We start from the raw sequence: 57671 nt of genomic DNA, 5'->3' as shown, positions 1-57671 counted from the left end.
CGTGGGGTCGGCCGCGCCGGGGGCGTCGGGGACGGGGGCGGGTGCCGGGTCCGGCATCAGCAGGGCGCCCACGCCCTCCGCGGCGGCGATCTGCGCCGGGGTGGAGTGCACGCCGATGCCCTCGGCGACCGTACGCAGGCCGCGGGCGAGGTTCTCCGCACTGGGGCGGCCGTCGGGGTTCTTGTCCAGGCAGCGCTCGATGACCGTCCACAGCGGGTCGGGCACGGTGGAGGGGCGGCGCGGCTCGGCGCTGAGGTGCTGGTGCAGGACTTCGAGCGCCGAGTCGCCGCTGAACGGCGGGCGGCCCGTGACCAGCTCGTACAGCAGGATGCCCGCGCCGTAGACGTCGACGGCGCTGGTCTGCGGGCGGCCCTCGGCGGACTCGGGAGCCACGTACGCGGGCGTGCCGACGAACTCGTGGGTCCGGGTCAGCCCCGGAGAGTCCGCGAGGCGCGCGATGCCGAAGTCCGTGAGCATCGGGTGCATGCCCTCGCCGTCCTGCTTGAGCAGGACGTTGGCGGGCTTCAGGTCCCGGTGCACGACGCCGTCGGCGTGGCTGGCGGCGAGCGCGTCGGCGATCTGGGCGGTCAGGAGGGCCGCGGCGACGGGCGTGAACGGTCCGTTGTCCCGCAGGTAGCGGTGCAGGTCCGGGCCCTCGACGAGGTCCATGACCAGGGCGAGGAGGTCTCCCTCGACGACCAGGTCACGCGTCCTGACGATGTTCTGGTGCGTGAGCCTGAGCAGGACGGAGCGCTCCCGCAGAAAGCGCATCACGACGTCCGCGTCGTTGGCGAGCTCTTCCTTGAGGACCTTGATCGCGACGGTCTCGCCGGGCTGGCCGGGAACGGCCGCCTCGGCACCCGCCGTCTCCCGCTGGCGGGCTCGCCAGACGGTGCCCGTGGCGCCGCGCCCGAGCGGCTCCTCGAGCAGGTACTTGCTGCCTACCGGCCGCACGTCATGCGCTCCCTGCTGGTCTGGCTGGTCCCGTCCGGGCGGGGGTGCCGCCCGGGGGTCTGTCCGAAGGTGTTCCGACCCACTGTAGTGCCGTCGAACAGGGCACCGGCCGGTCGGATTCCGCCCGGCCTCTTCTTTCCCCGGCGTTCCGGATCGTCGTCCGGTGGATAGACGCCCGCCCGTGGCCATTGGTTGCCGAGTGGTCCCGGATCGGCCCGCATCCGAGAACGACCGGAGATAACCGCAACGGTCCAAGCAGGCACTTTTCCGAGCAGAGCCGACCATTCAAGATCACAAACGTGTGGCCGCCGGGCGTGTTGTCAGTGGCAGGTGACAGGATGCCTCCAGTACTGGCCGACGTGCCCGTGTGCGGTGGGGGGAATCACAGCGCAAGTCCCCGTGCCGGGCGCCCAGCGCAGAAGGGACCGCTGACGGCGATGCAGATCCGGCTGACCGTCCTCGGGCCGCGCAGCGGCCGGACCGAGCAGCAAGGCCGCCCCACGGCGGCGACCGGGGCGCAGGGCGCCTGTGACGTCCTGGTCACCGCGCCCGCGGGGACCGCGCTCGCCGCGGTGGCCTCGGGCCTCGCCACGGCCGTCGCGGGCGCCGAGAGCCCCCTCGTGCTGTACGCGGGCCCGGAGCGCCTCGACGCCCAGCGGTGCACGCTCGGCGAGCCTCCCCTGATCGACGGCGCGGTGCTCTCCCTGGGCGCCCCCGGCGAGCCCGGCCCCGAGCTGGCCGAGGCCGCGGCCCAGCTGCACGTGGTGGCGGGCCCCGACGCCGGCGGTGTCCATCTGCTGCACGGCGGCCAGATCCGCGTCGGCCGGTCCGCGGAGGCGGACGTCCCGCTGGACGACCCCGACGTCTCCCGGCTGCACTGCGCGGTCACCCTCACCGCGGACGGCCGTGTCACCGTCGCGGACCTCGGCTCGACGAACGGCACATCGGTGGACGGCAGGGAGGTCACCGACCGCCCCGTGCCGGTCTCCCCCGGCTCCCTGCTCCGGATCGGCGAGTCGGCGCTGCGCCTCACGGACGGCGCCCTCGGCCCGGCCGCCGGGACGGGCGGGGCCCCGACGACGGCCCCCGACGGCGAGGGGCACGTGCGCGTGCGGCCGCCCGAGCAGCCGCAGCCCGCCTTCCGTGCGCCGTCCCGGACCCCGGAGGGCGCCAGCCACCACGCTTACGGCTCGGCGAGCTGGGGGGCGGCCGGTGACGGCGGCGCGGCCATGGGGGCGCACGACAGACCGGGGCAGCCCGGCACCCACGAGGCATATGGCCCCCCGGAGCCGTACGGAAGCGGTGCGTTCGGCCCGGCGGGACAGGACCCGGCCGCCGTGCCCGCGCAGGGCGGCCTGCCCGGCACCGACCGGTCCCGCACGGGGACGCCCCCGCGCGGCACGACGGTGCCGCGCTCCCTGCGCAGGCGCGGCGGCCTCTCCGCCTGGGCCCGGCGCCTGACCGGGGCCAGGGACGGCGAGCAGGACCGGACCGACGCCGCGACCCCCGGCAGGTACGAGGACGAGGGCTACGACGGCTTCGCCGACGAGGAGTACGCCGCCGTTCCCGAGCCCACCCCGGAGGAGCTGGCGGTGGCCGCCGCCGCCAGGACCCCGGAGTCCTGGCCCGACCCCGCGGCCCTGCTGCTCACGGCGCTCGGCCCGGGCCCCCGCCTCTGGGAGCGCGGCCCCGGCCACCCGGAGGCCCTGGCGGTGCGGCTCGGCACGGTCGACCGGATCGGCCCCGGCGACCGGGGGCCGCTGCCCGCCGTGCCCGTCACGGTCAGCCTGCGGGAGGCGGGCGCGCTCGGCCTCGCCGGGCCCCGTGAGCGGCTGAGCGGCCTGGCCAGAGCCGTCGTCGCACAGCTCGGCGCACTGCACTCCCCCGACACGCTGGAGATCGTGCTGATCAGCACGGACCGGGGCCGCCCCACCGCGCGGCGCACCGCCGAGTGGGCCTGGCTCGGCTGGCTCCCCCATCTGCGGCCCACGCACGGCCAGGACTGCCGGCTCCTCCTCGCCTACGACCGCGAGCAGGCCGGGGCCCGCACGGACGAGCTCCTGCGCCGCCTGGACGACCGCCTCGCCGACGAGGCCGGGGCCGGGGTGGCGGACGCGGCCGGTGCGGGGGCCGGGGCGCCCGAATCGCTCACGGTCGTCATCGTCGACGGCGACCCGGGAGCCGCCGGGCTGCGGGAGGCCACCACCCGCCTCGCCGGGGAGGGCGCCCGCGCCGGGATACACGTGGTCTGCCTCGCCGAGACCGAGGCCGCCTCGCCCGCGTCACCGGTCCTGGAGACGTACGAGGCGGCCTGCGCGGTCTCACCGGCCTTTCGCGCGTGCGGAGCCGTGGCGCTCCTCAGCGGGGACGTGGCGACCGCGCTGCGGCTGATGCGGACGGCGGGCGGCAGCCCCGCGGGGCACGGCACCGTCGCCGCGGTGGACGCCGTGTCGGCCGCCTGGGCCGAGCGGTTCGCGCGGGCCCTGGCGCCGCTGCGCTCGGACGGCGCACCCGGCGAGGGGCACACGCGCGTGTCCGCGCCCCTGCCCCAGGCCGCGCGGCTCCTCGACGAGCTGGGGCTCGCGCGGGCCACACCCGCCTCGCTGATGGCGCGCTGGGCGGCGGCGGCCGACGACCCCGAGGCGCTCGGCGGCCGTGCCCTCGCGGTGCTCGGGGCGGGACCGCGCGGCCCCGTCGTCGCGGACCTCGCCGCCGACGGGCCGCATCTGCTCGCCGAGGGCCCGCCGGGCAGCGGGCGTACCGAGCTGCTGCGCTCCCTGGCCGCGTCCCTCGCCGCCGCCGAGCGGCCCGACCGGCTCGGCATCGTCCTCGTCGACGGACGGGACAGCGGCGGCTCGGGCGGGACCGCAGGACGGCAGGGCGCGGGCCTCGGGGTCTGCACCGACCTGCCGCACGTCACGACGCATGTGGTGGCCAACGACCCCGTACGCATGCGGGAGTTCGCCCAGTCCCTCGCCGCCGAGCTGAAGCGGCGCTCGGAGCTCCTCGGCAGGCTCGGCTTCGCCGAGTGGCACACGCAGCGGGAGGTGTCGGGGCGGATGGTGGCCCAGCGGTCGCAGTCGTCCTCCGGCACCGGAGCCTTCAGGACGTCCGCGGCCAGGGCGTCCGGTGCGGCGGGCGGCTCGGGGACCGCCGGAGCCGCCGGGTCCGCCGGAGCCGCCAGGGCGCCGGGCGCGTACGACGCCTCCGGCGCGGCGGGCCTCGCCGGGGCTTCCGCGGCGCCCGGTGCCGGGGCTCCCGGAGCGCCCGCCGACGCCTCGCCCGGCACGGCCGACGCCCCCGCCACCCCCTCCGTACCGCCCCAGACGGCCGGCGGTGACATAGACGCGCCGCCCAGTGCCACGATGCGGCTGCGGCCCGCCGCCGCGCACCGGCGTGTGGAGCCGGGGCCGCCGCTGCCCCGGCTCGTCGTGCTCGTCGACGACTTCGACGCGCTGCTCTCGCCCGCCCTGGGTTCACCCGGGCGGCCCGCGGCCGGGTCCGTCGTCCGCGCGCTGGAGGCCGTGGCGCGCGACGGGGAGCGGCTCGGGGTGCATCTCGTGGCGTCCACCGGCCGCAGCGAGCGGATGCCGGAGACCGAGCTCGGGCAGCGGGCCTCGTTGCGCGTGGCCCTCGACGCGGTGACCGCTGGTCCCGAGGAACCGGCCCCCGGGCGGGGCGAGCTGCGCTCACCGGACGGCCGGGCCACGCCCTTCCAGGCGGGGCGGGTCACGGGACGCATTCCCCGTACGGCGACGCTGCGGCCCACGGTCGTGCCGCTGGAGTGGGAGCGGATGGGCGATCCGCCGGCCAGGCGGCCCGTGCGCGAGCTGGGCAACGGCCCGACGGACCTCGCCCTGCTCGCGAGCGCCCTGGAGCGCGCCGCGCGTTCCGTGTCGGCGGAGCAGGTGCCGTCTTTACTCTGAGCGGGACCGCCGCCGGCCGCTCCCGGCGGCTCCACGCCCGCTCGGCGCCGTCGGCGGCACCCTCGCGCCCCGTGGTGACTATCCGCACCCGTAGTGCGAAAAGACCGCTTCTCCAGGCATGACGGCACGTCACAACGCCATTACGATCAGCGAGTTGACAGCGCAGGCCATCTTGCCGCCCCTCCCCGCGCGGGCGTAGACCAGACCGCGACGGGACTCGCCAGGGAAGAGAACGGGGCAGTGATGCGCAGCACTCTTCGTACACGCAGGGCTTCGCAACATCGGCGTACCACCGCCAGGATCGCCGCGGCCGTCGTCGCGGGCGCCCTCGCGCTGACCGTCACCGCGTGCGGTGGCGACGACAAGGGCGACGACGACGGGGACAAGAGCGGGGGCAAGGACACCGGGACGGCGCTGAAACTGCCGAAGCTGGACGGGGAGAACGTCTCCGTGGCAGCCGTGTGGGGCGGCACGGAACGCAAGGTCTTCCTCAAGGTCCTCGACGAGTTCGAGAAGAGGACGGGTGCCAACGTCTCCTTCGTGCCCGCGCAGGACCCCATCATCAGCTTCCTGGAGTCGAAGGTGGCGGGCGGGCAGCCGCCGGACGTCGCGATGCTGCCGCAGGTCGGCGCGATCGAGCAGGCCGTGGCGAACAAGTGGGCCAAGCCGGTCGGTCCTGAGGCGCGGAAGCAGTTGGAGAAGAACTACGCGAAGGGCTGGCAGGACCTCGGCGCGGTCGACGGCAAGCAGTACGGCGTGTACTTCAAGGCCGCCAACAAGTCGCTGGTCTGGTACAACACGAAGGTCTTCGAGAACGCGGGCGTCAGCGTGCCCAAGACCTGGGACGACTTCATGAAGACGGCCCAGATGATCTACGACTCGGGTGTGCCGCCGGTATCGGTGGCGGGCGCCGACGCGTGGACCCTCACCGACTGGTTCGAGAACATCTACCTCTCGCAGGCGGGCCCCGAGAAGTACGACCAGCTCGCCCAGCACAAGATCAAGTGGACGGACCCGTCCGTCAAGGACGCGCTGACCACGCTGGGTGAGCTGGTCGGCAAGAAGGGCTTCGTCGCGGGCGGCGCGACCGGTGCGCTCCAGACCGAGTTCCCGGCGTCCGTGAAGCAGACCTTCAAGAGCGGCGACCAGCCCGACGCGGGCATGGTCTTCGAGGGCGACATGGTCTCGCTGGCGATCTCGGAGACCAAGGCGAAGGTGGGGACGGACGCCAAGGTGTTCCCCTTCCCCGCGGTCGGTGACGAGTCGCCCGCCGTGGTCGCCGGTGACGCGGCCGTGGCGCTGAAGGACAGCAAGGGCGCGCAGGCGCTGCTCACGTTCCTGGCCTCGCCCGAGTCGGCGAAGATCTGGGCCGAGGCGGGCGGTTTCCTCTCGCCGAACAAGAACCTGGACACGGCGGCGTACCCGAACGACGTGCAGCGCAACATCGCCAAGAACCTGATCGCGGCCGGTGACGACATCCGCTTCGACATGTCCGACCAGACCCCGCAGGCCTTCGGCGGCACGCCGGGCAAGGGCGAGTGGAAGGCGCTCCAGGACTTCCTGAAGAACCCGAAGGACGTGGCGGGCACCCAGAAGGTGCTGGAGACCGCCGCCGCCAAGGCCTACAAGGACTGACGCGGTGACGACCGCGAAGGCCGGTGGCAGCCCCGAGGTGGCGCCACCGGCCCCGACCCCGCGCAAGAGCGTGACCGGCACCCGCAAGTCGATGGCACTTCTGTTCCTGCTGCCGGCCCTGGTGCTGCTCGGCGCGCTCGTCCTCTACCCCATCGGGTACTCGCTGTTCCGCAGCTTCTTCGACGACTCGGGCGACTTCACGGCGTTCGGCAACTACAAGACGCTGTTCACGGACGACAGCATCCGGACCGCCATCAAGAACAACGCGATCTGGGTGGTCGTGGCGCCCACCGTCGCGACCGCGCTCGGCCTGATCTTCGCCGTGCTCACCGAACGGGTGCGCTGGGGCACGGCGTTCAAGCTCGTCATCTTCATGCCGATGGCGATCTCCATGCTCGCGGCGGGCATCATCTTCCGGCTCGTGTACGAGTCGGACCCCGACCGGGGCGTCGCCAACGCGGTGGCGGTGAGCGTGCACGACACGTTCGCCGAGTCCTCCGCGTTCCCCCAGGCGCACCCCAGCATGAAGTCGCCCATGAAGAACGCCGGCGGCGGTGCCTTCATCACCCGTGAGCCGGTACGGGCGGGCACCCCGGTGGTGCTTCCGCTGGTCGGCGTGGCGCCGGGGACCATGCCGGACGGCGCGAAGCCGGCGAAGCCCGCGCAGGCCGACCCCGACCAGGTCACCGGGACGGCCTGGCAGGACTTCACGCGCGGCAAGGGCCGGGGGGAGATCAACGCCCCCGACACCGCCGAACTCGGCTACGACGGCATCAGGATCGAGGCGGTCAGGAACGGCGAGGTCGTCGCCTCCACGGAGGCGAACGCCGACGGCACGTTCGCCCTGCCGAAGGCTGCGGACGGGGCGCAACTGCGCTACCCGGCATCGAACTTCCGCGAGCCGTACAACGGCATCGAGTGGCTCGGCCCGACGCTGATCACGCCCTCGATCATCGGCTCCTACCTGTGGATGTGGGCGGGCTTCGCGATGGTCCTGATCGCGGCGGGCCTGGCGAGCGTGCCGCGTGAACTCCTGGAGGCGGCACGCGTGGACGGCGCCAACGAGTGGCAGGTGTTCCGCCGGGTGACGGTGCCGCTGCTCGCCCCGGTCCTCGCCGTGGTGCTGGTCACGCTCATGATCAACGTACTGAAGATCTTCGACCTGGTCTTCGTGATCCCGCCGGGCTCCTCGAAGGACGAGGCGAACGTGCTGGCGGTCCAGCTCTACAACTCGGCGTTCCTCGACAAGGACTCGGGGGTGGCGAGCGCCATCGCGATGCTGCTGTTCCTCCTGGTCATCCCGGTGATGCTGTTCAACATCCGGCGCATGCGGCGGGAGGCCAGGCGATGACCGCCCAGACCGAGACAGTCAAGGCCAAGCAGTCCCTGGGCGGGCGCGTGGCGTCCGTGCTGGGCAGCACGGCGCTGCGGGTGTTCCTGGTGCTCGTGGGCCTCTTCTGGCTGGTGCCGACGATCGGCCTGCTGATCGGCTCGTTCCGCACGCCGTCGGACATGAGCGAGAGCGGCTGGTGGAAGGTGTTCTCCGCGCCTTCGAAGATGACGCTGGAGAACTACAGCAACCTCCTCAAGGACGAGACGATCACCGACTCGATCCTGTCCAGCGTCATGATCACCGTCCCGGCGACGCTGCTCGTGGTGATCATCGGCTCGCTCGCCGGCTACGCCTTCGCGTGGATGGAGTTCCCGGGCCGTGACTGGTGGTTCCTCGGGGTCGTCAGTCTTCTCGTGGTGCCCGTGCAGGTGGCGCTGGTGCCGATCGCCGACCTCTTCGGCAAGGTCGGCATCTTCGAGACGACGATCGGCGTCATCACCTTCCATGTGGCGTTCGGCCTGCCGTTCGCGATCTTCCTCCTGCGGAACTTCTTCGCGGAGATCCCGCGTGAGCTCCTGGAGGCGGCGCGTCTGGACGGCGCGGGGGAACTGCGGCTGTTCTTCCGGGTCGTGATGCCGCTGGGGGCGCCGGCGATCGCCTCGCTCGGCATCTTCCAGTTCCTCTGGGTCTGGAACGACATGCTGATCGCGCTGATCTTCGCCGACTCCAAGAACCCGCCGATCACGGTCGCGCTCCAGCAGCAGGTGCGGTTCTTCGGCGACAACGTGCAGGTCCTGGCGCCCGGCGCGTTCATCTCGATGGTGATCCCGCTGGCCGTGTTCTTCGCCTTCCAGCGGCAGTTCGTGTCCGGTGTGATGGCGGGCGCCGTGAAGTAGTCACCGCGGCGGGACATTCGTCCGAACGGAGCCTTGCTGTTCCTCTTTTCCGACAACACGCCCGGTGAGCGAGGGGGCGACCGGCAGGCGCGGGGCAAAGTGGGCAAATGCACCGCATTGGGTTCACCCCGCGCCGGCTGCGCGCCGCCACGCGAAGCACGCGGTTCCGCATCGAGCGGGCCGCCGCCGGGCGGACGCGCGGCCGGACCTCGCGGCCCGAGCCGCTCCTCGCGCCCGTGCACCTCTCGCTGCGGGACAGCAGGACGCTCAACGTCGCCCTCGACGCCTCGGCCGCCGACGCCACGGACCGCGCCCGGCTGCTCATCACCCGCGGCCCGCGCAGGCTCGCCGTCCCCCTCGCCCACGAACCGGACACCGCGGGCACGCCGCTGCTCACCGCCACGGTCACCCTGCGGGACATGCGGGACGGGGTGTGGCGGCTCGCCGTCGAGACGCGGGGCGCCGACGGCCGCGTACGGCGCCGGGGTCTCACGCCCGCCGGTGACGCCGCCCCGCTCGCCACGCCGACCCTGCCGCACGCCCCCGACCCGCTGACCGGCACCCTCGTGCGGATCGTCAGGTGCCGCGGCGGGCGGGCCGCGCTCCAGGCCACGCGGTCGCTGCCGCGCGCGGAACTGGTGCGGTTCGAGCCGCGCGGGGACGGGATCACCGTGCGCGGACGGCTGGTGGGCGCTGCGCCCGGGGAGCGGTACGGGGAGGCCGTGCGGCGCAGGGACAAGGTGACCGTCCCCGTCGACGTGGAGTGGTCGGGCGCGGAGTTCACGCTGCGGGTGCCGCTCGCCGCGATGACCGGGGCCGGGGCGGGCCAGTGGGTGTGGGACCTCAGGGTGAGCGGTCTGCCGCTCGGGCGGTGGCTGTCCGACGTGCGGGACCCCTCCGCGGCCTGCCCCACGCCCTTCCGCGTCTTCGCGCTGCCGGACGGGGCGCTGGTGCGGGCGCACGCCCACTTCACCGGGACCGGCGCCTTCGCGGTGACGTGCTGGGACATCACCGGCCTCACCCGGGAGCACCCGGAACGCCCCCGCACGCCGCGGACCACCACCCGGGAGCGCACCAAGGAGACCTCATGAAGATCACGTACCTGCTCGGCTGGGGCGACGAGATGGGCGGCACCGAGCTGGCCACGTACACCCAGGCCAAGCACCTCGCCGAGCGCCCGGACGTCGAGGTCGAGGTCATCTCGGTCTTCCGCACCCGCGACGAGCCGTTCTTCGCCGAGGCGCGCGCCCTGCCCGTCCGCTACCTGGTGGACCGCACGCTCACCCCCGAGCGCCCGGTGCGCGCATCGGAGCTCGACGACGGAGCGTGCCGCACGCTGGCCGCGCTCCCCAGCGAGCTGATCAGGCCCGCCTGGGAGGACGCCTTCGACCGGCTCTCGGACATCGAGATGGCCGACGCCTTCGCGGGCCTGGACACCGACGTCCTGGTCACCACCACGCCCGCGCTGCTCGCCGCCGCCGTGACGCTCGTCCCCGCCCGGGTCGTCACCGTCCACCAGGAGCACCGCCCCACCCAGCGGCGCGGCACCTCCGGCGAGCCGCTGCTCCTGCACGCGCCGCGCCTGGACGCCCTCGTCACGCTGACCGGCCGCACCCGGGACTGGATCGCGGAGTCCCTCGGGCCCACCGCGCCCGAGCTCACCGTCATCCCCAACGCCGTGCCGGACGGCTTCAGGCCGCGCGCCGACGGCGAGGGCAAGGTCATCGTGATGGCGGCGCGGCTGACCGGCGAGAAGCGCGTCGACCACGCCGTGCGGGCCTTCGCCGAGGTCGCCGACGCGCACCCGGAGTGGACCCTGCGGATCTTCGGCGGCGGCCACCGCGAGCAGCATCTGCGGCGCCTGGTCGACGGCTTCGGCCTGCACGACCGCGTCGAACTGCTCGGCCCCTGCCAGGACATGGCCGCCGAGTGGGCGAAGGCCGGGCTCAGCCTGATGACCGCGGGGCACAACGAGGCGTTCCCGCTGGTCCTCCTCGAAGCGCTGGCCGCCGGGGTGCCGGTGGTCGCGTACGACGTGCTGACGGGGCCCGCGGAGATCGTGCGGCACCGCGTCGACGGGCTCCTGGTGCCGCCGGGGCAGATCACCGAGCTGGCCGTGGCCATGGACGAGCTGATGGGGGACGCGGCGAAGCGGCGCGGCTACGCCCGTGCCGCGCGCGAGGGCGTCTACGCGCGCTTCTCCTCGGCCGCGGTCACCGCCCGCTGGGAGGAGCTGTACCGGCGGCTCGTGGCGGGGCGCGGCCGTCCCGGGCGGCTGCGGGAGCGCGCCGACCGCGTGGCGCTCGGCGTCGCGTCCGGCGGCTGCGGGTTCCGGCCCACCGCCCCGCACACCTTCGACGCCGCGGCGGCGGCCGGCGAGCACTCCCGCGAGGACGAGATCATCGCCGCGGACACCACGGGCCGCGTCATCCGCTCGGTGGGCCGCCTCGCCGAACGCCGCGACGACGTCCTCGCCCCCCGCATGGCGGACTGGAACCTCGAACTGACCGCGGACGCCCTCGCGTCGCACGACGTCCCCTACATCAAGGTCCGCACCGTCGACGGCACGGCCCACACCCTCGCCGTGGCCGCCGAACACCGGGACCAGGCGCTCAAGGCCCTCGCCGGGGCGCTCGCCGGGCAGCCTGTCTACGCCGAGCTGGTCAACCCGCGCGACGCGGCGCCGGGCGCGGTCCTCGCCGAACGCCTCGACGCCATCGGCGAGGTGGCGGGCGTCAGGGTCTTCAAGCCGGTGACGACGACCACGCTGTCACTGCGGCACGGCACGGGCCAGGCCTGCACGGTGGCGTTCTGGCCGCGGACCGAGGGCGGCCCGCTGGGCACGGAGGGCTTCCGGGCGCCGTTCGGCGCGACGCTGGCCGGGGCGGAGCTGCCCTCGCTCACGCCGACGGCGACCCTGCGCGTGGCGGAGCGGGACCATCCCACCGTGGGCGTGTTCACCGAACTCCTCGTCAAGGACATCGACTTCCCCATCGACGCCGTCTACACCTGGGTCGACGACTCCGACCCCGAGTGGCGGGCCCTGCGCGACGCGGCGCGGGGCGGGGCGAGGGAGACCGCGGACGACGGCGCGGTGCGCTTCCGCAACCGCGACGAGCTGCGGTACTCGCTGCGCTCCCTCGCGATGTACGCGCCGTGGATCCGCCACGTCCACCTCGTCACGGCGGGCCAGCGCCCCGACTGGCTCGACGAGGACCATCCGGGCCTGACGGTCGTGGACCACCGCGACCTCTTCGCCGACCCGGGGGCGTGCCTGCCGACCTTCAACTCGCACTCCATCGAGTCCCAGCTCCACCGCATCGAGGGCCTGTCGGAGCACTTCCTCTACTTCAACGACGACATGTTCCTCGGCCGCCCCACCAACCCCGACACGTTCTTCCACAGCAACGGCATCGCCCGCTTCTTCTGGTCGTCGGCGTCCGTGCCCGACCTGCCGGTCTCCCCGGACGACGAGGGCTACCTGGGGGCCGCGAAGAACAACCGGGAACTGCTGCGCCGCGAGTTCGGCAGGACGACGACGCACAGCTTCTTCCACGTGCCGTACGCGCTGCGCCGCAGCATCCTCGCGGAGATCGCCGAACGGTTCCCCGAGGAGTGGCGGGCCACGTCCCGCAGCCGCTTCCGCTCGACCGCCGACCTCGCCGTCGTCTCGTCCCTGCACCACCACTACGCGTACCTCACCGGACGGGCCGTGCCCAGCGGCATCTCGTACGACTTCGTGGACATCGGGGACCGCAAGGACCACGCCCGGCTCGGGCGGCTGCTCCAGAACCGGGACCGGACGGCGTTCTGCATCGGCGAGTCGCACGACAGCGGCATGGCCGACGAGGAGATGGCGCTCGCCGTCCGGTCCTTCCTGACGGCGTACTTCCCGGTGCGCTCGCCCTACGAACGGCCGGGAGCCGTCACGGACGCGCCGTGAGGAACAGTTCGCGGACCACCCGCTCGGCGGCTCCCCCGTCGTCGTACGGGCAGAAACGGGCCCGGAAGGCGGAGCGCAGCGCCGCCGCCTCCGGGGAGTCCCAGCTCCCGTCCCTGAAGAGGTCCACCAGGGCGTCCTCGGTGGTGGCCGTCGCGCCGGGGGTCTCGCCGGGGCGCCCGGAGAGCACGTCGAAGTAGGTGCCGCGGGCCAGCCGGTAGGCCTGCCAGTCCGGGGCGTACGTCACGATCGGGCGGTCCAGGCAGGCGTAGTCGAACATCAGCGAGGAGTAGTCCGTGACGAGGGCGTCGGCGGCCAGGCAGAGGTCCTCCACGCGCGCGTGGCCCGTGACGTCGACGAGCTGCGGATGCCGGTCGAGCCCGGCGGCGGCGCCGTAGAAGTAGTGGGCGCGCACGAGCACGACGTACGAGGGTCCCAGCCGCTCGGCGAAGCGCGCGAGGTCCAGACGGGGCTGGAAGCCCTTCTGGTAGTCGCGGTGGGTGGGCGCGTAGAGCAGCACGGTCCGCCCGTCGCCGACGCCGAGCCCGGCGCGGATACGGGCGATCTCCTCGTCGCCCGTCGTGAAGTACACGTCGTTGCGGGGGTAGCCCGCTTCGAGCGGCCGGTAGGCGGCGGAGGGGTAGACCCGCTCCCAGACCTCCGTGGAGTGCGGGTTGGCGGAGAGGCTGAGGTCCCACTGGTCGGTGTGGTCGAGGACCTTCTGGAAGCTGATGCCGTGCGTGCCCGCGGGGTAGCGCCGCTGGTCCAGGCCCATCGTCTTCAGCGGCGTGCCGTGGTGGGTCTGGAGGTAGACCTGTCCGGGGCGCTTGGTGAAGCCGCCGGGGAAGCTGGAGTTGTTGACGAGGTACGTCGCTCTCGCCATCGCCTCCCAGTAGCCGCGGGAGCCCTCGATGACGTACTCCACGCCCGCGGGCACCTTGTGCTTGTTGCGGCTGGAGACCACCCACACGCCCCTGATGTGCGGGGCGAGTTCACGGGCCTTGGCGTGGATGGCGGCCGGGTTGCAGGAGACCCCGCGGTTCCAGTAGGCCCCGTAGACCGCGAGGTGGGGGTCGAGGGAGCGGTGCAGGTCGGCGCGGTAGACGGCGCGCATGGCGAGGGCGCGCAGCTTCTTCTTGCGCCGCTTGAGCTCCCTGGTGAGGCGCAGCCGCCGGGTGCCGGCCTCGCGGAGGCCCGCGTACGCGGCGTAGGAGGCGGCGGCGAGCGCCTTCTCCTCGGGGCCCCGGGGATGGCTTCGGGGCTCCCCGGGCTCCTCGGGCCCTTCGGCCGCGTACGTCCGGTACACCCGCGCCGCCTCGCGGAAGAAGTCGCGCCGGTCGGCCGCGCGGACGCGCCCCGGGTCGTCGAGGACGGCGATGAGGTGCGCGGCGGCGTGCGGCAGGAGCCGGGCGCGGTCGGCGGGTTCCGCGGCGTCGAGCAGCTCCTCGTACCGCTCGACGACGGCGAAGTGCTGCCCGCCCGGCGTCTTGGAGAAGCTGCCGCCGCGCCGCTCGCGCCAGCGCACGCACGGCCGGTCGAGGACGGCGACGCGGTCCCCGGCCCGCAGGGTCGCGGTGTGGACGGGCACCACGTCCTCGTAGGGCCCTTCGGAGAACGCGAGTTTCCGCTCGTGCCAGAAGGCGCGCCGGAAGAGGCGGTTCCAGGCGGCCGGGGTGTGGGCGAGCGGGTCGCCGGTGAGGCGGTCGCCGCCTGGCCGCACGTGTTCCCACCAGTCGACGCGGTCGTGCGCGAAGAGCAGGACGTCCGGCTCGCCGTGCTCGGCGGCGGCGGCGTCCAGGGCGTCGAGTGCGCCCGGCAGGAGCAGGTCGTCGCCATCGAGGAAGAGCAGGTGTTCGCCGGTGGCGCGGTCGGCGCCGGTGTTGCGGGCGGCGCCCGTCCCCGACCGCTCGGGCAGCCGTACGAGTTGCACGCGCGGGTCGCGCTCCGCATACTCCCCGGCGATCGCCGCACAGGCGTCCGGCGAGGCGTCGTCGACGACGATCAGCTCGACGTCGGCGAAGGACTGTCCGAGCACGGAGTCGAGGCATCCCCGCAGGTAGCCCTGGACGCGGTGGGCGGGGACGACGACCGAGAAGCGCGACATGACAACTGACCGTAGCCAGCCGGACACCGCCTGTCGAAGACCTGGCGTCACTCATCCGGGTGGAAGGCGGCGAAGTGGCTGACCAGCGCGAGCGAGCAGCGGGCAAAGGGGATAAATATGCCCGTACTCTCACGAAAGGCCGGTCGCCGTGCAGCCCCGTCTCAGCGTCGTCGTGCCCATCTACAACGTCGAGGAGTTCCTTCAGGAGTGCCTTGAGTCGATCGCCCGGCAGACCATCGGCGGCCATGGCCGGCCGGGCGGACCCGAGGGCTCGGGTGGCCTCGACGGCTCGGGGGGCCTCGAATGCATCCTCGTCGACGACGGCTCGACGGACGGCAGCCCGCGCATCGCCCGCGAGTTCGCCGCGAAGGACCCGCGTTTCGTCTACGTCCGCCGGCGCAACGCCGGGCTGAGCGCCGCCCGCAACACCGGCGTGCGCGAGGCGTCCCCCACCGCGGAGTTCCTCACGTTCGTCGACAGCGACGACGTCGTGCCGCACGACGCGTACGAGCGGATGATCGCGAGCCTCGACGCCACGGGGTCCGACTTCGCCAGCGGCAACGTCTGGCGGCTGACCGAGCGCGGCCGCTCCCAGGCCTGGCAGTACAAGTGGCTGACCGAGCCCCGCACCCGTACGCACATCACGCGCGACCTGGACCTCCTCGCCGACCGCGTGGCCTGGAACAAGGTCTTCCGGCGCTCCTTCTGGGACCGCCACCGCTTCGCCTTCCCCGAGGGCAAGCTCTACGAGGACACCCCCGTGATGATCCCGGCGCACTTCCTCGCCGGGTCCGTGGACGTGCTCAGCGACCACGTCTACTACTGGCGGGTGCGCGAGGGCTCCATCACCCGGCGGCGCACCGACGTCAAGGGCGTGCGCGACCGCATCGCCGCGTGCGCCCACGTCAGCGGCTTCCTCGCCACCCACGCGCCCCGGCTGAAGAAGACGTACGACGCGTCCTGCCTGCGCGACGACTTCGTGTACTTCCTGGAGGGGCTGCCGATGGGCGGCCCCGAGTACCGCGCCGCCTTCATGACGGACACCGCCGCCTTCCTGCGCCGCGCCGATCCGTCCGTCATCGCGGGGCTCCCCGTCGACCTGCGGGTCAAGTGGCACCTCGTACGGGAGACGCGCACCGCAGAACTCATCGACCTGCTCGCCTTCGAGCGGGCCAACGGCACCGCCTTCCACGTGCGTGGCACGGTGCGGCGCCGCGCCGTCCTCCCTGGCGTCGGCCCCATCCCGGAGAAGCTGGCGCGGCTCGGCAAGCACGAGCTGCCGGTGGTGGCCCGCGTCGGCGAGACCCGGTGGGGCGACGACGGCAAGCTGCGGATCAGCGGCTACGCCTACGTGCGCAACCTGGAGGCCACGCGGCCCGGCCACTCCATCAAGACCGGCCTGCTCAGATCGACGGCCGGCAGGCGGCAGCTCCGCCGGGTGCCGACCCGGACCGTCACCGCGCCGCAGGCCACCGAGCAGTCACGGCAGCAACTGCACTGCTACGACCTCTCCGGCTTCGAGATGACCGTCGACCCCGAGCAGCTCAAGACCGGCGGACGCTGGCGGCCCGGCAACTGGCTGCTCGGCGTGGTCGTCGCGGGCCACGGCTCGGTGCGCCGCGCGGCCGTCCGCGCCGCCGACGGGCCCGCCGCGCAGACCCTGGTGCGCGAGCTCGGCGACGGGCTGCGCCTGGCCGTCGGCTACAGCAAGGGGCGGCTCGTGCTGCGCGTCCAGGAGTACGCGGCGCGCGTGGACGCCCACCGGCTCGACGGGTGCGACGTCGTCCTGAGCGGCAGCCTGCCCGGCGGTCTGCGCCCCGAGTCGCTGCGCCTCACCCACAAGCACTCCGGGGCCCACTTCGACTACCCGCTGCACCTCACGGGGAGCCGCTTCGAGGTCCGCGTGCGCCTCGCGGACCTGACGGGGGTGGCGCCCGTGCCGCACCTCGCGCCCAAGGAGGTCGAACCGCCGCACGGCGACCGCTGGCAGGCCAACCTGGTGCTGCCCGACGGCACCCTGAAGTCCCTCGCCGCCACGCTCGGCCTGGCGCCGGGACGCTACCCCGCGGGCCCCGGCCGGGACCTGTGCGCCACCGCCAACGACCAGGGCGCCCTGGTCGTCGAGCTGACCCGGCAGCCGGTCGCCGACCGCGTCGAGTGGGGCGCGGACGGCACGCTGACCGTCGAGGGCGTGGCCACGGCCGCCTGCTGGCCCGAGGCCGAACTCGTCCTGCGGCACAGCGGCCGCGACGAGGAACTGACGGTCCCCGCCGAACGCACCGGCGACCGCTTCCGCGCGGTGCTCACGCCGGGCGGCGGGGCGCTGCGGGAGGGGCGGTGGTACGCGTTCCTGCGGGAGACGGGCTCTCCCGGCCCCGGGGCGGCGGCTCACGTCCGCGACGGCATGCCCGTGCGGCTGCTCGCCTCCGTCTCCGCGGGGATGCCCCTGCGTCAGGCCGTCCAGGGGCGGGACTTCGCCGCCGACCGGCGGTTCGGTGACCGGCTGCTCGTCGAGGCGGGGCCCGTGCTCGCACGCTCCGAACGCGGCGCGTACCGGCAGCACAGGCTGCGCACCGCCCACTACCCGAGCTGCCGCGAACGGCCGCTGACCGACGCCGTCCTGTACTTCGACGGGGACTCCCCGCGCGCCGTCCACGAGGAGCTGGTGCGGCGCGGCGCCGACGTCACGCACCTCTGGGTCACGCACGACCAGCAGACCCGCGTTCCCGCCGGCGCCGAGGGCGTGGAGGAGCACAGCGCCGCCTGGTACGAGGCGCTGGCGCGCTGCCGCCGCATCGTCACCTCGGGACATCTGCCGGACTTCTTCGAGCGCCGCGAGGGCCAGACCGTCGTACAGACCTGGAACGGCGCCCCGCTCAAGCGCATCGGCACCGACCTCACCGACACGCTCTACGCCGACCACGGCCACCTCGACGCCCTGCCGAGGCTGTCCCGCCAGTGGGACGTCCTCGTCTCGCCCAACCGCTTCTCCACCCCGCATCTGGGCCGCGCCCTCGCCTACGACGGTGAGGTGCTCGAAGCGGGCTCGCCCCGCAACGACGTGCTGTTCGGCGACGACCGCGGCAAGGTCGCCGACCGGGTTCGCCGCGAACTCGGCATCCTGCCGGACAAGCGGGTCGTGCTCTACGCGCCGACGTACCGGGACCACCTCGCGTACCGCCCCGGCCGGTTCCGCTACGAGCCCGCACTCGACTTCGGCGCCGCCGAGTCCGCGCTCGGCGACGACCACGTCCTGCTCGTCCGCAAGCACCCGCTGACGGCGGGCCGGCTGCCGGGCGCCCGGCCGCCCTTCGTGCACGACGTGTCGGCGCACCCGAGGGCCGCGGAACTCCTGCTGATCGCGGACGTCCTGGTCACGGACTACTCCTCCCTGATGTTCGACTTCGCGCACACCGGGCGCCCGATGCTCTTCCACGCGTACGACCTGGAGCACTACCGCGACACCGTGCGCGGCTTCTACCTCGACTTCGAGACCAGCGCGCCGGGGCCGCTGCTCACCTCCACCGGCGAGGTCGTCGAAGCCCTGTGCGACCTGGACGCGATCGCGGCCCGGCACGCGGAGGCGTACGCGGCGTTCCGCGAGGCCTACTGCGACCTCGACGACGGCGGTGCGGCGGCCCGCGTGGCGGAGAGGCTCATGCGGTGACCGGCACGCTCGTCACCCGCAGGACCCCCAACGGCGCCACGGCGCTGTACGGCGGCGGCCGGTGGCGCCCCTCCCCGTACGCCGTCTTCGGCGGCCTCTTCTGGCTGGTGATGTCGCTGGCCTTCTGGCGGGTCCCGATGTGCTGCGACTTCGGGCAGCACGCGGCGGTGGTCGAGCGCCTCAAGGACGACCTCCTGCACCCCGCCCACCCCATGGCGGACCTGCCGGGCGAGGGCAGCCCGTACTACTCCCCGTACGCGGTGGCCCAGGGCCTGTTCGCCGAGCTGACGGGAACGGCGGGCCGCCAGGTCGTGAAGCTGACCGGCCCGGTCAACCTGCTCGTCCTCCTGACCGGCATCGGCCGCTTCGTGCGCGTCCTCACCCCCCGCCCCTGGGCGCCGGTCCTCGCGCTGGCCGCGATGGTGCTGCTCTGGGGCACGCGGATGGCGTGGTGGAGCGGCTACCTGGGCCTGATGTCGATGACGGGCAATCTCGGCTACCCGTCGACGTTCGCGATCGGCCTCGCCTTCTGGGCCTGGGCGTGGGCGGGCACGCTGGCCCGCGAACCACGCCGCGGCCTCTGGCCGTACGTGGGGCTCGGCGCCCTGTGCGGCCTGATCCTGCTCATCCATCCGATCTCCTCGGTGGCGGCGGTGATCGGCGTGGCCGCGTTCGCGGCCCCAGCGGTGAGTGTCGGCCGGGCGGTGAGTTCCCGCTGGGCGGTGAGTCTCCGCTGGGCGGTGAGTCTCCGCTGGGCGGTGACCGCGCTGACGGCGGTGGTGGTCGCCTCGGTGTGGCCGTACTACAGCGTGTTCTCCCTGGTCGGTGACGAGTCCGTCGACTGGATCCACCGCCAGCTCTACACCGATATGCCGCAGCGCTTCTGGCTCGCGCTGCTCGGCCTGCCCGCCCTGTGGCTGCGCTTCCGCAGGGACCGGCGTGATCCGCTGGTACTGATGTTCGCCCTGGAGTGCCTGGTCGTCGCGTACGGCTGGTTCAGCGGCCACTACACCTACGGGCGCATCCTCGGCCTCACGCTGGTGCCGCTTCAGTTCGCCCTCGCCATCGAGCTGGCGGCGCCGCGCACCTGGGGGTGGCGGCGCGGGGCGCTCGCCGGAGCGGTGGCGCTCGGGGCGGGCGTCGGGTTCTTCCAGATCCAGGCCGGTGCGGTCGTGCCGCGCGCGCTCGACCCCATCGGCTTCGACCAGCCGCCGCGCTGGCCTGACTACGGCTGGGCGGTCGGCCACATGCGCCACGGCGACATCGTCCTGACCAACGGCTACCGGCCCACGCGGTCCGTCCCCGGCTACGGGGCCAACCTCGTCGCGCCCGCCTGGCCGGACGCCTCACTCGACGAACGGGTGCGCAACCGCCGCCTCGACGCCGTGCGCGCCTACCTCGCTCCCGGCTCCACCCGCGCGGAACGGGCGGCGATCGTACGCAGGTACGACGTGCGGTGGCTGCTCCTGACGCGGGACCAGAAGATGCCGCCGGAGGCGGTGGTCGTGGACTGGAGCAGGGGAACGGGGGAGGTGCTGGCGCGGGTCGGGGGACGGGGGTAGTGGGACGGGGGGGAGTGGGACTGGGAGGCCGGGGGTGGGGGGATTCGTCACGCCCGTATCGGGTACGCGGAAGCCACGAATGCTCACCTAATCGGATAATTACCAATAACCACTAAAATCCCCACCGTGGACCGCACCCTGTCTCAGCCACCTGCCCAGAACCGCCCGTCCCACAACCCCCACGCCCCCCACGCCCCCCACGCGCAGGTCTCCGTCGTCGTGATCGGCTACAACGACGCGGCGCACATCACCCACGCGGTGCGTTCCGCGCTGGCCCAGGGCCCGGTGGTCGGCGAGGTGATCGCCGTCGACGACTGTTCGACGGACGGCAGCGGTGAGCTCCTGGCCGCCCTCGCCGAGCGCGAGGGCCGCGTACGGGTGATCCGCCGCCCCACCAACAGCGGCGGCTGCGGCACCCCCCGCAACGACGGGATCGACGCCGCGGCCTCCCCGTACGTGATGTTCCTCGACAGCGACGACGTGCTGCCGCCCGGCGCGGCCGGCGCCCTGCACGCCGCGGCCTCCGCGCAGGACGCCGAGGTCAGCGCCGGACTGTGCGTGCGCCGCGAGCTGCCATCGGGGCGCGAGGTGCCCTGGCAGCCCGAGCTCTACGCCAAGGCACGGCTCGTCCCCCGCCCCGAGCTGCGCACCCGCCTGGTCCACGACACGCTCTGCGTCGACAAGCTGTACCGCACGGACTTCCTCCGCGAACACGGCGTCCGCTTCCCCGAAGGCCGCTTCATCTACGAGGACTTCGTCTTCGCCGCGCGCGTGCTCGCCGCGGCCCCGCGCATCGCGCTGATCCCCGACACGGTGTACGTGTGGCACGTGCGCCGCGCCGCCACCAAGCTGTCCATCTCCCTCGACCGGTCCGGGGTCGCCAACTGGCAGGCCCGCATGGAGGCCCACCGGCGGTCCGTGGAGATCCTGCGGGACGCGCCGGGCGCCGGCGGCAAGCGGCTCGCGCGGGCGGCCCGCGCCAAGTTCATCGACCACGAGCTGCGGATGTACGTCCGCGAGCTGACCGCGCGGGGCAGCGAGTACCGGCGCGAGTGGTGGTCCCTCACGCGCGCGTACCTGGCGGCGTTCGACGCCGCCGACCTCGACGCGGCGCCCGCCCCCGGCCGCGTCATCGCGCGCGTCATCCTCGCCTCGGAGCGGCCGCGCGACCTGACGCGCCTGAAGGAGGTGGCGGCGCGCCCTGCCCGGCTCTCGCCGCCGTACCCGAGGGCGGCCGACGCCACGCCCATCTGGGCGGACGACCTCCCCCAGGTCACCCTGGAGCACCTGCTCGCACGTCCGGTGCGCCTGCTGCCCCTGGCCGTGGACGGCGAGCTGCGCCCCTGCGCGGGCAGCACCCGGCTGACGCTGCGGCTGCGCGAACTGTACGGACGGGTGGCGGACGCGGGCCCCGCCACGGTCGACGTCGATCTGATCGACCGGGAGAGCGGTCTCCCCGGGCAGCGCCGCACGGCCGCGTTCGGCGCGGCCCGCCCCGACGGCACCTGGACCGCCACCGTCCTGCTGGACCTCGGGGCGCTGGAGGGCGGCGTCTGGGATGTCCGGCTGCGGCTGCACTTCGCGGACGGAACGGCGCGCGAGGCGACCGCGCGCGCCGTCGCGGGCCCGGGTCTGCTGCGCCGCACGGTGGTGCCGGCCGGACGGCGCGGAATCCTCCTCGTCCAGCCCTACGCAACCCAGGCGGGCAACCTCTCACTCCGGCTCGCCTCTGGCGTACGGGGCGTCGCGGAGGTCGCGAAGCGGCGCCTGACACGCCTGACACGGACGGCCACGGACCCGACGGACCGCTGACGCACGCCGTACAGGACCTCTGGAACACTGCACCTCCAACGGAATCAAGCTGACGGCTGACGGCTAATGGCCGACAGTTGACGACTGATGACTGCGACGACGAGAAGGGGACAAGACACGCCCATGACCTGGCTGATCACCGGCGGTGCCGGATACATCGGAGCGCATGTGGTCCGTGCCATGACGGAGGCGGGCGAGCGGGCCGTGGTCTACGACGACCTGTCCACGGGCATCGCGGGCCGTGTCCCCGACGGAGTACCGCTGGTGGTCGGCTCGGTCCTCGACGCCGACCTGCTGCGGCGCACGTTCGCGGAGCACGCGGTGACAGGCGTCGTCCACTTGGCGGGAAAGAAGCAGGTCGCGGAGTCGGTGGAGCGGCCGCTGCACTACTACCACGAGAACGTGGAGGGCTTGCGGACCCTGCTCGAAGCCGTGCGCTCGCCGTCGTCGGGCGTGCGCCACTTCGTCTTCTCCTCCTCCGCCTCGGTGTACGGCATGCCCGACGTCGACCTGGTGACCGAGGAGACGCCGTGCCTGCCGATGAGCCCGTACGGCGAGACGAAGCTGGCCGGCGAGTGGCTGGTGCGCGCCACGGGCCGGGCGCACGGCCTGGCGACGGCGTCCCTGCGGTACTTCAACGTGGCGGGGGCGGCGTCGCCGGAGCTGGCGGACACCGGCGTCTTCAACCTCGTCCCGATGGTCTTCGAGAAGCTGGCGGACGGCGAGGCGCCCCGCATCTTCGGCGCGGACTACGCCACGCCCGACGGAACCTGCGTACGGGACTACATCCACGTAGCGGATGTCGCCGAAGCCCACGTGGCGACGGCCCGCGCCCTCGCCTCCTCGGCACCCGGCACCGACCTGACGCTCAACGTCGGCCGGGGTGAGGGCGTGTCCGTCCGCGAGATGACGGACCTGATCAATGAGGTGACGGCCCACGACACCCCACCGACCGTCACGTCCCGCCGCCCCGGCGACCCCGCGAGGGTGGTGGCCTCGGCGAAGCGCATCGAAACAGAACTGGGCTGGGCGGCGAAGCGGGACGTAAGGGAGATGGTGACGTCGGCATGGGAGGGCTGGCAGCGAAGGCCCTCGGGGGCGGGGCGGGAGTAGGGCGGGGCCAGTGGCGTTGCTTGCTTACCGGGGCCGCCCGGTTCTCCGGAAGTGTGGCGGTTCCGCCCCACCAGTAAAGGGCGCTCCCTACGGTCGCGTCGGCTCCGCCGATTCCGCTCCGCTCCACCCTTGACTGCCGCGCCTCCACCGCAGAGGGATTGCTGACCGGGCGGCCACGAGGTGGGGCGACGGGAACGGTTGGGTGGGCGGCGAGGTGTGAGTGCCGGGTGCGGACTGGTTCGTCGCAGCCTCGCCGAGGCCGAGAATGCTCGGCCGGGCGGGGCGGTTCCGGTCCGGTGGGGGTGTCGGGCACCGCTGCCGGGTGCGGACCGGCCCATACGGGGCGCGGGCGACACGAGGCGGGCTCGGCTTGTTCTTCTGCCGCCAGCACGGAGCGGCGAGGGCAGCGGCCAGGGCCGGCCGCAGCTGAGTTCGGCTTTCCGACTCGGGCCCACCGTCGCAGATACGCAGTACGTGGCACGCGGGGGCGCAGGCGGTATGCCGTTCGGGGCGTGCTGGCCAGGTGGTGCAGGAAAGTCCCGCTGCCGGGCCTGGCCGCCTGCCTCTGACTTGCTGCTTCTCTGGCGCGGATGGGGACTTTTCTGCAATCCCTGCGTGTCACATCCGGGGCGGCCCGGGATGCCCTCGTGGAGCCGCAGGGGCAGGGGCGATGGGCGGGGAGTTGGGGGCGTTACACCCTCCGGCCGCACGGGCCGCACGGGCCGCACAGGCGTCGGGCTGTCGGGCTGGCGGGCCGCACAGGCTGGCGGGCCGGCGGGCCGGCGGGCCGGCGGGCCGGCGGGCTGGCGGGCTGGCGGGCTGGCGGGGACCAACTTTGCGGACAGCGCACTCGCCGCCGCGTGCGCCCCCTGATGGTCGAAACGCAACTTACGCAAAGTAGGTGCCCGTCCCCCACCCAGAGGGGGCGACCGCCACGCTCGCCAGCGCACATTCCCTGACCCGCCCCGCCCCCAGCCGTCACAGCTGACCCACCCACCCGGTCGAGCGCTGCCCCGCGCCCCGTATGGGCCGGTCCGCGCCCGGCCGCGATGCCCGACACCCCCACCGGACCGGAACCGACCCGCCCGACCGAGCATCCCCGGCCTCGGCGAGGCTGCGACGAACCAGTCCGCACCCGGCGGTGAGACTGGATGGCCCGACCCGAGGCGCCGACCCACTGCGGGCCAACCCTGCCCCTAGGCGCCCGCACCAGAAGAACCAGTCCGCACCCGGCAGTGAAACCCGATGACCCGACCGGAGAAGCCGGTGGCCCCGGCCGGCTCTGCCCCTTGGCGCCGGCGACAGAAGGACTAGTCCGCAGCCGGCAGGCAACCCGCACCGCCCACCAACCGTCCCCGTCGCCCCACCCCGTGGCCGCCCGGCCAGCAAAACCCCTGCGGTGCAGGCCCGGCAGTCAAGGGTGGAGCGGAGCGGAATCGGCGGAGCCGACGCGACCGTAGGGAGCGCCCTTTACTGGCGGGGCGGAACCGCCACACTCCCGGAGAACCGGGCGGCCCCGGCAAGCAAGCAACGCCCCCGGCCCAGACCCGGACCCACCCCCGGAACCCCGAGCTCAACCCACAGCACCTTCCCTCCCCTGCCGAACAGGTCATCCCCCAGCGGAAACCCACCCCACGCGTCCGCCCACTCCCACACCATGCGCAGACCCCGCCCTCCCTCGCCCTCCACCGGCACGGGCCGCAGCGGTGCGTGCCGTGCCGGTGGCTTGTCGAAGGGCGGGGGGATGTGCGGGTCGGTGTCCCATACGCCGACCCGTACGCCACGCCCACCGTCCAGGCCACGCAGCCGCAACGCCGCGGGGCCCTTCGTATGGCTGTACGCGTTGGTGACCATCTCCGACGCCAACAGCTCTGCCGAGTCCGCCAGTTCCGCCATGCCGTGCCCGGTGAGCACGGCCCGCACGGTCTTGCGGGCGACCCGGGGCGCGCGGGGGTCGTGGGGCAGGTGAAGCGCGTACGACCAGACCCCGGGCGGGGCTACGGTGACCATGATGCCTCCTTGGCACAAAGGGGTTCATCCGCTCGACAGTCGTTCTTCAGCGGTGGCTGTGCCGTGCCTTCCCCAGGCGCCGGTGCGCTTCCGCGTTGCGGGAACGGCCAGTTGGGCGGATTCCTCACACCGTAGGCTGCGGAACCTGAAGGTTTTGCACGATGCGGCAAAACCTTCAGTGATTGCCCTCGTGTGGGTGATGATCCCGCCAGGTGTACGGAACGGAGAGGCCATGGCACCCAGGAGCGCGCCCCGAAGCGCACCGACAGCGCGCCGCCTTCGCATCGGCATCGAGCTGCGACGGCTGCGCGAGCGCGCGGGCATGACCGCCGCCGAGGCGGCACGGGCGCTGGGCACCACTCAGGCCCAGATGAGCAACATCGAGGCCAATCGCTTCGGGATCAGCGCCGAGCGCGTGCAGACGCTGGCCCACATCTATTGCTGCACCGACCAGCCACTGGTCGACGCCCTCGCCGCCATGGCGGCCGACCGCACCCGCGGATGGTGGGAGGAGTACCGCGAAACGATGCCCTCACCCCTGCTGGACCTGGCCGAGATGGAGCACCACGCGACAGCGCTCCGCGTGGCGCAGGTCATCAACATCCCCGGACTGCTCCAGACCCCGGAGCACGCACGCGCGCTCTTCCGCGAAGCCGTGACCGCGCTGCGCCCCCACGAGATCGAACACCGCGTATCCCACCGCGTGAAACGCCAGGCGGCCATCTTCCGCGACCGCCCCGTGCCCTACACGGCGATCATCCATGAGGCCGCGCTACGCATGCAGTTCGGTGGCCGCGAGGTGGCCAGGGCTCAGCTCACGCATCTGGCCGAGGTCAGCCACGCACGGCACATCACGCTGCGCGTCATCCCGTTCGACGGCACGTCGTTCCCGACGGCGGGCCAGGGGTTGGACTACGCGTACGGGCCGGTGACGCCCCTCGACACCGCTCAGCTGGACACCACGCACGGCAGCGAATTCATCGATGCGGCCGGGCAGTTGGAGACGTACCGGCTCGTGCTCGACCGCATGGAGCACGTCGCCCTCGCGCCCGCCGCGTCCCGCGACCTCATTCACAGCATCGCCAAGAGCACCTGACGACGCCGACAAGGAGTGATCCGTGACAGAACTCGACTGGCAGAAGTCCACCTACAGCGAGGTGGCCTCCTCCTGCATCTACATAGCCACCGACACCGCCCCCCAAGCCCACGCCCAACCCCCCATCCACCTCCGCGAGAGCGACACCCCCCAAACCATCCTCACCACCACCCCCGCCCCCCTCGCCGCCCTGATCTCCGCCCTCAAAGGAGCCGCCTCGTGAGCAGCGCCGCCAGCGCCGCAGCGTTGTGGGAGCCCTCGGCGGTCGGTGTTCTCCGGCTGCCCTCCGGGCGGCTTCTGCGGGGGCGGGGGCTTCGGCGGCCCCTTCCCGAGGGGCCCGCGCCGCGCTTCGGCGTTTACCTTCTCGGCAAGGAGCCCGAACCGCTCCCCTGGGAGCACGTCTGGCTGCGTTGGCCGGACTTCCGGCTGCCCAGTGATCATGCGCGGGCCAGGGACGTGTTGCGCGACGCCTGGTCACGGGCGGAGGACGAGCGCGTCGAGATCGCCTGCGGCGGCGGACGCGGGCGGACCGGGACCGCCCTCGCCTGCATCGCCGTACTGGACGGCGTACCGGCGGCCGAAGCCGTGGCCTACGTACGAGCGAAGTACGACCGGCGCGCGGTGGAGACACCCTGGCAGCGGCGGTACGTGGCACGGTTCGCGGGCCGGGGCTGACAGCCACGGCCAACTGCTCAGCCCGCGGCCGAGCCCATGCCGCGGGCCGAGCCCGCCCGCGTGATCACCGACGTCAGCCGATGCACGTCCCGCGCCGTGCCCGTCACGCCCGACAGGAACCCCTGCGCCCGGGGCGAAGCCGTCTCCGTGAGCCAGGACGGGTCGATGTCGCAGACCGCCACCTTGACCTCCGTGCCCGCGAGGGCGAGCGGCAGGGTGTGGACCACCGTCGAGGGGAAGCTGAGGACCGTGCGGCCGATGGGGCCGCGGCGGGCGATGAGTTCCAGGGGGAGGTCGGGGCGTACGACCTGGAGGCCCGTCTCGACCGCCAGGCGGTGGAGCTTTTCGGAGCTCTCGCGGCGGTGGGCGAAGTAGCGGGTCGCGCCATGGGTGCGGGAGAGTGCCTGGACCGCTTCCACGTAGCGGTCTGGGTCGACCACGCCCGTCTCGACGAGGGACGTGCCGACCAGGTCGGCGCCGCGCGTGATGCGGGGCGGCCCGAAGCGTTCGCGGGTCCAGGAGAAGGCGTTGACGGAGATCGTCACGCCGTCCGGTGCCGAGTCGATCGGCATGGAGGAGAAGACCTCCACCCGCCGCGCGCCGCCCGGCGTGAGGCGGCGTCTCGCCGCGGCCGAGACCGGGGCGAACAGGAGGTCCCGGGGGCCGGGGCGGCCGCCCTTGCGGTGCCAGCGCACCAGGCGCTCGCCGCGGGCCAGCTGGGAGATGAACTCCATGGTGGCCGTGCCGTCGTCTACCACGACCAGGGAGCGGGCCCTGGTGATGGTGAGGAGCAGCTGTACGTAGCGGGAGAACGGGTCGCCGATCACGATCCGATCGGCCCTGCGCAGCGCGCCCGCGAGGCCGCCGATGGTGTGGAAGGGAGCAGTCGCGCCGCCGCGCGCCTCCTCCCAGCGGACCTCGACGCCCTCGTCGCGGGCGAGCTGTGACATGCGGCGCAACTGGCCGCGGGTCATGGGGTCGTTGGGCGAGAGGACGACGACGGTGAGGCCCCCGGCCGGTCCGGTCGCGGCCGCGGCGTGCGCCCACTCCAGGACGTTGAGCAGCTGGACGGGGCTCTCCACGAAGGCGAGTGTGGTGAGCGGGGGTGCTGCTGCCGCGGTGTCCGGGGAGTTCGCGGTGCGGCCGGCTCGGGGGCTCATCGTCGTATGTCCGTTTCCCGGTAAGGCGGGCCGGGTGCTCAGACCGCGACCGGCTCGGCGGCGGACGAGGACTCCGACTCGGCCACGACGCCCGCGACGCGGCGCAGCTTCTTCATCGGGCCGAGCTCCGACTCGTAGACCTTCTTGACGCCGTCACCGAGGGAGGCCTCGATGGTGCGGATGTCGCGGACGAGGCGCGTGAGGCCCTGGGGCTCCACCGACGCCGCCTGGTCCGAGCCCCACATGGCGCGGTCAAGGGTGATGTGGCGCTCGACGAACGTGGCGCCGAGGGCGACCGCGGCCAGCGTGGTCTGGAGGCCCGTCTCGTGGCCGGAGTAGCCGATCGGGACGTTGGGGTACTCGGCCTGGAGGGTGTTGATGACGCGGAGGTTGAGCTCCTCGGCCTGCGCCGGGTACGTCGACGTGGCGTGGCACATCAGGATGTTGTCGCTGCCGAGGACCTCGACCGCGTGGCGGATCTGCTTCGGGGTCGACATGCCGGTGGAGAGGATGACCGTGCGGCCCGTGGCGCGCAGGGCGCGGAGCAGCTCGTCGTCCGTGAGGGACGCGGAGGCGACCTTGTGGGCGGGCAGGTCGAACTTCTCCAGGAAGGCGACGGCCTCGGTGTCCCACGGGGAGGCGAACCAGTCGATGCCGCGCTTGGCGCAGTGCTCGCTGATGGCCTGGTACTCGGACTCGCCGAACTCCACGCGGTGGCGGTAGTCGATGTACGTCATGCGGCCCCAGGGGGTGTCGCGCTCGATGTCCCACTGGTCGCGCGGGGTGCAGATCTCCGGCGTGCGCTTCTGGAACTTCACCGCGTCGCAGCCGGCGTCGGCGGCCACGTCGATCAGCGCGAACGCGTTCTCCAGGTCACCGTTGTGGTTGATGCCGATCTCGCCGGTGATGTACACGGGCTGGCCGGGACCGGCCGTCTTCGAACCGAACTGGCGCAGACGGGAGTTGGCGCCGATGGGGGTGATGTTGCTCATGGCAGGAACAGTCCTTAACTGTGGAGGGAATCGAGAGAGGGGCCGAGGATCCAGGTGGCGATCTCTCGGATCGCGCCTTCACCGCCGGGGGTGGTGGTGACCGCGCGGGCTGCGCCGCGTACGACGTCGTGGGCGCTGGCGACCGCCACCGGCCAGCCGACGAGGGCCAGGCAGGGGAGGTCGTTGACGTCGTTGCCGACGTAGAGCACGCGCTCGGGCGCGATGCCCTTTTCCTCGCACCACTGCTTCAGTGCGAGGTCTTTCCGGTCGATGCCGTGCAGCACGGGGAGCCGGAGCTTCCTGGCGCGTGCGGCGACGACCGGGTTCTGTTCCGTGGACAGGATCAGCAGCGGGATGCCCGCGTCACGCAGGGCGGCGATGCCGAGTCCGTCTCCGCGGTGCACGGAGACGTATTCGCGTCCTTCGGAGTCGATCAGCACCCTGTCGTCGGTCTGGGTGCCGTCGAAGTCGAGGATGACCGCGTCGATGTCGGCGGCGGTCGGGAGGGCGGCGGCGCTTCGCGGGCCTGCCGCGTCGAAGAGCGGGGCGAGCGCGCGGGCGCGGGCCAGGTCGTGCGGGTCGTCGACCTCCAGGACACGGGCGGGGTCGGTGCGGACCGGCTCGGTGTGTCCGAAGAAGCGGTGCTTGTGGGTACGGAAGCCCGCCGCGTCCATCGCGTAGGCGGCGCCGGTCTCCAGGAGGTCCTGGGGGCGGTCCTGGCGGCGGGGGCGGAAGGACTTGTCGTGGTTGACGCCGTAGCCGCCGCGGGTGCTGGTGGACGAGGTGGCGAGGGTCGCGGTGCCGCCGGCGGTGTCGGTGCGCCGGGCGGGGACCTCGGCGGCGCCCCCGGTGGCGTCGTCGGCCGCGTCGCGCCAGATGAAGCCGTGGAAGGGCGCGACGGTGACGGCGGTGTCGGCGCCGTTCTCCACGACGGCCGCGGCCACCCCGTCGATGTCCTCGCGGGTCAGGAAGGGGCTGGTGCACTGCACGAGCAGGACGGCGTCCAGGCGGGCGCCGTGCAGCGCCTCGTGGGCGTCCATGGCGTGCAGGACCGCGGCTTCGCTGGTGGCGGTGTCGCCGGCGATGGCGGCGGGGCGCAGGACGACCTCGGCTCCGGCGGCGCGGGCGGCCTCGGCGATGACGTGGTCGTCGGTGGAGACGACGACGTCGGTGACGAGCCGCGCGGCGAGGCACTCGCGGATGGCGCGGCCCACCAGAGGCACGCCGCCGACCGGGGCGAGGTTCTTGGCGGGCACGCCCTTGGAGCCGCCGCGGGCGGGGATGACGGCGAGGACGCGGTGGTCCGGCGTGCTCGCTCGGCCGGGGTCGGGCATGGGGGCTCCTCGGTCGGGGTGGGGGATCTGGGCTCGTCCGGTGTTCACAGCTCGCCCATCCGCCGTATGACGGGGGCCACGCGCTGCACGCCGTGGCGGTAGGCGCCGCGGGCGGCACGGCGCACGATCTGCCGTACGGGGCCGGGGTCGCGGTCGGCCGCGGGGGCGCCCGGCAGCGGGGTGCCGTCGGGGCCGAGGTGGTGGCGGGCCAGGACGGCGGGCAGGTAGCCGCGGGCGGTGGTGAGGCTGTAGTAGGGGTCGATGGGCGCGAGGCGGCCGTCGGCGGCTTCGCCGAGGAGGTCGGTGACGCGCTGCCGTGCCGTGTCGAAGGCCCGCTCGTACGTCCCTCCCCCAGAGGGGGTGCCCCCAGCGGCGACGCCCTGCCGGGAGAGCCAGCGCTCGTCGGGCTCGGGCAGGTGCCCGGCGTCGAGCTGGTCGAAGGAGGCGAGGCAGCCGGACCCGGTGAAGTGGTGGTTGCCGAGCGCTTCGCGCACCCCGAGGTCGGTGAGGATCGCGGTGGGGATGCGCCGGTGCAGGGCTTCGAGGGCCGCGGTGGAGCTGACGGTGACCAGGAGGTCGGTGCGGTCGAGGACCTCCCCCATATGTCCGTAGACGAGGCGGAGGTTGTCCGGCAGCCCGCCGTCGAGGCGCTGCGTCAGCTTCTGGTAGGGCAGTTCCTCGATGTGCGTGGTGTGTTCGCCGGGCTTGCTGCGGAGCTTGAGCAGGACCTCGCGGTCGGGGTGGAGCCTGGCGTGCTCGGCGAGGCGGCGCAGCAGGTAGGTGCGGTGCGCGGCGGTCTCCGGCACGGACGGCTGGGCGGCGAAGACGACGGTGTAGGGGACGTTCTCCGCGCGGAGGTCTTTCTGCGCGTAGGGCGCGCCGCCGAGGAACGGCAGTGCGGCCTCCGTGACGGATGACGCGTCGGCGCCGACACCCTCGTACACGGCGCGGAAGCGTTCGGCGTCCTGGCGGGAGTTGGCGAGGACGATGTCCGCGCCGTGCCGCAGGAGGAGGCCGTCGGCGAGCTTCTCGTAGACGACGCCGACGTAGCCGGTGACGACGACGGGGCGCTTGGTGGGGGCGCCGGTGAGGCGGGCGTCGGCCGTGACGCGGGCGAGTCCGTGCAGCATCGCCTGGACCGCGCCGCCCACGAGGGCGAGGACGATCACGTCGGGCGCGTCCCGCTCCATCTCCCGCAGGAACTCGACGGCGGTGACCTCGCGCAGGGAGTCCGCGCGGACACCGACCTCTTCGAGCTGCCGGGGGGTGGGGGTGGCCCGGCCTCGGAGCAGGAACCCGCTGAGGCGGTGGCCGTCGGTCCGGTTCCCCGTGACGATGCGGTCCGCCGTGAGGGCGCCCCATTTCCATCGCGTGTCGGAATCGGCGAGAACGGCCACCCGGAGCGGGTTTCGGTTACTTGCTGGCACGTCTCAGACGCTAGGAAGGCATTGCGATTCGCGGCCCAACTCAGGTGCAACAAACGGTTAACAGCATGCCGACGAATGGCGAATCGGCCCCGGGAATGCCGGTGGGGCGGTCTGGTTAACCATTCCGCCACGCGTCGTTCACCTTCCGGCCCACCACGGGTCGACACGAATGCCGGGCCGACACCTAACGTCACCCGCGTGGTTAAGCTCTCCGTCATCGTGCCGTTCTACAACGTGCAGCAATACGCGCCCGACACCTTGAAGAGTCTGCGTGCGAACGCGCGGGACGACTTCGAATTCATTCTCGTCGACGACTGTTCGCGCGACGAGACCCCGGACATCCTGGAGCGCGCCGAGCGCGAACTCCCCGGTGCCGTGCTGCTCAGACATGAGCGGAACGGCGGGCTCGCGACGGCCCGCAACACCGGGCTCGACGCGGCGCGGGGCGAGTACCTCACCTTCCTGGACGGTGACGACTGGCTCGCGCCCGGCTATTACGAGCGGCTCCTGGCCGCCATCGAGGGTCTGGGGTGCGATTTCGTACGAACCGATCATGTGCAGTGCACCGCGCGGGCCCGCACCGTGCACCGGGTGCCGCACGGCAGGCGCGGGGTCGTGATGAGCCCGCGGGAGGTGATCCTGCCCGCGGACCGCTCGACGTCCGTCGACTACGCGTACGCCTGGGCCGGCGTCTACCACCGGCGTCTTGCCGACAAGGGCCTCCTGCATTTCACCGACGGTCTGCGCACGGCGGAGGACCGGCCGTGGATCTGGCGGCTGCACCGGGAGGCCGAGTCGTTCGCCGCGGTGAGTCTGCTCGGCGTGTTCTACCGGCGCGGGGTCGCCTCGTCGCTCACCCAGATCGGTGACGTGCGCCAGCTGGATTTCATCAAGGCATTCGACCAGGTGGTACGGGAAACCGCCGCGGACAGGGATGCGGCGGAACTGCTGCCGAAAGCCGTGCGCACCTACTGCGCGATCATCTCCCATCATTTGGGTTCCATCGAAAGGTTCGAGCCATCCGTGGCCCGCAAATTGAAGTCGATGAGTGCGGCCGCGCTGAAGCGGATGCCGCAGGACGTTCTTGAGCAGGCGCTCGACTCCATGGACGTCCAGCGGGCGACCAGGCTGCGCAGGCTGCGCCGCCGCCCGGTCTCCGCGGAGGTGGCCGCGTAATGCCGACGCAGATCTTCCTGGCGTCCACGCTGTACGGAGCGGCGACGCTCGCCGCGGCCCTGGACGCCGACCGCTTCGACCCCGCCGACCGGCGCATCCTGCTGGTCAGCAACAACGCGGCGACCCCGGAGACGGCGACACCGCTCGACGCGATGCCCGGCTTCGAGCTGCTGCGCGGCCGCTTCGACGAGGTACGGTCCTGGAACGAGGCGATCTTCCCGTTCCACCCCGGCGGCTGGTCGCCGCGCGGCGACGACGTGACGCTGTGGGAGCGCTACGTCCGCATGCTGTGGGACCTCGGCGACGACGAGATCGAGCTGGCCGTGGAGTCGATCCAGGTCAACCCGGCCCTCGCGCTGGCGCAGATCTTCACCGGTGCGCCCGTGGACGTCTACGCCGACGGCCTGATGAGCTACGGCCCGACCCGCAACAAGATCGACCCGCTGGTCGGCACCCGGGTGCGGCGCCTGCTCCACCTGGACCTGGTGCCCGGCCTCACGCCGCTGCTCCTCACCGAGTTCGGCGTCGAGCCGGAGATCGTGCCGACGGAAACGTTCCTGAAGGTCCTGGCCGAGCTGGGCGAACCTGGCGCGGAAGCCCCGGAGTTGCCAGCGCTCGACGCACCGGCGCTCGTCCTCGGCCAGTACCTCTCCGCCCTCTCCATCCTCACCCCCGAGGAAGAGGAGGCGCTGCACGTGCGCATGGTGCGGGGAGCCGCCGAACTGGGCCACACCCAGGTGGTGTTCAAGCCCCACCCGACGGCCCCGGCCCGCTGGTCGCGCACCCTGGAGAAGGAGGCGCGGGCGATCGGCGTCGAGCTGACGGTGCTCGACAGCCCCGTACTCGCCGAGGTGCTGTACCAGCGGATGCGGCCCGCGCTCGTCATCGGCTGCTTCTCCACGGCCCTGCTCACGGCGTCCGCGCTCTACGGCCTGCCCGTCGCCCGCACCGGCACGGACCTCCTCCTTGAGCGCCTCGCGCCCTACCAGAACAGCAACCGCGTCCCGGTCACGATCGTCGACGCGCTGCTGCCGGAGCTCTCCGACCACGCGGCGGTCAGGGACGCCCGCGCCGACATGGGCACGGGCGAGCTGACGAACCTCCTCAAGGCCGTCGGCTTCGCGATGCAGCCGCAGATCTACCCGGGGCTGCGGGCCGACGCCGAGCGCTACCTCGCGCGCAACCTGACCACCCGCACGTGGCGCTACTTCAAGCGGCGGCGCCTCACCGCGCTCGCCCTGCCGGGCGCGGTGCCCTCGCAGCTCGCGTTCATCCCGCGCAACGCGGCGGTGCGGCGGGTGGCCCGCCGGGCGCGTTCGGTGCAGCGCTCGCTCAAGCGGACCGCGCTCGGATGACCGCCCCCGCAGCCACGCTCCCGGAGTCGCGCCCGGGAGCGGGCGCCTCCTCCGGCATACCCCCGGCCGCCGCGGTGCCCGCGCGCGCGAAGCCACGGCTCCGCGCGCTCGACGGGCTGCGTCTGGTCGCCGCCCTCATGGTGGCGGCCTACCACTACGGCGGCCGTGACGGCGAGATAACAGAGGCCTGGGGCAGCTCGCCCAAGCTCCAGTTCCCCACCGCGTCCGAGTGGTTCGCGTACGGCTGTCTCGGCGTACAGATCTTCTTCGTGATCAGCGGCTTCGTCATCTGCATGAGCGGCTGGGGCAGGCCCCTGCGCTCGTTCTTCGCGTCCCGCGCGTCCCGGCTCCTGCCCTCCTACTGGGCGGCGATCCTGCTGGTCACGGCGGTCTTCGCGCTGCCCGTCGTCGCGTACGAGGCGGTCTCCCCCAGCGACGCGCTGGTGAACCTCAGCATGCTCCAGCAGCCGCTCGGCGCGGACCGCGTGCTCGGGGTCTGCTGGACGCTCTGGGCCGAGCTGCGCTTCTACGCGCTGTTCGCGCTCTGCGTGGTCCTGCCGGGCGCGAGCCGCGCGCGGGTGGTGCTGTTCTGCGCGGTGTGGACCCTGGCGGCGGCACTCACGGAGGCCGCGGACCAGCCGCTGCTCGAACTGATCCTCATGCCGGAGTACGCGCCGTTCTTCATCGGCGGCATCGGCATCTACCTCCTGCACCGCGACCGCCGCGACCTCACGGCGTGGGGCATCGTGGGCGTGAGCTGGCTGATCGGCCAGCACTACGCGGTCGACCGGCTGTGGCACGCGCCGAACCCGGACTTCTTCTCGTACCGGTCCTCGACGGTGATCATCGCGGTCGTGACGGCGGGCTTCGCCGCCGTGCTCCTGATCGCGCTCGGATACCTGGACCGCGTCAACTGGCGCTGGCTGACCGTCGCGGGCGCCCTCACGTACCCCTTCTACCTGGTGCACGAGCACCTGGGCTGGGTGGCGGTGGAGGCGCTGCACCGGGGCCTCGGCCTGCCCTCGTACGCGACGCTCGGCCTGACGGTGGCCGCGATGCTGGTACTGGCGTGGCTCCTGAACCGGTACGTGGAGGAGTGGCTGACCCCGGCGATCCGCAAGGGACTGCTGACGGCGCGGAGCCGCCCCTGAGCGGTTGCGGGGCCGTCCCTAGGTCGGCTCCGGGGCGGCGAGCGTCGCCCCGATGCCGGCGACGACGGCTGCCAGGCCCGCCTCGAAGCCGCGGTCGTGGGCGCGGAAGATCTCCTCGCCCGCGGCCGCGGCGAGCGGGTACGCGGCGAGCCGTTCGGCGCGCGCCGCCAGGGTCCGGGTGGCCTCCTCGCCGTCGGGGCCCATGGCCTGTTCCTCGATGACGTGTCCGATGGTGAAGCTGTACGCGGTGGACCACGCGCGCGCCGCGGCCGACGGCGTGAACCCCGCCTCGGTGAGCGTGCGCAGGTGGGCCTCCATGGGCGCGGCGTAGGACAGGTCCGTGAAGTGGGTGCCGCTGTAGACCCTGGCGCCGTCGCGGTAGCGCAGCAGGTGCTCGCGCAGCCCCCGCATCGAGCCGGCGAGCGCCGTGCGCCAGTCGGGGTCGGGCGCGGCCAGGAAGTCGGCGCTCATGCGGCGCATCATCTCGGTCGCCATCTCGTCGAGCAGCGCCTGCTTGTCCTTGAAGTGCCAGTACAGAGCGGGCGCCTTGACGTCCAGCTCCTTGGCGATCGCGCGCAGGGTCAGCCCTTCGAGCCCGTTCCGGTTCAGCAGATCGAGCGCGGTGCGGGCGACTTTGGTCCGGTCGAGTCGTGTCGTGGCCACCTTGACAATTTAACACCGTTAAGCGCACCCTCTGAGCCATGACACCACTTAACAGCGTTAAGGAAGCGGTGGCTCGGACCGCCGACGTACTCGTCGTGGGCGCCGGGCCGACCGGCCTTGCCCTCGCCTGCGACCTCACGCGGCACGGCGTGCGCGCCCTGGTCGTCGAACGGTCGGGCCCGCCGTCCCCCGCCCTCCCCGGCTCCCGCGGCAAGGGCGTCCAGCCGCGCACCATGGAGGTCCTCGACGACCTCGGCGTGATCGACGCGTTCCTCGCGGTGGGCGGGGACATCCCGGTCGGGATGGTCTGGCGGAACGGTGAGCGGCAGGGCGAGCACCGCATGTCCGACATCCCCGCGGTGACGCCCACCGCCCCCTACACCGGCCGGGTCGTCCCCCAGTGGCACACCCAGCAACTGCTGCTCGCCCGGCTGCGGGAACTCGGCGGCGACGTCACCTTCGGCACGGCCGTGACGGAGCTGACGCAGGACGCGGACGGGGTCACCGCCGCGCTGTCGACGGGCGGCACGGTCCGCGCGGCGTACGCGGTGGCGGCGAACGGCGGCCGCTCCACCCTGCGGCAGGCGCTCGGCATCACCATGACGGGCGAGACGGTCGACCCGAAGCCGGTCCTGGTGGCCGACGTGTGCGTGCCCGCGCTGGACCGCGACAACTGGCACATGTTCCCGCCCGCCGAAGAGGGCGACCTCTTCGCGGCGCTCTGCCCGCTGCCGGGCACGGACGTCTTCCAGCTCGCCGCCCAGCTCCCCGAGGAGGACCCGGTCACCGGCGGGCTGCCGATCGCCGACGGAGTACCGGCCACCGGCGGGGGGACGGCCACCGACACCTCACTCGACGGCGTACGCGCCACCGTCGCCGCCCGCACCCATCTCGCCCCCGAGGACGTCACCGAGGTGCGCTGGGTCTCCGCCTTCCGGCCGCGCGCGGCGCTCGCGGACCGCTTCCGCGAAGGCCGCGTCTTCCTCGCCGGGGACGCGGCCCACGTCCACTCGCCCGCGGGCGGGCAGGGCCTGAACACGAGCATCCAGGACGCGTACAACCTCGGCTGGAAGCTCGGCGCGGTCCTGCGGCACGGCGCGCCCAAGGCCCTGCTCGACACCTACGAGGAGGAGCGGCTGCCCAACGCCGCCCAGATGCTCGGCCTGTCCACCCGCATCCACCGCGGCGAGGCCCAGCGGGGCGCCGCCACCCGGCAGCTCGGCATCGGCTACCGCGGCTCGTCGCTCGCGGTGGACGCCCGCGAAGGGCTCCCGGAGGAGGCGCTGCGGGCGGGCGACCGCGCGCCGGACGGACCGTTCGGCTCCAGGACGCTGTTCGACGCGTTCCGGGGCCCGCACTTCACGCTCCTCGCGGTGGGCGTGGACGGGGAGCTCCCGCGACCGGCCGGCGACCTGGTCCACGTACACCGGCTGCCCGCTTACGAGCCGTACGGCAAGGGCTTCTTCCTGGTCCGGCCTGACGGGTACGTGGGCTGGGCGGGCGAGGACGCGGAGGGTCTGCGGGAGTACGTGGGGACGTGGCTCGGCGCCCGGCTTCCGCCCCTTGACCTGAAGTCTGCTTGAGGTCCTACGTTCGTCTCCATGACGACCTTCACGTACTCCCACTCCGACACCGACCTCGTCAACCAGCCGATCGGCTACTGGAGTTCGGCCGCGGGCTCCGCCGTGGTGCACCACATCCGCACCATGCTGGCCGAGATGGGCCTCACCCAGCCGCAGTGGTGGATCCTGAACCAGCTCACCGACGCGCCGGAAGGCCGTGCCCGCGAGGAGGTGGTGACGGTCCTGCGGGGCTACCTCGACACCGGCGACGGCGCCCTGCTGCACGACATCAGCGCCCTGCACGACCGCGGCCTGATCACCGAGGACGCGGCGGGCCGCGTCGCGCTCACCGAGGAGGGGCGCGCGCTGCGGGCCCGCACGGCCGCGCGTCAGGCGGGGGTGCGCGCGGAGATCCACGAGGGCATCACGGACGAGGAGTACACACGGACGCTCAAAGTCCTTCAGCGCATGATCCACAACGTGGGCGGCACGGCCTGGCACCACTGAGTTCTCATTGCCGGTGCCGTGGACGCGGCCGCTCAGACACTGCTGAGCGACAGCTTCACCGCGAACCCGAGGAACAGCGCCCCCGCCGCCGACGTGGCGCCCGCCGAGAACCGCTTACGGCGGCGGAAGGCCGCGGCGAGGCGGGTGCCGCTGAAGATCAGGGCGGTGAGGTAGAGGAAGCTGGCGGCCTGCGCGAAGGCGCCGAGTACGACGAAGGAGAGGGCGGGATAGGCGTACCCGGGGTCGACGAACTGCACGAAGAAGGCGATGAAGAAGAGGATGGCCTTCGGGTTGAGCAGACTGATCACCAGGGCCCTGCGGAACGGCCGCTCGGCGGCCTGCTCACTGCCGGCCCCCTCCGCGCCCGCCCCCGCGCCGCGCTCGTGCCGCGACCGCCACATCGCGACGGCGGCCCGCAACATCCCGAACGCGAGCCAGGTCAGATACCCGGCGCCCGCGTACTTCACGATCCCGAAGAGCACGGCGTTGGCCTGAAGCAGCGAGGCCACACCTGCGGCGGAGAGCGTCATCAGCACGGTGTCACCGCACCAGACGCCCGCGGCGGCGGTATAGCCGGTGCGTATGCCCCTCCGCGCGGCGACGGAGAGCACGTACAGCGAGTTCGGCCCCGGCAGCAGAACGATGAGGACGAGGCCCACGAGATAGGTCGGAAGATCGGTGACACCCAGCATGGCGGGAGTCTCGCACGACCGCCCGACACGGGGCACGGGGCGTCCGGACGGCGGACGGGGCGGCTGCCGCTACCGGGGGTCGGCCCCTCAGTCGCCGTCCAGAAGCGTGTCCACGGAGAGGTCGAGGCGCACACCGACGCAACGGGGGACCTCGAAACTCTCGCCCCGCTTGTAGCGGGAGCGCGTCACGTACTCGCCCTCCTTGGGGTTCTCGTGGACCAGCACCTCGCCGTGCTTGCGGTCGGCGACGACATAGACGGGAACGCCCGCCTGCGCGTAGCTCTCGACCTTCGTGCCGAGGCCGTCCGACCAGTTCGACGACGTCACTTCGAGTACGAGACGGAAGACGTTCGGGGCGTAGCAGCTCTTCCGGACCAGAGCATCCCGGAAATCCTCGTCGACGACGGAGAAGTCGGGGATGGCGAAGTCGTCCGGCAGGGCGGGGAGCCAGAGGCCGATGCCCTGGACGTATTCGAGCCCGGCCTCATCCAGCCTGGCCCGGTCGAACGCCCGGCCCAGCTTTGTCAGCGACAGCGCATGCGAGCCGTCCGGCGGTGGTGTCACAGTGAGCCTCCCCTGGAGAATCTCCACGCGGTGCCCAGGCATTGCACGGGAGAGCAGGTCGGCGGCTTCGCCCAACGTCAGCTTGTGTTGCAGTACAGCCACGGCATCCTCCTTTTCGGGGCTCACTCTTCACGAGAATAACCGGCTGTTCCCTCCTTCCGCCCGCACTCACCCGAACGGGTGTCTTCGCAGGTCAGCGGTGTCGCTCGGCTCGAACGGTTCCGGCTCGTGCGGAATGCCTTCAGCTCGCGCCCGCCGTATGGAAGCGTCACCCCCGGCAGAGCGGGAAACACTTTCAGAGGTAGTTGTCCGGTGACCCGGGGGGGCGTGATGGGCGAGGGAACGGTCGGTAGGGGTGCGGTCGGCGGGGCTGCGGCTGCCGTGGCTGTGTTGGTGCTGGTCGGGGGCTGCAAGGCGGTGGCCGTCGATACGGAGGGCGGAGGGACGGAGGGTGCGCGGCCGGGGGCGGCGGCGTCCGGGGACGGGAAGCCCGGGGCGTCGGCGTCCGGAGGCGGGAAGCCCGAGGCGGCGGCGTCCGGGGGCGGGAAGCCTGAGGCGGCGGTATCCGGGGAGAGGGAGCCGGGGGCGGCGGCCGCTCCCGGCTCACCCGAGTCCCCCGAGGCTTCGGCGGCCCGGGTCACGCCTGCTCCCAGGACCCTCATGGCGCCGGGCGCCCGGGGCAAACAGGTGCGGGAGCTCCAGGCCAGGCTGCGGCAGATCGCCTGGTTCCACGTCGACCCGTCGGAGCACTACGGCCCGGTCACGGCCGCGGCGGTCAGAGGGTTCCAGGCCAAGCGCGGGCTGCCCGTCACCGGCAGGACGGACACCGTCACCTGGCAGCGGCTGCTCGCCATGACGCGCGAGCCGACGCGGCAGGAGCTGTACTCGGGCGGCGGCATGCCGGCCGCGAAGCCGGACCCGCGCTGTATGACGGGCCGCGTCCTGTGTCTCGCCAAGAGCAGCCGCACGCTGACGTGGATGGTCGACGGCAAGGTCATGTCCACGATGGACGTCCGCTTCGGCTCCCAGTACACGCCGACGCGCGAGGGCACCTTCAAGGTCTACTGGAAGTCCCGCCACCACGTCTCGACGCTCTACGACACGGCGATGCCGTACGCGATGTTCTTCAGCGGCGGCCAGGCGGTGCACTACTCGGCGGACTTCGCGGCCAGGGGCTACGCCGGCGGCTCGCACGGCTGCGTGAACATCCGGGACAAGGGCAAGATCGCGAGCCTCTTCGCCCAGGTGCGGAACGGGGACCGGGTCGTCGTCTACAAGTGAGACAAGAAAGCGGCGTGGGCGGGATCGGGGGAACGTATCCCGCCCACGCCAATGGCACGGAGCCGAAGGTACGGGGGGAACCCCCGGCTCGTGCGCGGGCCGATGACCAGTCGGCTCACTTCTTACTGCGCCACCCGTTCAGAAAACGTCACACCTGGTCCGGGGCCTTTCCATGCGCCGCTCCCTGCGCCGCGCTCCCTGCGCCGGGAACTACGCCGGGGACTACGCCGCGCGGGCCAGGGTGCTGTAGCTCGCCGCGGGCGTCACCGGTGCGGCCGGTGACGGCGGGGCGGGGATTCCGGCCGTGTCGCCGCCTGAGCCGCCCTCCGCGCCGCCGTCGCCGCCCGGCGCCTCGTCGCTGTCGCCGTCGCCGTCCTCGCCGCGGCCTTCGCCGCCACTGTCCCCGCTGCCGTCGCCCTGCTGGCCGCCGGTCTGCTGGCCGCCGCCCTGGTGACCGCCGGCGAGTATCCGGCCGCAGAACTCCTCGATGCGGGCCGGCCCCTTGGCGAACTCCTCCAGGCGGCGGCGCTTCTCGCCCCGGAGCCCGCCGCTGCGGTAGTCGCGGCAGGCGATGACGACCTTGCGGTACCAGTCCTTGGTGCTGTCGGCGGGCGGCGGCTTCGCCTCGCCGCCGGGGCGCCGCGTCGGCTTTCCGGTGGGCGCGCCGCCGGCTTCCGCCTCCGGGGTGCGCGCCGTCTCCGGGCCGCGCGTGGTCTCGTCGTCGTCCGGCGCCGCGCTGTCGTCCGGGGTCAGATCCTCGGAGGGCTCGGCCGCGTCGTCCGACGGGGACGCCTCCGCCGCCTCCGGGCTGGCGACGGGCGACGCCGAAGCGGCGGGGCCGGGCTCGTGGTGCTGCCCGAACGGCGAGGGCAGCACGCCCGTACCCGCGGCCACGGCGACGCCGCCGATCATGCAGCCCGCGAGCGCAGCGGCCAGCCCGAGGCGCACCGGCCGGCCCCAGCGGCTCGGTCTCGGCCGGCCGGTGGCACGGCCTAGCCGTACGGTCTCGGCGGCGGCGCTCTCATGGGCGGACGTGGCGAAGGGAGCGCGCGCCCCGGCCTTCGCGGAACCCGCGCGGGCGGCACGGAAGGCGGCCAGGGCGGCGGCCTCACCCGGAAGTTCCGCTTCCGCGGGAGTGGTTCCACGGTCGTCGGCCGCCAGCGCTCCGAGCGCCTGCGCGAGCCGGTCGGCCTGTGCACGCGCGTGAGGGTCGACGTCGTCGAGGGGCTCCCCGCGCAGCAAACGCTCCGCCGCGTCGCGGTCCAGCCACTTCTCCTGCTCGTCGGCCATCACATGTCCTTCTGCGTCCGCGCACGCGTTTGCGTCACACAGACGGATGCCGCCGCGCGTCCGCGCGGCTCTCTCTGCGGGGGGACGGCGCCCAGTGCGCCGGCGGGTTCCGCGGGGTCCGCGCCGAGCAGTTCGGCGAGCCGCTTGAGGCCGCGGTGGGCCGCCGTACGGACGGCTCCGGGGCGCTTGCCGAGGGTCAGGGCCGCGCTCTTGGCGTCGAGTCCCATGACGACCCTGAGCACCACGGCCTCCGCCTGGTCCTGGGGCAGCTTCGCTATCAGCGCCATGGCCTCGCCGGTGGCGAGGGACTCCATCGCCTCGTCCGCGGTGTCCGCGTCGGCGGGCTTGCCGGCCAGTTCGGTCTCGTCGCCGCCTATCGCCGGGCGGCGGCCCCGCATGCGTATGTGGTCGAGGGCGCGGTTACGGGCGATGCGCGCGGCCCAGCCCCGGAAACGGTCCGCGTCCCCGCTGAACCTCTCCAGGTCCCGCGCGATCTGCAGCCAGGCCTCGGAGGCCACGTCCTCGGCGTCCGGATCCCCCACCAGCGTGCGTACGTATCCCAACAGCCGCGGGTGCACAGCGCGGTACACAGTCCGGAACGCGGTCTCGTCCCCGTCCTGTGCCGCAAACACCGCGGCGGTCAGCTCCGCGTCGTCCCCCAGCACTTTCAATCCTGCCCACTCGGAGGTGTGCGCCCGGCCCCGGCGCGAGCAGCACGCTACGGGTTCGTCGGGGGCCACGTCCATGTTTGTACAACGTGCAACTAGCGGGTGTCACATCGCCTTGCCTCGCGGTGTGACACAAAACGCATGCGCGGCGCTGAAGGAAGTACGGACCGTTCGCGGTCCGCACCGTGTGCCGGCCGGGGCCTCTCCTGTGGGGGGTGGCGGCCCCGGCCGGTCATCCGGTGCACGGCCGCCGGCCCTGGGCCGCTCCGCTGCCGTCAGCCGGTGGCCGTCATCTGCTCCGTGATCGCGCTCACCAGGGCTTCGTGCTGGTCCACCAGGTAGAAGTGGCCGCCGGGGCGCACCTGTAGCCGGAATCCCCGCGAGGCCACGTCGGCCCAGGCCGCCATGTCGTGGGCGGACATGGACGGGTCCGCGTCGCCCACGTACGCGTGGACGGGGCAGCCGACCGGGGCGGCGTCGCGTGGTCCGTAGGTGCCGACGACGGTGAAGTCCGCCCTGATCGCGGGCAGGACGAGTTCCCGCAGGTCCGGGTCGTCGAGCAGTTCCGTGTCGGTGCCGCCGAGCCGGGACAGTTCGGCGATCAGCGCCTCGTCCCCCTGCTCGTGGAGGCGCCGCGGGGTCAGCCGGTGCGGGGCCTTGCGGCTGGAGACGTGCAGGGCGGCGGGCCGCACGGCGTGCTCGCTCCACAGCCGCAGCGCCACCTCGTAGGCGAGCGAGGCGCCCATGCTGTGGCCGAAGAGCGTCACCGGTACGTCCACGAACGGCAGCAGTGCGGCGGTCACGTGGTCGGCGAGCTCGTCCATGCTGTCGACGCACGGGTCGGTCAGCCGGTCGTGCCGCCCCGGGTACCGCGCCACCAGGACCTCCGTGCCTTCGTCGAAGGCGGCGCCCCAGGCGTGGTAGAAGCTCGCGGAGCCGCCCGCGTGCGGAAGGACCACCAGACGGCGGCGCGGCGCCGCCTCCCCGAACTCCCCGTACCTGCGGAACCAGCGACCGCTGTCGACGCCCGTCCGCACGCCGGTCGTCCGCACGCCGGTCGCCCGCCCGCTGTCACTCACTTCGTCCCCATCTCATCCGTCCAGCGACCAGCTCTGGGTCGCGTCGATCCTGAGGGCCGCGTCGTCCAGGAGTTCCTGTGTGACGGGACGGCCCACGTTCAGCGCCAGCAGGACCTCCTCCCCGGCGTTCCCCGCCGGGGTGGCGCGCGCGATCTGCAGGGTGTCGACGGGCACCCCGTCGAGCGCCGCGCCGACCGCGCCGACGAGGCCCGGCCCGCCCGGCGCGCGGAAGAACGCCATGCTCCCGGTGAGTGCCAGGTCCACCTCGAAGCCGCACACCTTCACCAGCCGCCCGTCGGCGTGCGGCCCGGCCGACGTGCCCGAGACGGAGACCACCTCGCCCGAGGGCATCTCCCCCGACACCGTGACCAGGCCGCCGTGCGGCGCGGTGCCTTCGTGATCGGCGAGCAGCTCCGTGCCGAGGCCGCGCTCCTGGGCGAGGAGCGGAGCGTTCACATAGGAGACACCCCCGTCCACCACACCGCTGAGCGCGCCCTTGAGCGCTGCCTGCTCCAGCGCGGTGGTGTCACGCCCGGCGATCTCCCCCGCCACCGTCACCAGGAGCTTCCCGCGCAGGCCGGCGGCGACCGCGGTGAACAGCCGCCCCAACCGCTCGGTCAGTGCCAGCCACGGGTCCAGGTCGCCGTCGACCGTACCCATGCGCACGTTGACCGCCTCTGGCACACACCTCCCAGCGAGCGCCTGCCGCACGGACTCGGCCACGGCCTCCCCCGCGCGGGCCTGTGCCTCGGTGGTCCCCGCCCCCAGGTGCGGAGTGGCGACCACGTTGTCCAGCTCGAAGAGCGGCGAATCGGTGCACGGCTCGGTGGCGAACACGTCGAGGGCCGCACCCGCGACCCGGCCCTCCTTGAGCGCGGCGTACAGCTCGGCCTCGTCCACGATCCCGCCCCTGGCCGCGTTGACCAGGCGGACCCCGGGCTTGACCCGCCGCAGGGCGTCGAACCCGATCAGGCCCGCCGTCTCGGCGGTCCTGGGGAGGTGGACCGTCAGGAAGTCGGATGCGGCGAGGAGTTCGTCGAGCCCGGCCATGCGCACACCGGTCCGGGACGCGTGCTCCGGCTGCACGTACGGGTCGTACGCGAGCACCCGCATGTCGAAGGCGCTCATGCGCTGGGCCACCAGGGACCCGATGCGGCCCAGGCCGATGATGCCCAGTGTCTTGCCGGACAGCTCGACGCCGGTGAACCGGCCGCGCTGCCAGTGGCCCGCCCTCAGCGCGGCCGCGGCCTGCGGGATGTTCCGCGCCACCGCGAGCAGCAGGCCGACGGTGTGTTCGGCGGCGCTGACGACGTTGGCCGTGGGCGCGTTGACCACCATGACGCCCGCCCGGGTGGCGGCGGGCACGTCCACGTTGTCGAGGCCGACCCCGGCCCGTCCGATCACCTTGAGCCGCGTTCCGGCCGCGATCGCCTCGGCGTCCATCCGCGTGGCGCTGCGTACGAGTACGGCGTCGGCCTCGGGCAGTGCCGCGAGCAGCGCGGCCCGGTCGGTGCCGGCGCAGTGCCGGACCTCGGCATCGGGTCCCAGGGCGGTGACGGTGGCCGGGGAGAGTTCTTCGGTGATCAGGACGACCGGTCTGTCCGTCGGTCCGTCCGTCGGCTTGTCCGTCGCTCTGTCCGTCGGCTTGTCCATGGCAGCGGCTCCTGTCTCGCGTGTGTCCCGCAGGGGCGGTCGGCCGGTCGGGGAGGCGGAGGACACGGCGGACGTCATCGGTCAGTGCCCCGTCGGCAGCGGCAGGCCGGTGACCGGGTCGCCGAGGACGACCGCGATCTCGCGGTCCCCTTCGTAGGGCTCCCTGCTGTGGGCCATCCGCAGGTTGTCCACGATCATCAGGTCACCGGCGCGCCAGGGCTCGCGCAGCGTGTGCTTCTCGTAGACCTCGTTGAGGGTGAGCACCGTCTCCTCGTCGAGGCGCGTGCCGTCGCCGTGCACGCTGTTGAACGGCAGCCCGTCCGCACCGAACTCGAACGTCAGGTACTCCCTGATCGCCGGGTCCAGAGTCCACTCGTTGAGGAAGGCGATCTGGTTGAACCAGCCCCGGCGCCCGTTGCCGGGGTGGCGGAGCACGGCGGCGGCCCGCTGCCGTGTGCGCAGCTCACTGTCGCTCCGCCACTCGTACGCGATGCCGTTGGCGTCGCAGTACGCCTCGACGGCCGCCGGGTCCGCGGTGCCGAAGGAGTCGGCGAGGCCGACCCCGACGGTGTCCGTGTAGGAGCGGGTGAGTTGCCAGCCCTCCTCCTCGAAGCGGGAGACGAGGGCGGCGGGCAGCGCCTCCAGGACGGCCTGTGAGTCCGCGACGCCGGTCACGCCGCCGGACTCCGGCGCCGTCAGGCAGGCGAAGAGCAGGGTGCCGGGCACCTCGCGGGCGTAGCTCAGCTCGTGGTGCATGCACATCGGCTGGTGCGCGGGCCACTCGGAGGAGGAGAGGACACCGTCCGCGAGGACCTGGCGCGGCGCGAAGCCCTCGCGCTCGGTGATGACCCGGTCCAGGTAGGCGCGGCCCACCCGGGCGACGGCGTCCACGTCGCCCAGGCCCAGGCCCCGCACCAGCAGGGCCCCGTGCTCGGCCACCGTCGCGCGCAGGCGCGGCCGGTGCTCGGTGACCCAGGCGGCGGGGTCGGCGGGGGCCGGGCCTCCGAGGTGGTGCACGGCCGAACTGCCCTCGGTCCTGATCACTTCGAACGGGGCGGTCCGCGCCGCCTCCGACGTCACATCCATCGTGCGGCCACTTCCTTGTCGTTGCGTCGGGTGCTGTTTCGCGGTCACTTCGCGGGCTCGGGGACCTTGGCGGCCGGTGTCATGAGCCCGGCGAGGTCGGCGAGCCGGGGGTGCTGGTGTACGTCGCGCAGCGTGAAGGCCCGCTCCATCCGTACGACGAGCTGCACCGCCGAGAGCGAGGTGCCGCCCTGTTCGAAGAAGTTGTCGGTGCGTCCGATGCGGCCCGCGGGCAGCCGCAGGACCTCTTCCCAGGCCGCGGAGAGGTGCCGTTCCGCGTCCGTACGGGGCTCCTCGTGCCGCTCCTGCCCCTGCCGCGCGGCCAGTTCCAGCGCCAGGGCGACCAGGGCGCGCTTGTCGGTCTTCCCGTTGGAGGTCAGCGGCAGCGAGGTCAGGCGTTCGAGCCTGCGCGGCACCATGTAGGCGGGCAGTGCCCGCGCGAGCCGCTCGCGCAGCGCCTCGGCGGGTTCGTCGGAGCCGGTCTGGAAGCCGACCAGGTGGCGGCCCTCGTCGGGGCTCTCCACGACCACGACGGCACCGTCGCGGACCCCGGGCAGCCGCAGCAGATGGTTCTCGATCTCGCCGATCTCTATCCGGAACCCACGGATCTTGACCTGTGCGTCACGGCGTCCGAGGTATTCGAGGGAACCTTCCGGCAGCCAGCGTCCGAAGTCGCCCGACCGGTAGAGCCGTCGGCCGGGACGGTGCGGGTCATCGCCGAACGCCTGGGCGGTGCGTTCCGGGTCGTTGACGTAGCCGCGGCCCACGCACACGCCCGAGAACACGATCTCTCCGGGCGCGCCGAGCGGCACCGGCCGCAGTTCCTCGTCGACGACGTACACCGTGACGTTGCCGACGGGCGGGCCGAGCGGGACCGCGTCCCGGACCGGCACCGAGGTCATCACCTCGTGGTTGGTGTCGTCGCAGGTCTCGGTCAGGCCATAGGCGTTCATCAGGGCGATGTGCGGGAACCGCGCGAACCAGCGCACGGTCAGTTCCTTCTTCAGCGCCTCACCGGTGACCGAGACGCAGCGCAGCGCGGGCAGTTCCCTGGGCCGGGTCTCCAGGCGGGCGAGCACGACTTCGAGGTACGAGGGGACGGCCTGGAGGACGGCGACCTCGCCCAGTTCGACGACGTCGAGGTAGCGGTCGACGTCGAGGACCGCCTCCTGCTCGATGATCAGCGTCCGCCCGCCGACGACGAGGGCCGCCACGAGCTGCCACAGCGAGATGTCGAAGGACTGCGGGGCGGTCTGGGCCACCACCTGTCCCGCGCCGATCCCCTGGTCGTCGATCTTGGCGTAGAGGTGGTTGACGAAGCCCGCGTGCTCGCACATCGCGCCCTTGGGCTCGCCGGTCGAGCCCGAGGTGAAGTACAGGTAGGCGAGTTGGTCCGCCGCGACGGGTACGGCGGGGTTGTCCTCGGAGCGGCCCTCGGCGTACGCGTCGGTGACGGTGAGCAGTTCGAGGCCGGCCGGTGCGGCCCGCTCCAGGTGCCCGGGGCCACCGCCCTCGGCGAGGGCTCCGCTGCCGGTGAGGGTTCCCCTCTCGGTCAGAACTCCGCGCTCGGTGAGGACGAGGGCGCAGCCGCTGCGCTCCAGCGTCCTGGCCATCCGGTCGACCGGCGCCTGCGGCTCGATGGGCAGGTACGCCGCGCCCGCCTTGAAGACGCCGATGACCGCGGCCAGCCAGTCCAGGTTGCGCTCGGTGACCACCGCGACCACCGACTCGGCGGCCAGGCCCCGGGCGAGCAGGGCGTGGGCGACGCGGTTGGCGCGCGCGTTCAGCTCCGCGTACGTCAGGCTCGTGCCGCCCTGCACGGCGGCCGCCTCCGTGGGCCTGACCGCGACCTGCTCCTCGAACAGCTCGTGGAAGCGACGGTCCGGTATCTCCCGCCGTGGCCCGGCCAGTTCGTGGATCTGGTGGTGGTACTCGGCATCGGTGAGCAGCGTCCGGCCGCGGCTCGGGGCGTCGGGTGCGGCCGCCAGCATGTTCAGCGCCGTCAGGTAGTACCCCGCGACGCGGTCGGCCGCTGCGGCGTCCAGCACGTCGGTCCGGTAGTTCAGCAGGATCGCCGGTCCCTCGGGCCCGTACCGCAGGCTCGTCGTCAGGACGGTGTCCGGCGCGGGCCGCGCCGGGGGGCCGTCGAGGCGGCCCAGGTCGAGGACGGTCTCGAAGGCGCCGTCGGCGGGTGTCCCGGCGGCGCGCCCGGACGCGGCGAGCAGCTCGCGCCACGTCTCGTCGTGGTGGGCGAGTGCACGGGGCCGGGGCGCGCCGGGCGCGCACTTCGGGGTGGACGCCGGCGGGACGTAGCCGGTCAGCAGGGCGCGCTCACCGCTGAGCGCGGCCAGGACCGCGGTGTGGGCGGCGACGGCGGCCGCCTCCCAGCCGGCCGCCGACCGCCTGGCCAGCAGCCGTATGCGCGCCGCGAGACGGACGGGGACCCGATGGGTCAGCTCGGCCCGCTCGGGTGTTCCCTCGGGGACACCGCCCGGCGGAACCCACCGCGGAATCAGCCGCTGAGGTGCTCCAGTGATCGTCATCGCTCTCTCCTGTGAGGCCGGTCGGCAGGGTTCCGGGAATCGAGGTACCTGTCGGGGGTACGGGGTGTCGGCGGACGTCCGAAGCCGTCGGGCCTGCCGAAGCCGAAGGACTGGCCGTCCGTGGTGCCGGCGGACGCCGTCGGGCGTGACCGGCCGGCGAGTCCTTCGGCTTCGGGTCTCGCGTTTCGTTCCTCTGGATAACGCGCGATACCGGAATCGACCCTAAGCGCCGGAGTTCACTGCGACAAGGGATTCCCTAACGGAATGCCGGTACGTAATTCGAATAATTGAATGAGGAGAATTGAATGACGCGTTGCGCGACTCGCGACCGCTGTCCAGGCCCGTTAAAACCGGCTGTTCAGCAGGTGGTTCGCGGCGCGCGATGGCAGCCGGCTGCCATCCGGTCACCCGCGCCGCGGCCACCGAACCGTACAGACCGGAGAAAATGCCGGTGCCGGGGTCCGCGACTGACAGTTTGCGGACATCAGAGAATGCCAGGGTGCCCGGAATTCACGTCGTCCGCCGCATCGCCGTGTACAGGGCCCGCAGCATGAGGATCGCGCTCACCGCGAGCAGGTGGTAGCCGAAGAGCGGGTAGAGCTCCAGTCGCGCGGTGGCATGGGGGCCCCGTCCGGTGCCGAACACCACGAGCATCACCCCCATCAGGCCCGTGCAGGCGGCCAGCAGGGTCACGGTCAACTGGTGCAGCAGGCCGGTGACGAACCGGCGCTCGCGGTCGTCCGCGAAGACACGCACCCGCACGCCGAGGCGCCCCTCCTCCAAGGCGGAGCTGATGCGTTCGGCCCGCCGGGGCAGGCGGCGCAGCATCGGCAGTGCGGAGAGGATCTCGTGGGCCGCGCTCTGCACGAAGGGCGGCAGGCCGGGCAGCACGAACCCGTCCTCGTCGGCGCCGCCGCTGCCGTTCCGGTCCTCGCGCCCGCGGAACCGCAGGTCCTCGGTGAGGATCTCGACGGCGAAACCCCGCGCCTCAGCGAACAGGTCGAAGCCGGGGGAGAGCTGGGTGAGGGTGCCCTCGACGGTGGCCAGGGCCCGGAAGACCGCGGCGACCTCCGGTGGCACGGCGAGCCCGAACCGGGACAGCATGCGAAAGAGCGCGGTATATGCCTCGGAGTCCGGCGGGGCGCCCGCGCCCAGGTGCCGGGCCATGAACCGGCCGAGCTCCCGCTCCAGGACCAGGGGGTCGGGCTGGAGCTCCTCGTTCAGCGTCGCCCGCATGCCCAGCAGGGTTACCAGGGCGTCGTGCAGCCTGGCCGGGTCGCCGCGGTCGACGGCGACGAGGAGTTCCTGGATGGCGACCCGCACCGGGCGGCCGATTCTGCCCACCGAGCCGAAGTCGATCATTCCGATACGGCCGTCGTCGAGCAGCAGGGTGTTGCCCGGGTGCGGGTCGGCGTGGAAGACGCCCGCCCGCAGGATCTGCTGAAGCACGGCTGCCAGTACGGTCCTGGCCAGCGCCTCACTGTCGAGGCCCTTTCGCCGGGCGACAGCCGGGGCCCGGTCGAGGGTGACGCCCTCCAGCCACTCCTGCACCAGGACCCGGGCCGAGGTGTAGGCGTCGTACACGCGTGGAATGCGTACGGCCGCGTCGGCCTCGAATCCGCCGCAGGCCCGTGCGACCGCTTGCGAGTTGCGGGCCTCGATGCGGAAGTCCAGCTCCTCGCGGATCGACTGGGCGAAGCCGTCACCCAGCTCGCGCAGGCCGAGACCCCGCGCGGAGCCGGCCCTGGCGTGGATGCCCCCGCTGATGGCGAGCACGATGTCGAGGTCGCGCTCGACGGTCTCGCGGATGCCGGGGCGCTGCACCTTGACGGCGACGACGGGGCCGCCGTGCAGTCGCGCGCGGTGCACCTGGGCGATGGAGGCGGCGGCGACCGGCACGTGCTCGATCCACTCGAAGACCTCCGCCACCGGTTTGCCCAGTTCCTCGCGGAGCAGCGTTTCCACCTCGGGCCAGGCGGCGGGGGGCGCGTTGCTCTGGAGGCGGCTCAGTTCGTCGGTGAAGTGGGGCGGCAGGAGGTCACGCCGGGTGGACAGGACCTGCCCGAGCTTGATGAGGACGCCACCGCACTCCTCCAGCGCGGTGCGCAGGGCCCTGGCGGACTGCTCGCCGAACTCCCCCGGTCTCATGGCGCGTTCCAGACGGGAGCGGCTGCGCACGAGCCGGCCAAGGCCGTTGCGCATGAAGATCCGGCTGATCTGCGAGTAGCGGCGGGCCCGGCGGAGCCGCGCGCCCGCACCGCGCAGCAGTCGCAGCGGCAGCGCCCAACTGCCGTGCGGAACAAGGACGTCGGCGACCGCGATCGTGATCATCGCGGCGAACAGGGACAGCGCGATCTGGACCACGGTGAGCATGCCGCGGCTCTCCTGCTCCGGCACCATCTGCCCGAAGACGGCCAGGGTGCCCAGGGCCACCAGGCAGGCGAAGAACGCGCGCAGCGGGCCGATCGTGATGCCGAGCAGCCCTCTGGACGCCGCCCGGACACCGAGGTAGACGCCGCCGAGAGTGACCACGGTCGTCAGCACGACGACGACCGGCAGAGCGGGACCCGCTATGTCGGCGGCCTGTACGGTCATGAAGAGACTCCCTCGGTTGTCGCGGGCCACCCTAGGCAGGGCATCCGCGCGTTCCGAGGGATGTGTCAGCTACATGCAGCGGCCGGCCGACGCGGGAACGGCCGCGGCGCGGCGGCGCTTCCCGGGGCCGGGGCGTGCCACCTTCCTGCCAACACTCGCCGGACTGGCCACCGGCCTCCGGCCTGTCCGTCGCCGGACTGCCGGCGTCACCGGCGGGAGGGGCCCGCGGAGAGGGGGGGCGCACGGCCGTCACCGGCCGGCGGTCCGCCTCTCCGCGGACTCGCTCACTCCTCGAAGGCAGGCCCCGAGAGCTTCTCGCCGACTGCCTCACCGATCAGCTTGAGGGCCTCGGGCCCCATCAGCTCGTCGTGCGTGCAGTCCAGCTCACGGATGTCCATCTTCTCGGTGAGGTGCGGCGTCCACAGTTCGGCTTCCGGCGCCGACCGCGGGCGTCCGCGTACCGCCCTGAAGAACAGCGCCTCTCCGTCGAAGCAGCCGGGAGCGTGCTCGCCGTCGATCACCATGTTGTTACGGGTCACCTGGGCCACCCGTGCCAACGTCCCGGCGTCGAAGTTCCCGAACAAGCCTCCCTGCTCGCCGAGGAGTTCCGCCGCGGCGGTCGCGGTCAGCGGGCCGGCGGCCGGATCGGCCTCGACTCCCGCGTACTTCAGCAGCTCACCGAACAGGTACTCGTCCGAAGGCACCGTGGACGTCTCGCCGCGCTCGGCCGGGTAGGAGTCGAGCATGGCGAGCAGTTCCACTTCCTCGCCCGCCGCCCGCAGCTGTACGGCCATGGCGTGCGCGACGACTCCGCCGAACGACCAGCCGAGCAGGTGGTAGGGCCCCGACGGCCGGACCTCACGGATGCGGGCCACGTAGTCGGCCGCCATGTCCTCCAGCGTGCGCGGCGGCTCCTCGTCGCCGTCCATGCCGCGGGCCTGCAACGCGTAGACCGGGTGCTCGGCCGAGATCTCACGGAGCAGCCCGGCGTAGGACCAGCCGAGTCCGGTGACCGGGTGCACGCAGAACAGCGGTGCTCCGGTGCCGGCCGTGCGCAGCGGCAGCAGTACGTCGAAGGCTCCGCCCTCGTCGTCGCCGTCTAGCTTCAGGGCCAGCTCCGCCACGGTGGGCGCCTCGAACAGCGCCCGGATCGGCAGCCGTACGCCGAACACGGACCGCACCTTCGCCAGCATCTTGACGATCATCAGCGAATGGCCGCCGAGGTCGAAGAAGTTCTCGTGCACTCCCACGTTCGGTACGTCCAGCGCCTCCGCGAACAGTGCGCAGAGCAGTTCCTCCTTCGCGTTGCGGGTCGGCCTGCCGGCTGCCGAGGCGGCGGTTCCCGGCTTGGCCGAGGCCTCGGACCCGGACCCGAGCTCGGACCCGGACCCGGACCCGGACCCGGTCTCGGGCGTGGCGATACGAGCGGGCCGTCCTTCGATCTCGGGTACGTCTACGCTGCTCACGCGGGCCGTCGGGTCGGTGACCATCGCCTTGAGGACGAGCAGCAGCCGCTGGGCCAGGGCCTCCACCGTCTCCCGGTCGAACAGCTCCAGGCTGTACCCCACCGCGCCGACCAGGGTCGTGACGGTCGCGCCGTCTCCGGCGTCCGCGGCCTCGCGCTCGTCGAACACGAACGACAGGTCGAACTTGGCCGCGTCCAGCGGCACTTCGTAGGGCCGGGCGGTGATCCCCGGCAGGTCGATGGTCGGCTCCGAGACGTTCTGGAACTCCATCGTGACCTGGAAGAGGGGGTGGCGGGCCAGGGAGCGGTCGGGGTTGAGGACCTCCACCAGCCGCTCGAAGGGCACGTCCTGGTTGGCGTACGCCGCCAGGTCCGCCTCGCGCACCCGGCCGATCAGCTCGGACACCTGCGGGTCACCCGACAGGTCGGTGCGCAGGACAAGCGTGTTGATGAAGAACCCGATCAGCCGGTCCAACGCCTCGTCCGTACGACCGGCCACCGCCGTGCCAAGCACGATGTCCTCCCCCGCGCCCAGGCGGCCAAGGAGCATCGAAAGACCTGCCTGGACCACCATGAACACGCTCGCCTGCGAGTCACGAGCCAGCTCGGCGAGACCCCGATACAGCTCGGCGTCCACCGTGAACGTCACCGCATCACCGCGATACGAGGACACCACCGGCCGCGAACGGTCCACCGGCAGCGCCAACTCCTGCGGCGCATCGTTCAGTTGTTGCTTCCAGTACGCGAGCTGCCCGGCGATGGCGCTCTCGGGGTCCTCTTCCTTGCCGAGGACTTCGCGCTGCCACAGGGTGTAGTCGGCGTACTGCACCGGCAGCGGCTCCCAACCCGGCGCACGGCCTTCGGCTCGCGCCCGATACGCCTGGGAGAAGTCGGCCGCCAGCGGAGCCACCGACCAGCCGTCACCGGCGATGTGATGCAGCACGAACAGCAGCACACTCTCATCACCCGGCAGATCGAACAGCACCGCACGCAGCGGCGCCTCCACCGACAGGTCAAAGCCACGACCCGCCTCCACCGCCATCGCGGCCTTCAGCGCGGCCTCATCCGCGACGCCGACCACCGGCACCTCGACATCGACATCGCCCACGACCTGGCACGGCTCGCCATCGCCGGCCTCGACGAAGACCGTCCGGAGACTCTCGTGGCGTGCCACCACATCCGCGAGCGCGGCCCGGACGACCTCGACGTTCACCGCGCCGGTCAGGCGCAGTGCACCGGGGATGTTGTACGCGGCCGACTCCGGCTCCATCCGGTTCAAGAACCACAGCCTGCGCTGGGCGAACGACAACGGCACCACATCCGGCCGCTCCACCGCCGCCAGCGCCAGGCGCGCACTCGGTGAGCCCGTCACCCGCAACGCCAACTGCGCCACCGTCGGCGCCTCGAACAACGCCCGAATCGGCACCTCCGTACCGAACGACGAACGCACCCGCGACACCAACCGCGTCGCAAGCAGCGAATGACCACCCAAGTCGAAGAAGTTGTCATCCACCCCGACCGAATCCAGACCCAGCACCTCAGCGAACAGACCACACAGGATCTCCTCCTGCGGGCTGCGAGCACTACGCCCGGTGCCGGCCACCATGAATTCCGGCGCCGGAAGGGCGCGCCGGTCCAGCTTCCCGTTCGGCGTCAACGGCAACGCATCGAGCACGACGACTGCCGACGGCACCATATAGCCCGGGAGCGAACGTCCCACGAAGGCACGCACCTCACCCCCGTCAAGCTCACCGCCGGTGGAAACCACGTAACCCACCAGCCGCTTGTCACCCGGCCGGTCCTCACGCACCACCACCGCCGCCTGCCCCACACCAGGAGCACCCAGCAGCGCCGACTCGACCTCGCCCAGCTCGATGCGGAAACCACGCACCTTCACCTGGTCATCGACCCGGCCCACGAACACCAGATTCCCGTCCGGCAACCACCGCACCAAATCCCCGGTCCGGTACATACGCTCACCAGAACCACCGAACGGACACGCCACAAACCGCTCAGCCGTCAAACCAGCCCGACCCCAATACCCACGAGCCAGACCAGCACCCGCCACATACAACTCACCCACCACACCAGCCGCCACCGGACGCAAACCACCATCCAGCACGAACACCCGCGTACCCACCACAGGACGCCCGATCGGCACCACACCACCACCACCGGCCAACGGACCACTCATCGACACACACACCGTCGACTCCGTCGGACCATACGCATTCACCATCCGCCGACCGGCCGACCAACGCTCAACGGCGTCTTCGCCGATCGCCTCACCGGCCACGGCGAGGGTGGTGGACGCCGGTATGCCGTCGGCGGGCAGGGCCGCGAGCGCTGCCGGGGTGAGGGTCACATGCGTGACCTTCTGGTCCGCGAGCACGCGGACGAGACTGGGGCCGGGCAGGAGTTCGTCGGCCGAGGCCAGGACGAGGGCCGCGCCGATTGCGAACGCGGTGCCGATCTCCGAGATCGCTGCGTCGAAGCTCGGCGAGGCCATCTGCAGGACCCGGCTGTCGCCCTTGATCGCGAACCCGTCGCTGAGGGCAGTGGTCATGTGGGCGATGCCGTGGTGTTCGACGACGACGCCCTTGGGGCGGCCCGTCGAACCAGACGTGTAGATGACGTATGCCGGGTGCTCCACCCGCAACGGCTCGTCCCGCTCGCCGTCCGTGACATCGGCCGCCGACAGCGCGGCCACCTGCGCGGCCACCGCAACGTCGTCCACGACCACCACATCGGCCGCGCCGACATCACCCACATCCACGCCGTCCAGCGTCAGCACCACCACCGGCGCCGCGTCAGCCACCATGAACGCCATCCGCTCCACCGGATAGCCGGGATCGACCGGCACATACGCGCCACCGGCCTTCACCACCGCCAGCAAAGCCACCACCAGCTCCACCGAACGCGGCATCACCGCAGCGACGAAACGCTCCGGGCCCACACCACGGCCGATCAGATACCGGGCCAAGCGGTTCGCCCGCTCGTTCAGCTCCGCATACGTCAGCTCCACGTCACCGCACACCAGCGCCACCGCATCCGGCACCGACGCGACCTGACGCTCGAACAGCACCGGCAACGTCGACGGCTCGACCTGCCCCGAACCCGGCACCTCGTTCCACTCCACCAGGACCCGGTGACGCTCCGCCTCACTCAGCACATCGATGCTGCTCATGCGGGCCGTCGGGTCGGTGACCATCGCCTTGAGGACGATCAGCAGCCGCTGGGCCAGGGCCTCCACGGTGCTTCGGTCGAACAGGTCCAGGCTGTACTCGATCGTGCCGAACAGCGTGCTGCCGTGCTCGCGTGCGCCGCCGCCTTCTCCCTCGCCCTCGGCCGCGCCATCGCCCTCGCCATCGCGCTCGTCGAACACGAACGACAGGTCGAACTTCGCGGAGTCCGCCGGGACCTCGAAGCTCGTCGCCTCGATGCCGGGCAGGTCGATGCCGGCCTCGGGGACGTTCTGGAAGACCAGCATCGTCTGGAAGAGGGGGTGGCGGGCCAGGGAGCGATCCGGGTTGAGGACCTCCACCAGCCGCTCGAAGGGAACGTCCTGATTGGCATACGCCGCCAGGTCCGCCTCACGCACCCGGCCGATCAGCTCGGACACCTGCGGATCACCCGACAGGTCGGTGCGCAGGACGAGCGTGTTGATGAAGAACCCGATCAGCCGGTCCAACGCCTCATCCGTACGCCCGGCCACCGCCGTGCCAAGGACGATGTCCTCCCCCGCGCCCAGACGGCCAAGGAGCATCGACAGACCTGCCTGGACCACCATGAACACGCTCGCCTGCGACTCACCAGCCAGGCCCGTGAGACCCCGATACAGCTCGGCGTCCACCGTGAACGTCACCGCATCACCACGGTATGAGGACACCACCGGACGCGAACGGTCCACCGGCAGCGCCAACTCCTGCGGCGCGCCAGTCAGCCTTTCCGTCCAGTACGCGAGCTGCCCGGCGATGGCGCTCTCGGGGTCCTCTTCCTTGCCGAGGACTTCGCGCTGCCAGAGGGTGTAGTCGGCGTACTGCACCGGCAGCGGCTCCCAGCCGGGGGCGCGGCCTTCTGCTCGCGCCCCGTAGGCCCGGGAGAAGTCGGCGGCCAACGGGGACACCGACCAGCCGTCACCGGCGATGTGATGCAGCACGAACAGCAGCACACTCTCATCACCCGGCAGATCGAACAGCACCGCACGCAGCGGCGCCTCCACCGACAGATCAAACCCACGACCCGCCTCGACCGCCATCGCGGCGTACAGGGCCTCCATGTCGGCCACCGGCACAACGGGCACGACCGGGGATGCGGCTGCCACGTCGATCAGGATCTGGCAGGGTTCACCGTCGCCGGCTTCGGCGAAGACGGTCCGCAGGCTCTCGTGGCGCTCCACCACATCCGCCAGCGCGGCCCGGACGACCTCGACGTTCACCGCGCCGGTCAGGCGCAGTGCACCGGGGATGTTGTACGCGGCCGACTCCGGCTCCATCCGGTTCAAGAACCACAGCCTGCGCTGGGCGAACGACAACGGCACCACATCCGGCCGCTCCACCGCCGCCAGCGCCAGGCGCGCGCTGGGCGAACCCGTCACCCGCAACGCCAACTGAGCCACCGTCGGCGCCTCGAACAACGCCCGAATCGGCACCTCCGTACCGAACGACGACCGCACCCGCGACACCAACCGCGTCGCAAGCAGCGAATG

General features: G+C 72.7%; 37 protein-coding genes (1 of these 37 running past the window's edge). 19 read left to right on the top strand and 18 right to left on the bottom strand.

All coding sequences use genetic code 11. The features are described 5' to 3' along the window. A protein-coding gene (locus ACZ6JY_RS00185) for a serine/threonine-protein kinase (protein ID WP_469190654.1) crosses the window boundary here: on the bottom strand, positions 1-954 show its 5' portion. It extends 684 nt beyond the left edge of the window; only the first 954 of its 1638 coding nucleotides appear in the window; the start codon lies at positions 952-954; its stop codon lies beyond the left edge, outside the window. 437 nt (positions 955-1391) lie between these two features. Here ACZ6JY_RS00185 and ACZ6JY_RS00180 point away from each other — a divergent pair, with 437 nt between their 5' ends. The 6 genes from ACZ6JY_RS00180 (at position 1392) to ACZ6JY_RS00155 (ending at position 12687) form a co-directional block, all read left to right on the top strand. Then, positions 1392-4880 (top strand): FHA domain-containing protein, encoded by a 3489-nt coding sequence (locus tag ACZ6JY_RS00180; protein WP_469190652.1) that lies wholly within the window; start codon positions 1392-1394, stop codon positions 4878-4880. Positions 4881-5123: 243 nt separating this feature from the next. Beyond that, positions 5124-6515: an ABC transporter substrate-binding protein gene (locus tag ACZ6JY_RS00175; protein ID WP_469190650.1), complete on the top strand. Its 1392-nt coding sequence runs from the start codon at positions 5124-5126 to the stop codon at positions 6513-6515. Positions 6516-6585: 70 nt separating this feature from the next. Next, the gene (locus tag ACZ6JY_RS00170; protein WP_469191855.1) at positions 6586-7866 is read left to right on the top strand and encodes a carbohydrate ABC transporter permease; all 1281 of its coding nucleotides are present in this window, start codon (positions 6586-6588) and stop codon (positions 7864-7866) included. After that, entirely contained in the window at positions 7863-8744 is an 882-nt protein-coding gene (locus ACZ6JY_RS00165) for a carbohydrate ABC transporter permease (RefSeq protein WP_469190648.1), read from the top strand. The genes ACZ6JY_RS00170 and ACZ6JY_RS00165 overlap by 4 nt, the downstream gene beginning before the upstream one ends. A 107-nt stretch (positions 8745-8851) precedes the next feature. Next, entirely contained in the window at positions 8852-9835 is a 984-nt protein-coding gene (locus tag ACZ6JY_RS00160) for a hypothetical protein (protein ID WP_469190646.1), read from the top strand. Continuing rightward, positions 9832-12687, top strand: coding sequence for a stealth conserved region 3 domain-containing protein (locus ACZ6JY_RS00155; protein WP_469190644.1), 2856 nt, complete (start codon positions 9832-9834; stop codon positions 12685-12687). The genes ACZ6JY_RS00160 and ACZ6JY_RS00155 overlap by 4 nt, the downstream gene beginning before the upstream one ends. On the opposite strand, the gene ACZ6JY_RS00150 is transcribed toward ACZ6JY_RS00155, so the two are convergent. Continuing rightward, the gene (locus ACZ6JY_RS00150) at positions 12671-14788 is read right to left on the bottom strand and encodes a bifunctional glycosyltransferase/CDP-glycerol:glycerophosphate glycerophosphotransferase (protein WP_469190642.1); all 2118 of its coding nucleotides are present in this window, start codon (positions 14786-14788) and stop codon (positions 12671-12673) included. The two genes, ACZ6JY_RS00155 and ACZ6JY_RS00150, sit on opposite strands and share 17 nt — an antisense overlap. Before the next feature lie 148 nt (positions 14789-14936). On the opposite strand from ACZ6JY_RS00150, the gene ACZ6JY_RS00145 reads away from it, so the two are divergent. The 4 genes from ACZ6JY_RS00145 (at position 14937) to galE (ending at position 22942) form a co-directional block, all read left to right on the top strand. Next, positions 14937-18455, top strand: coding sequence for a bifunctional glycosyltransferase/CDP-glycerol:glycerophosphate glycerophosphotransferase (locus ACZ6JY_RS00145; protein ID WP_469190640.1), 3519 nt, complete (start codon positions 14937-14939; stop codon positions 18453-18455). Beyond that, positions 18452-20017 carry a hypothetical protein gene (locus ACZ6JY_RS00140; protein ID WP_469190638.1) on the top strand — a complete coding sequence of 522 codons (1566 nt, stop codon included), beginning with the start codon at positions 18452-18454 and terminating at the stop codon, positions 20015-20017. The genes ACZ6JY_RS00145 and ACZ6JY_RS00140 overlap by 4 nt, the downstream gene beginning before the upstream one ends. A gap of 219 nt (positions 20018-20236) precedes the next feature. Next, the gene (locus ACZ6JY_RS00135) at positions 20237-21829 is read left to right on the top strand and encodes a glycosyltransferase family 2 protein (protein ID WP_469191853.1); all 1593 of its coding nucleotides are present in this window, start codon (positions 20237-20239) and stop codon (positions 21827-21829) included. 123 nt (positions 21830-21952) lie between these two features. Beyond that, positions 21953-22942: a UDP-glucose 4-epimerase GalE gene (galE, locus tag ACZ6JY_RS00130; protein ID WP_469190636.1), complete on the top strand. Its 990-nt coding sequence runs from the start codon at positions 21953-21955 to the stop codon at positions 22940-22942. Between the two features lie 1470 nt (positions 22943-24412). Here galE and ACZ6JY_RS00125 read toward each other — a convergent pair. Further along, the gene (locus ACZ6JY_RS00125) at positions 24413-24952 is read right to left on the bottom strand and encodes an ATP-binding protein (RefSeq protein WP_469190634.1); all 540 of its coding nucleotides are present in this window, start codon (positions 24950-24952) and stop codon (positions 24413-24415) included. A 232-nt stretch (positions 24953-25184) separates the two neighbouring features. Here ACZ6JY_RS00125 and ACZ6JY_RS00120 point away from each other — a divergent pair, with 232 nt between their 5' ends. Genes ACZ6JY_RS00120 through ACZ6JY_RS00110 form a run of 3 tightly spaced genes read left to right on the top strand, consistent with a single transcriptional unit; the run spans position 25185 to position 26723 of the window. After that, entirely contained in the window at positions 25185-26048 is an 864-nt protein-coding gene (locus ACZ6JY_RS00120; RefSeq protein ID WP_469190632.1) for a helix-turn-helix domain-containing protein, read from the top strand. 22 nt (positions 26049-26070) lie between these two features. Beyond that, positions 26071-26271, top strand: coding sequence for a DUF397 domain-containing protein (locus ACZ6JY_RS00115; protein WP_469190630.1), 201 nt, complete (start codon positions 26071-26073; stop codon positions 26269-26271). Then, positions 26268-26723, top strand: coding sequence for a protein-tyrosine phosphatase family protein (locus tag ACZ6JY_RS00110; RefSeq protein WP_469190628.1), 456 nt, complete (start codon positions 26268-26270; stop codon positions 26721-26723). Before ACZ6JY_RS00115 ends, ACZ6JY_RS00110 begins: the two co-directional genes overlap by 4 nt. A 17-nt stretch (positions 26724-26740) precedes the next feature. On the opposite strand, the gene ACZ6JY_RS00105 is transcribed toward ACZ6JY_RS00110, so the two are convergent. Genes ACZ6JY_RS00105 through ACZ6JY_RS00090 form a run of 4 tightly spaced genes read right to left on the bottom strand, consistent with a single transcriptional unit; the run spans position 26741 to position 31636 of the window. After that, on the bottom strand, positions 26741-27883 hold the full coding sequence (locus tag ACZ6JY_RS00105; protein WP_469190626.1) for a hypothetical protein: 1143 nt from the start codon (positions 27881-27883) through the stop codon (positions 26741-26743). Positions 27884-27921: 38 nt separating this feature from the next. After that, positions 27922-28875: an N-acetylneuraminate synthase family protein gene (locus ACZ6JY_RS00100; RefSeq protein WP_447037805.1), complete on the bottom strand. Its 954-nt coding sequence runs from the start codon at positions 28873-28875 to the stop codon at positions 27922-27924. A 14-nt stretch (positions 28876-28889) separates the two neighbouring features. Next, on the bottom strand, positions 28890-30209 hold the full coding sequence (locus ACZ6JY_RS00095) for a cytidylyltransferase domain-containing protein (RefSeq protein WP_469190624.1): 1320 nt from the start codon (positions 30207-30209) through the stop codon (positions 28890-28892). A gap of 44 nt (positions 30210-30253) precedes the next feature. Then, positions 30254-31636, bottom strand: coding sequence for a DUF6716 putative glycosyltransferase (locus ACZ6JY_RS00090; protein WP_469190622.1), 1383 nt, complete (start codon positions 31634-31636; stop codon positions 30254-30256). A gap of 198 nt (positions 31637-31834) precedes the next feature. Between ACZ6JY_RS00090 and ACZ6JY_RS00085 the strand changes: the two genes are divergently transcribed. From ACZ6JY_RS00085 to ACZ6JY_RS00075, 3 genes are read left to right on the top strand one after another with little or no spacing between them, the layout of a single operon-like run. After that, positions 31835-32812: a glycosyltransferase family 2 protein gene (locus ACZ6JY_RS00085; RefSeq protein WP_469190620.1), complete on the top strand. Its 978-nt coding sequence runs from the start codon at positions 31835-31837 to the stop codon at positions 32810-32812. Next, positions 32812-34167 carry a polysialyltransferase family glycosyltransferase gene (locus ACZ6JY_RS00080; protein WP_469190618.1) on the top strand — a complete coding sequence of 452 codons (1356 nt, stop codon included), beginning with the start codon at positions 32812-32814 and terminating at the stop codon, positions 34165-34167. The genes ACZ6JY_RS00085 and ACZ6JY_RS00080 overlap by 1 nt, the downstream gene beginning before the upstream one ends. Beyond that, positions 34164-35318, top strand: coding sequence for an acyltransferase family protein (locus tag ACZ6JY_RS00075; RefSeq protein WP_469190616.1), 1155 nt, complete (start codon positions 34164-34166; stop codon positions 35316-35318). The genes ACZ6JY_RS00080 and ACZ6JY_RS00075 overlap by 4 nt, the downstream gene beginning before the upstream one ends. A gap of 18 nt (positions 35319-35336) precedes the next feature. Here ACZ6JY_RS00075 and ACZ6JY_RS00070 read toward each other — a convergent pair whose 3' ends face one another. Next, on the bottom strand, positions 35337-35990 hold the full coding sequence (locus ACZ6JY_RS00070; protein WP_469191851.1) for a TetR/AcrR family transcriptional regulator C-terminal domain-containing protein: 654 nt from the start codon (positions 35988-35990) through the stop codon (positions 35337-35339). Between the two features lie 29 nt (positions 35991-36019). Here ACZ6JY_RS00070 and ACZ6JY_RS00065 point away from each other — a divergent pair, with 29 nt between their 5' ends. Further along, on the top strand, positions 36020-37564 hold the full coding sequence (locus ACZ6JY_RS00065) for an FAD-dependent monooxygenase (RefSeq protein ID WP_469190614.1): 1545 nt from the start codon (positions 36020-36022) through the stop codon (positions 37562-37564). An 18-nt stretch (positions 37565-37582) separates the two neighbouring features. Next, positions 37583-38050: a MarR family winged helix-turn-helix transcriptional regulator gene (locus ACZ6JY_RS00060; protein WP_469190613.1), complete on the top strand. Its 468-nt coding sequence runs from the start codon at positions 37583-37585 to the stop codon at positions 38048-38050. A gap of 32 nt (positions 38051-38082) precedes the next feature. Here ACZ6JY_RS00060 and leuE read toward each other — a convergent pair whose 3' ends face one another. Together leuE and ACZ6JY_RS00050 are read right to left on the bottom strand one after the other, a co-directional pair. Beyond that, complete coding sequence (gene leuE / locus ACZ6JY_RS00055) at positions 38083-38742, bottom strand: leucine efflux protein LeuE (protein ID WP_469190611.1); 660 nt, start codon at positions 38740-38742, stop codon at positions 38083-38085. 87 nt (positions 38743-38829) lie between these two features. Then, positions 38830-39408: a Uma2 family endonuclease gene (locus ACZ6JY_RS00050; RefSeq protein WP_469190609.1), complete on the bottom strand. Its 579-nt coding sequence runs from the start codon at positions 39406-39408 to the stop codon at positions 38830-38832. 228 nt (positions 39409-39636) lie between these two features. Between ACZ6JY_RS00050 and ACZ6JY_RS00045 the strand changes: the two genes are divergently transcribed. Further along, positions 39637-40587: a L,D-transpeptidase family protein gene (locus tag ACZ6JY_RS00045; RefSeq protein WP_469190607.1), complete on the top strand. Its 951-nt coding sequence runs from the start codon at positions 39637-39639 to the stop codon at positions 40585-40587. A gap of 222 nt (positions 40588-40809) precedes the next feature. Here the strand turns inward: ACZ6JY_RS00045 and ACZ6JY_RS00040 are convergent, their stop codons facing one another. From ACZ6JY_RS00040 to ACZ6JY_RS00005, 8 genes are all read right to left on the bottom strand, one after another. Beyond that, positions 40810-41877: a hypothetical protein gene (locus ACZ6JY_RS00040; protein WP_469190605.1), complete on the bottom strand. Its 1068-nt coding sequence runs from the start codon at positions 41875-41877 to the stop codon at positions 40810-40812. Continuing rightward, positions 41877-42542 (bottom strand): RNA polymerase sigma factor, encoded by a 666-nt coding sequence (locus ACZ6JY_RS00035; protein ID WP_469190603.1) that lies wholly within the window; start codon positions 42540-42542, stop codon positions 41877-41879. Before ACZ6JY_RS00035 ends, ACZ6JY_RS00040 begins: the two co-directional genes overlap by 1 nt. Before the next feature lie 278 nt (positions 42543-42820). After that, a complete protein-coding gene (locus tag ACZ6JY_RS00030) occupies positions 42821-43624 on the bottom strand; it encodes a thioesterase II family protein (RefSeq protein ID WP_469190601.1) in 804 nt (267 codons plus the stop codon). Positions 43625-43636: 12 nt separating this feature from the next. Beyond that, the gene (serA, locus tag ACZ6JY_RS00025) at positions 43637-45277 is read right to left on the bottom strand and encodes a phosphoglycerate dehydrogenase (RefSeq protein ID WP_469190599.1); all 1641 of its coding nucleotides are present in this window, start codon (positions 45275-45277) and stop codon (positions 43637-43639) included. Between the two features lie 81 nt (positions 45278-45358). Next, a complete protein-coding gene (locus ACZ6JY_RS00020; protein ID WP_469190597.1) occupies positions 45359-46363 on the bottom strand; it encodes a TauD/TfdA family dioxygenase in 1005 nt (334 codons plus the stop codon). A 44-nt stretch (positions 46364-46407) separates the two neighbouring features. Next, positions 46408-48903, bottom strand: a complete 2496-nt coding sequence (locus tag ACZ6JY_RS00015) for a non-ribosomal peptide synthetase (protein ID WP_469190595.1) — start codon at positions 48901-48903, stop codon at positions 46408-46410. 510 nt (positions 48904-49413) lie between these two features. Continuing rightward, positions 49414-51498, bottom strand: coding sequence for an ABC1 kinase family protein (locus ACZ6JY_RS00010; protein ID WP_469190593.1), 2085 nt, complete (start codon positions 51496-51498; stop codon positions 49414-49416). Between the two features lie 284 nt (positions 51499-51782). Further along, positions 51783-57671 (bottom strand): amino acid adenylation domain-containing protein (locus ACZ6JY_RS00005; RefSeq protein ID WP_469190591.1); only part of this gene is annotated, 5889 nt, incomplete at its 5' end.

It is taken from the genome of Streptomyces sp. NPDC046335 (assembly GCF_055587985.1).
The sequence above is the reverse complement of the archived record's forward strand: the minus strand, read 5'-3'. Positions and strand labels throughout refer to the sequence as shown.

Coding starts and splice junctions, on each gene's coding strand:
- serA (WP_469190599.1), bottom strand. CDS start 45,277: ATGGACAAGCCGACGGACAGAGCGACGGACAAGCCGACGGACGGACCG.
- ACZ6JY_RS00040 (WP_469190605.1), bottom strand. CDS start 41,877: ATGGCCGACGAGCAGGAGAAGTGGCTGGACCGCGACGCGGCGGAGCGT.
- ACZ6JY_RS00015 (WP_469190595.1), bottom strand. CDS start 48,903: ATGACGATCACTGGAGCACCTCAGCGGCTGATTCCGCGGTGGGTTCCG.
- ACZ6JY_RS00175 (WP_469190650.1), top strand. CDS start 5,124: ATGCGCAGCACTCTTCGTACACGCAGGGCTTCGCAACATCGGCGTACC.
- ACZ6JY_RS00010 (WP_469190593.1), bottom strand. CDS start 51,498: ATGACCGTACAGGCCGCCGACATAGCGGGTCCCGCTCTGCCGGTCGTC.
- ACZ6JY_RS00120 (WP_469190632.1), top strand. CDS start 25,185: ATGGCACCCAGGAGCGCGCCCCGAAGCGCACCGACAGCGCGCCGCCTT.
- ACZ6JY_RS00180 (WP_469190652.1), top strand. CDS start 1,392: ATGCAGATCCGGCTGACCGTCCTCGGGCCGCGCAGCGGCCGGACCGAG.
- ACZ6JY_RS00100 (WP_447037805.1), bottom strand. CDS start 28,875: ATGAGCAACATCACCCCCATCGGCGCCAACTCCCGTCTGCGCCAGTTC.
- galE (WP_469190636.1), top strand. CDS start 21,953: ATGACCTGGCTGATCACCGGCGGTGCCGGATACATCGGAGCGCATGTG.
- ACZ6JY_RS00160 (WP_469190646.1), top strand. CDS start 8,852: ATGCACCGCATTGGGTTCACCCCGCGCCGGCTGCGCGCCGCCACGCGA.
- ACZ6JY_RS00065 (WP_469190614.1), top strand. CDS start 36,020: ATGACACCACTTAACAGCGTTAAGGAAGCGGTGGCTCGGACCGCCGAC.
- ACZ6JY_RS00080 (WP_469190618.1), top strand. CDS start 32,812: ATGCCGACGCAGATCTTCCTGGCGTCCACGCTGTACGGAGCGGCGACG.
- ACZ6JY_RS00165 (WP_469190648.1), top strand. CDS start 7,863: ATGACCGCCCAGACCGAGACAGTCAAGGCCAAGCAGTCCCTGGGCGGG.
- ACZ6JY_RS00125 (WP_469190634.1), bottom strand. CDS start 24,952: ATGGTCACCGTAGCCCCGCCCGGGGTCTGGTCGTACGCGCTTCACCTG.
- ACZ6JY_RS00095 (WP_469190624.1), bottom strand. CDS start 30,209: ATGCCCGACCCCGGCCGAGCGAGCACGCCGGACCACCGCGTCCTCGCC.
- leuE (WP_469190611.1), bottom strand. CDS start 38,742: ATGCTGGGTGTCACCGATCTTCCGACCTATCTCGTGGGCCTCGTCCTC.
- ACZ6JY_RS00075 (WP_469190616.1), top strand. CDS start 34,164: ATGACCGCCCCCGCAGCCACGCTCCCGGAGTCGCGCCCGGGAGCGGGC.
- ACZ6JY_RS00060 (WP_469190613.1), top strand. CDS start 37,583: ATGACGACCTTCACGTACTCCCACTCCGACACCGACCTCGTCAACCAG.
- ACZ6JY_RS00020 (WP_469190597.1), bottom strand. CDS start 46,363: ATGGATGTGACGTCGGAGGCGGCGCGGACCGCCCCGTTCGAAGTGATC.
- ACZ6JY_RS00155 (WP_469190644.1), top strand. CDS start 9,832: ATGAAGATCACGTACCTGCTCGGCTGGGGCGACGAGATGGGCGGCACC.
- ACZ6JY_RS00105 (WP_469190626.1), bottom strand. CDS start 27,883: ATGAGCCCCCGAGCCGGCCGCACCGCGAACTCCCCGGACACCGCGGCA.
- ACZ6JY_RS00150 (WP_469190642.1), bottom strand. CDS start 14,788: ATGTCGCGCTTCTCGGTCGTCGTCCCCGCCCACCGCGTCCAGGGCTAC.
- ACZ6JY_RS00045 (WP_469190607.1), top strand. CDS start 39,637: ATGGGCGAGGGAACGGTCGGTAGGGGTGCGGTCGGCGGGGCTGCGGCT.